Annotated in this window: 48 protein-coding genes, 1 tRNA gene and 1 pseudogene (1 of these 50 only partly in view); 21 read left to right on the top strand and 29 right to left on the bottom strand. The window is 74.2% G+C overall.

The features are described from left to right. On the bottom strand, nt 1-1319 hold the 5' portion of the coding sequence (locus V1L54_RS23910; protein WP_330120169.1) for a PA14 domain-containing protein. 505 nt of this gene lie to the left of the window's left edge; only the first 1319 of its 1824 coding nucleotides appear in the window; its start codon is at nt 1317-1319; its stop codon lies beyond the left edge, outside the window. 148 nt (nt 1320-1467) lie between these two features. Here V1L54_RS23910 and V1L54_RS23905 point away from each other — a divergent pair, with 148 nt between their 5' ends. After that, entirely contained in the window at nt 1468-2217 is a 750-nt protein-coding gene (locus V1L54_RS23905; RefSeq protein ID WP_330120168.1) for an MBL fold metallo-hydrolase, read from the top strand. A gap of 78 nt (nt 2218-2295) precedes the next feature. Here the strand turns inward: V1L54_RS23905 and V1L54_RS23900 are convergent, their stop codons facing one another. From V1L54_RS23900 to V1L54_RS23890, 3 genes and pseudogenes are all read right to left on the bottom strand, one after another. After that, complete coding sequence (locus V1L54_RS23900; protein WP_330120167.1) at nt 2296-3132, bottom strand: alpha/beta fold hydrolase; 837 nt, start codon at nt 3130-3132, stop codon at nt 2296-2298. A gap of 65 nt (nt 3133-3197) precedes the next feature. Further along, nucleotides 3198-3821, bottom strand: a pseudogene (locus V1L54_RS23895) (alpha/beta fold hydrolase); the annotation flags it as partial. 337 nt (nt 3822-4158) lie between these two features. Further along, the gene (locus V1L54_RS23890) at nt 4159-4638 is read right to left on the bottom strand and encodes a MarR family winged helix-turn-helix transcriptional regulator (protein WP_330120166.1); all 480 of its coding nucleotides are present in this window, start codon (nt 4636-4638) and stop codon (nt 4159-4161) included. 222 nt (nt 4639-4860) lie between these two features. Between V1L54_RS23890 and V1L54_RS23885 the strand changes: the two genes are divergently transcribed. Further along, entirely contained in the window at nt 4861-5442 is a 582-nt protein-coding gene (locus V1L54_RS23885; protein WP_330120165.1) for a hypothetical protein, read from the top strand. Nucleotides 5443-5643: 201 nt separating this feature from the next. Here the strand turns inward: V1L54_RS23885 and V1L54_RS23880 are convergent, their stop codons facing one another. Further along, nucleotides 5644-7239 carry a phosphatase PAP2 family protein gene (locus tag V1L54_RS23880; protein WP_330120164.1) on the bottom strand — a complete coding sequence of 532 codons (1596 nt, stop codon included), beginning with the start codon at nt 7237-7239 and terminating at the stop codon, nt 5644-5646. Nucleotides 7240-7409: 170 nt separating this feature from the next. Here V1L54_RS23880 and V1L54_RS23875 point away from each other — a divergent pair, with 170 nt between their 5' ends. Then, nucleotides 7410-8015, top strand: coding sequence for a DUF2238 domain-containing protein (locus V1L54_RS23875; protein WP_330120163.1), 606 nt, complete (start codon nt 7410-7412; stop codon nt 8013-8015). Nucleotides 8016-8046: 31 nt separating this feature from the next. Continuing rightward, nucleotides 8047-8697 (top strand): VanZ family protein, encoded by a 651-nt coding sequence (locus V1L54_RS23870; protein WP_330120162.1) that lies wholly within the window; start codon nt 8047-8049, stop codon nt 8695-8697. On the opposite strand, the gene V1L54_RS23865 is transcribed toward V1L54_RS23870, so the two are convergent. Then, a complete protein-coding gene (locus V1L54_RS23865) occupies nt 8630-9490 on the bottom strand; it encodes an NAD(P)H-binding protein (RefSeq protein ID WP_330120161.1) in 861 nt (286 codons plus the stop codon). The two genes, V1L54_RS23870 and V1L54_RS23865, sit on opposite strands and share 68 nt — an antisense overlap. Nucleotides 9491-9712: 222 nt before the next feature. Between V1L54_RS23865 and V1L54_RS23860 the strand changes: the two genes are divergently transcribed. Then, the gene (locus V1L54_RS23860) at nt 9713-10489 is read left to right on the top strand and encodes a GNAT family N-acetyltransferase (RefSeq protein WP_330120160.1); all 777 of its coding nucleotides are present in this window, start codon (nt 9713-9715) and stop codon (nt 10487-10489) included. A gap of 45 nt (nt 10490-10534) precedes the next feature. Here the strand turns inward: V1L54_RS23860 and V1L54_RS23855 are convergent, their stop codons facing one another. The 9 genes from V1L54_RS23855 to V1L54_RS23815 all read right to left on the bottom strand — a co-directional run bounded on the left by V1L54_RS23855 (nt 10535) and on the right by V1L54_RS23815 (nt 23360). Next, nucleotides 10535-10804 carry an Atu4866 domain-containing protein gene (locus V1L54_RS23855; RefSeq protein WP_330120209.1) on the bottom strand — a complete coding sequence of 90 codons (270 nt, stop codon included), beginning with the start codon at nt 10802-10804 and terminating at the stop codon, nt 10535-10537. Between the two features lie 317 nt (nt 10805-11121). Next, on the bottom strand, nt 11122-12495 hold the full coding sequence (locus V1L54_RS23850; RefSeq protein ID WP_330120159.1) for a glutamine synthetase family protein: 1374 nt from the start codon (nt 12493-12495) through the stop codon (nt 11122-11124). After that, on the bottom strand, nt 12492-14321 hold the full coding sequence (locus V1L54_RS23845) for an IucA/IucC family protein (protein ID WP_330120158.1): 1830 nt from the start codon (nt 14319-14321) through the stop codon (nt 12492-12494). Before V1L54_RS23845 ends, V1L54_RS23850 begins: the two co-directional genes overlap by 4 nt. After that, nucleotides 14318-15664: a hypothetical protein gene (locus tag V1L54_RS23840; RefSeq protein ID WP_330120157.1), complete on the bottom strand. Its 1347-nt coding sequence runs from the start codon at nt 15662-15664 to the stop codon at nt 14318-14320. The genes V1L54_RS23845 and V1L54_RS23840 overlap by 4 nt, the downstream gene beginning before the upstream one ends. Next, on the bottom strand, nt 15661-17052 hold the full coding sequence (locus V1L54_RS23835; RefSeq protein ID WP_330120156.1) for a lysine N(6)-hydroxylase/L-ornithine N(5)-oxygenase family protein: 1392 nt from the start codon (nt 17050-17052) through the stop codon (nt 15661-15663). The genes V1L54_RS23840 and V1L54_RS23835 overlap by 4 nt, the downstream gene beginning before the upstream one ends. After that, nucleotides 17049-18908: an IucA/IucC family protein gene (locus V1L54_RS23830; RefSeq protein ID WP_330120155.1), complete on the bottom strand. Its 1860-nt coding sequence runs from the start codon at nt 18906-18908 to the stop codon at nt 17049-17051. The genes V1L54_RS23835 and V1L54_RS23830 overlap by 4 nt, the downstream gene beginning before the upstream one ends. Further along, nucleotides 18905-20590 (bottom strand): pyridoxal phosphate-dependent decarboxylase family protein, encoded by a 1686-nt coding sequence (locus V1L54_RS23825; protein WP_330120154.1) that lies wholly within the window; start codon nt 20588-20590, stop codon nt 18905-18907. The genes V1L54_RS23830 and V1L54_RS23825 overlap by 4 nt, the downstream gene beginning before the upstream one ends. Further along, the gene (locus V1L54_RS23820) at nt 20587-22023 is read right to left on the bottom strand and encodes a diaminobutyrate--2-oxoglutarate transaminase (RefSeq protein WP_330120208.1); all 1437 of its coding nucleotides are present in this window, start codon (nt 22021-22023) and stop codon (nt 20587-20589) included. Before V1L54_RS23820 ends, V1L54_RS23825 begins: the two co-directional genes overlap by 4 nt. A gap of 68 nt (nt 22024-22091) precedes the next feature. Next, nucleotides 22092-23360, bottom strand: coding sequence for an alanine racemase (locus V1L54_RS23815; protein WP_330120153.1), 1269 nt, complete (start codon nt 23358-23360; stop codon nt 22092-22094). Nucleotides 23361-23579: 219 nt separating this feature from the next. Here V1L54_RS23815 and V1L54_RS23810 point away from each other — a divergent pair, with 219 nt between their 5' ends. The 3 genes from V1L54_RS23810 (at nt 23580) to V1L54_RS23800 (ending at nt 27561) form a co-directional block, all read left to right on the top strand. Then, nucleotides 23580-23912 carry a hypothetical protein gene (locus V1L54_RS23810; RefSeq protein WP_330120152.1) on the top strand — a complete coding sequence of 111 codons (333 nt, stop codon included), beginning with the start codon at nt 23580-23582 and terminating at the stop codon, nt 23910-23912. Nucleotides 23913-24225: 313 nt separating this feature from the next. Further along, the gene (gene gdhA / locus V1L54_RS23805) at nt 24226-25551 is read left to right on the top strand and encodes an NADP-specific glutamate dehydrogenase (RefSeq protein WP_330120151.1); all 1326 of its coding nucleotides are present in this window, start codon (nt 24226-24228) and stop codon (nt 25549-25551) included. 744 nt (nt 25552-26295) lie between these two features. Further along, a complete protein-coding gene (locus V1L54_RS23800; RefSeq protein ID WP_330120150.1) occupies nt 26296-27561 on the top strand; it encodes a hypothetical protein in 1266 nt (421 codons plus the stop codon). On the opposite strand, the gene V1L54_RS23795 is transcribed toward V1L54_RS23800, so the two are convergent. Continuing rightward, nucleotides 27530-29632: a SpoIIE family protein phosphatase gene (locus tag V1L54_RS23795; protein ID WP_330120149.1), complete on the bottom strand. Its 2103-nt coding sequence runs from the start codon at nt 29630-29632 to the stop codon at nt 27530-27532. The genes V1L54_RS23800 and V1L54_RS23795 overlap by 32 nt on opposite strands. 5 nt (nt 29633-29637) lie before the next feature. Next, entirely contained in the window at nt 29638-30795 is a 1158-nt protein-coding gene (locus tag V1L54_RS23790; protein WP_330120148.1) for an acyl-CoA dehydrogenase family protein, read from the bottom strand. 460 nt (nt 30796-31255) lie between these two features. On the opposite strand from V1L54_RS23790, the gene V1L54_RS23785 reads away from it, so the two are divergent. Continuing rightward, a complete protein-coding gene (locus V1L54_RS23785; protein ID WP_330120147.1) occupies nt 31256-32743 on the top strand; it encodes a hypothetical protein in 1488 nt (495 codons plus the stop codon). A 49-nt stretch (nt 32744-32792) separates the two neighbouring features. Here the strand turns inward: V1L54_RS23785 and V1L54_RS23780 are convergent, their stop codons facing one another. Together V1L54_RS23780 and V1L54_RS23775 are read right to left on the bottom strand one after the other, a co-directional pair. Further along, nucleotides 32793-33497: a histone deacetylase gene (locus V1L54_RS23780; protein WP_443076768.1), complete on the bottom strand. Its 705-nt coding sequence runs from the start codon at nt 33495-33497 to the stop codon at nt 32793-32795. 28 nt (nt 33498-33525) lie between these two features. Next, nucleotides 33526-33891 carry a PH domain-containing protein gene (locus V1L54_RS23775; RefSeq protein ID WP_330120146.1) on the bottom strand — a complete coding sequence of 122 codons (366 nt, stop codon included), beginning with the start codon at nt 33889-33891 and terminating at the stop codon, nt 33526-33528. Nucleotides 33892-34014: 123 nt separating this feature from the next. Between V1L54_RS23775 and V1L54_RS23770 the strand changes: the two genes are divergently transcribed. The 5 genes from V1L54_RS23770 to V1L54_RS23750 all read left to right on the top strand — a co-directional run bounded on the left by V1L54_RS23770 (nt 34015) and on the right by V1L54_RS23750 (nt 41435). Continuing rightward, nucleotides 34015-34839: an ATP-grasp domain-containing protein gene (locus V1L54_RS23770; RefSeq protein WP_330120145.1), complete on the top strand. Its 825-nt coding sequence runs from the start codon at nt 34015-34017 to the stop codon at nt 34837-34839. 43 nt (nt 34840-34882) lie between these two features. Further along, a complete protein-coding gene (locus V1L54_RS23765) occupies nt 34883-35515 on the top strand; it encodes a hypothetical protein (RefSeq protein WP_330120144.1) in 633 nt (210 codons plus the stop codon). A gap of 278 nt (nt 35516-35793) precedes the next feature. Then, nucleotides 35794-39291, top strand: coding sequence for a S8 family peptidase (locus V1L54_RS23760; protein WP_330120143.1), 3498 nt, complete (start codon nt 35794-35796; stop codon nt 39289-39291). Nucleotides 39292-39526: 235 nt separating this feature from the next. Further along, the gene (locus V1L54_RS23755) at nt 39527-40153 is read left to right on the top strand and encodes a dihydrofolate reductase family protein (protein WP_330120142.1); all 627 of its coding nucleotides are present in this window, start codon (nt 39527-39529) and stop codon (nt 40151-40153) included. A gap of 298 nt (nt 40154-40451) precedes the next feature. Next, a complete protein-coding gene (locus V1L54_RS23750; RefSeq protein ID WP_330120141.1) occupies nt 40452-41435 on the top strand; it encodes a PQQ-dependent sugar dehydrogenase in 984 nt (327 codons plus the stop codon). Between the two features lie 46 nt (nt 41436-41481). Here the strand turns inward: V1L54_RS23750 and V1L54_RS23745 are convergent, their stop codons facing one another. The 5 genes from V1L54_RS23745 to V1L54_RS23730 form a co-directional block, all read right to left on the bottom strand. Further along, nucleotides 41482-42060 (bottom strand): dienelactone hydrolase family protein, encoded by a 579-nt coding sequence (locus V1L54_RS23745; protein ID WP_330120140.1) that lies wholly within the window; start codon nt 42058-42060, stop codon nt 41482-41484. A 109-nt stretch (nt 42061-42169) separates the two neighbouring features. Beyond that, nucleotides 42170-42721, bottom strand: a complete 552-nt coding sequence (locus tag V1L54_RS23740) for an ATP-binding protein (RefSeq protein ID WP_330120139.1) — start codon at nt 42719-42721, stop codon at nt 42170-42172. 354 nt (nt 42722-43075) lie between these two features. Beyond that, entirely contained in the window at nt 43076-43423 is a 348-nt protein-coding gene (locus V1L54_RS29555; RefSeq protein ID WP_443076766.1) for a hypothetical protein, read from the bottom strand. Continuing rightward, nucleotides 43420-43926 carry an alpha/beta fold hydrolase gene (locus tag V1L54_RS29550; protein ID WP_443076765.1) on the bottom strand — a complete coding sequence of 169 codons (507 nt, stop codon included), beginning with the start codon at nt 43924-43926 and terminating at the stop codon, nt 43420-43422. The genes V1L54_RS29555 and V1L54_RS29550 overlap by 4 nt, the downstream gene beginning before the upstream one ends. Nucleotides 43927-44291: 365 nt before the next feature. Next, on the bottom strand, nt 44292-44933 hold the full coding sequence (locus V1L54_RS23730) for a VanZ family protein (protein ID WP_330120138.1): 642 nt from the start codon (nt 44931-44933) through the stop codon (nt 44292-44294). A gap of 170 nt (nt 44934-45103) precedes the next feature. On the opposite strand from V1L54_RS23730, the gene V1L54_RS23725 reads away from it, so the two are divergent. From V1L54_RS23725 to V1L54_RS23715, 3 genes are all read left to right on the top strand, one after another. Further along, entirely contained in the window at nt 45104-46309 is a 1206-nt protein-coding gene (locus tag V1L54_RS23725; protein WP_330120137.1) for a sensor histidine kinase, read from the top strand. Further along, a complete protein-coding gene (locus tag V1L54_RS23720) occupies nt 46306-46977 on the top strand; it encodes a response regulator (protein ID WP_330120136.1) in 672 nt (223 codons plus the stop codon). Before V1L54_RS23725 ends, V1L54_RS23720 begins: the two co-directional genes overlap by 4 nt. Before the next feature lie 236 nt (nt 46978-47213). Further along, nucleotides 47214-47561, top strand: coding sequence for a DUF1330 domain-containing protein (locus V1L54_RS23715; protein WP_330120135.1), 348 nt, complete (start codon nt 47214-47216; stop codon nt 47559-47561). A 511-nt stretch (nt 47562-48072) separates the two neighbouring features. On the opposite strand, the gene V1L54_RS23710 is transcribed toward V1L54_RS23715, so the two are convergent. The 3 genes from V1L54_RS23710 to V1L54_RS23700 all read right to left on the bottom strand — a co-directional run bounded on the left by V1L54_RS23710 (nt 48073) and on the right by V1L54_RS23700 (nt 49109). Further along, a complete protein-coding gene (locus V1L54_RS23710) occupies nt 48073-48489 on the bottom strand; it encodes a PIN domain nuclease (RefSeq protein WP_330120134.1) in 417 nt (138 codons plus the stop codon). Beyond that, complete coding sequence (locus V1L54_RS23705; RefSeq protein WP_330120133.1) at nt 48486-48665, bottom strand: type II toxin-antitoxin system VapB family antitoxin; 180 nt, start codon at nt 48663-48665, stop codon at nt 48486-48488. The genes V1L54_RS23710 and V1L54_RS23705 overlap by 4 nt, the downstream gene beginning before the upstream one ends. Nucleotides 48666-49035: 370 nt before the next feature. After that, nucleotides 49036-49109, bottom strand: a tRNA-Gly gene (locus V1L54_RS23700). 573 nt (nt 49110-49682) lie between these two features. Here V1L54_RS23700 and dcd point away from each other — a divergent pair. Together dcd and V1L54_RS23690 are read left to right on the top strand one after the other, a co-directional pair. Further along, nucleotides 49683-50258: a dCTP deaminase gene (gene dcd / locus V1L54_RS23695; protein ID WP_330120132.1), complete on the top strand. Its 576-nt coding sequence runs from the start codon at nt 49683-49685 to the stop codon at nt 50256-50258. A gap of 38 nt (nt 50259-50296) precedes the next feature. After that, nucleotides 50297-50809 carry a phosphoribosyltransferase gene (locus tag V1L54_RS23690; RefSeq protein WP_330120131.1) on the top strand — a complete coding sequence of 171 codons (513 nt, stop codon included), beginning with the start codon at nt 50297-50299 and terminating at the stop codon, nt 50807-50809. A gap of 46 nt (nt 50810-50855) precedes the next feature. Here the strand turns inward: V1L54_RS23690 and V1L54_RS23685 are convergent, their stop codons facing one another. Next, a complete protein-coding gene (locus tag V1L54_RS23685) occupies nt 50856-51761 on the bottom strand; it encodes a Yip1 family protein (protein ID WP_330120130.1) in 906 nt (301 codons plus the stop codon). Nucleotides 51762-51992: 231 nt separating this feature from the next. Then, nucleotides 51993-54293 carry a heterodisulfide reductase-related iron-sulfur binding cluster gene (locus V1L54_RS23680; protein ID WP_330120129.1) on the bottom strand — a complete coding sequence of 767 codons (2301 nt, stop codon included), beginning with the start codon at nt 54291-54293 and terminating at the stop codon, nt 51993-51995. 332 nt (nt 54294-54625) lie between these two features. Between V1L54_RS23680 and V1L54_RS23675 the strand changes: the two genes are divergently transcribed. Together V1L54_RS23675 and dnaK are read left to right on the top strand one after the other, a co-directional pair. Further along, nucleotides 54626-55963 carry a PP2C family protein-serine/threonine phosphatase gene (locus V1L54_RS23675; protein WP_330120128.1) on the top strand — a complete coding sequence of 446 codons (1338 nt, stop codon included), beginning with the start codon at nt 54626-54628 and terminating at the stop codon, nt 55961-55963. A 137-nt stretch (nt 55964-56100) separates the two neighbouring features. Further along, the coding region (gene dnaK / locus V1L54_RS23670) for a molecular chaperone DnaK (RefSeq protein ID WP_330120127.1) at nt 56101-57342 on the top strand (1242 nt) is incomplete at its 3' end.

Genomic DNA, 57342 nt, shown 5'->3' with positions numbered 1-57342 from the left:
TCGGTGTCGTAGCAGTGGAAGGAGTAGAAGCGGTCGGTGCCGACGGTCCGGACGGTGGGGTGGTCGGCGTCGGGGCACTCCGGGTGTGCCGCGTCCGCGCCGAGCGAGGTGCCCGGGGAGCGCAGCACGGTGAAGCGCGCGCCGTTGTCCAGTTCGTCGGAGGCGGGGTGCTCCGGAGTGCTCCAGGTGAGCAGCACGTCGCTCCGGCGGGGTACCGCCCGCAGGTCCAGGGGCGCGGCCGGGGGTGTGCGGTCCACGCCGTCGGTGGTGACGGACGCGGAGTACGCGCTGGGGTTCCCGGCCGGGTCGAAGGCGCGCACCGCGTAGGTGCGCTCCCCCACTCCGACGCCGTGGACGTACGAGGTGCCGGTGAGCCGCTTGAGGGCGGTGTACGCGCCGGCCGGGGTCCTCTCGTACAGCTCGTACGCGGCGGCGCCCGCCACGGGCCGCCAGCCGAGCACCGTGCCGTGGAGGTCGCCGTGGGCGGTGAGACCCGTGGGCGCGGCCGGGCCGGTGCGGTCCGGGGTGGTCACGGGCTTGTCCGCGGTGCCGGCCGACTCGTTGCCCGCCCTGTCGTGGGCGCGGATCTCGTAGTAGTAGGTCTCGCCGGTGGGGGGCGGGGTGTCGGTGTACGTGGTGGCGGTGGTGGTGGCCAGGGGTCTGCTGCCGTAGGCGGTGCCCTTGAGGCGCCGGTGGACGCGGTAGCCCGCGAGGTCCATCTCCTTGCTCTTCGCCCAGGTCAGCCTGGTCCTGCCGGCCGCGGCGTCGTACGCGACGGACACGCCCGTGGGGGTGAGCGGCCTCACCTTGTCGACGGAGGCCGCGGTCCGGGGTGCGTAGGCGAACTTGACGTTGGCGTGGCCGGTCCAGTTCACGTAGTCGACGCGGATGGTGTGCTTCCCGGCGGGGACGGTCAGGTTGACGGTCTTGGAGACGGTCGTCGAGACGTTCTTCCACAGGCTGATCCTGCGGACGCCGTCGACGTAGACGCGGATGCCGTCGCGCGAGGAGGCGGTGAGGGAGAACGGACCGCCGGAGCCGAAGTCGCGGGTGACGGTCCAGCGGACGGAGAAGTGGTTCCTGGGCAGGCCCGAGGCGGGGGCGCCGGTGCCCCAGTTCTCGTTGACGGCGGCGTCGCAGGCGGTCTTCCCCGGGGTGCCGGAGAGCGTGGTGTTCGCGAAGATCTGCCGCTTGTAGACGGGGGATGCGCAGGCCACGGCGGCTGCCGCGGGGCTGGGGGCGACGAACGGGCCGCCCGCGACGGCGGCGAGCACGGCGGCGGCGGTGAACATCGCCGGCCTGCCTCTGTATGGGTTCATGTGGTCCTTCGGTCCTGGTGACCGGCCATGGGGCGGCCGTCGGCGATCCCGACTCGTGACGGCGGCATTTGGTTGTATGGTCCATCAGGACCGCGGCCGGCGGCCCGGTCCGGGCGCTCGGCGGTGCGGGGCGGAGAGGGAGGAACGGATGCGGGAGCCGGAGACGGTGCGGGTCGGAGAGGGCGTCCACCTGGTGGCGGGCAGCAACACGAACTGGGTGATCGTCCGGGAGGGCGACGCGGTGACCCTGGTGGACACCGGTTACCCGGGGGACCGCGAGCTGCTGCTCGCCTCGCTGTCCGCTGTCGGGGCGGGACCGGAGGCGGTGGCGGCCGTGCTGATCACGCACGCCCACAACGACCACCTCGGCTCGGCGGAGTTCCTGCGCGCCCGGTACGGGACGCCGGTGCTGATGCACGAGGCCGAGGTGCCGCACGCCCGGCGGGACTTCCTGCACCAGGTCGGCGTCGGGCAGGTGCTGGCCAACGGCTGGCGTCCCGGGGTGGTGCCCTGGGCCGTGCACGCGCTGCGCTCCGGCGGTACGGCGAAGGTGCCGGTCGCCGCGCCGGAGGCGTTCCCGGCGGTGGGGGCGCTGGACCTGCCGGGCGGGCCGGTGCCGGTGCACACCCCCGGTCACACCGGCGGGCACTGCGCGTACCTGCTGCCGGAGGCGGGCGTGCTGGTCAGCGGGGACGCGCTGGTCAGCGGCCACCCCACGTCCCGGGTGCGGGGGCCGCAGCTGCTGCCGCGCATGTTCGACCACGACCGGGAACGCGCGGTGGCCTCCCTGGCCGTGCTGGAGCAGGTCGACGCCGAGGTGCTGCTGCCGGGCCACGGCCCGGTGCACCGGGGCCCGGTCCGCGCGGCGGCGCGGCGCGCCCGGGAGCTGGCGGGCTGAGCGGGCGGACACGCGGAAGCCCGCGGCCGGTGACCGGGGGCGGTGGTCACGGGCCGCGGGCCGTCGGGGGCGCGGGGCTCAGTCGGTGGCCAGGAACTTCAGCAGGGCGTCGGTGACCTCCCGGGCGTGGGTCCACAGCAGGCCGTGCGGGGCGCCCTCGATCTCGACGTACTCGGCGGCGGGGAGTGCCCGGTGGAACGGGCGGCCGGTGGCCTCGATCGGCAGGATGCGGTCACCGGTGCCGGCGACGATCAGCGCGGGGACGTCGACGCGGGGGATGTCCTCGCGGAAGTCGGTGGTCCAGGTGGGCACGCAGGCGGCGGAGGCGTGGAAGGAGGAGCGGGAGGCGGTGTTCCAGCTCGCCCGCACGGCCTCCTCGCTGATGCGGCTGCCGAGCGTCTCGTCCAGGTTGTAGAAGTTCTGGAAGAAGTCGCTGAAGTAGGCGTACCGGTCGGCGGTGACCGCCTCCAGGATGCCCTCGAAGACGCTGCCGTCGACGCCCTCGGGGTTGTCGTCGGTCTTGAGCAGGAAGGGCTCCAGGGGCGCCAGGAAGACGGCCTTGGCGACCCGCTCCGAGCCGTAGGAGCCGAGGTAGCGGGCGACCTCGCCGGTGCCCATCGAGAACCCGACCAGCACCGCGTCGTCGAGGTCCAGGGTCGTCATGACGGTGTTCAGGTCGGCGGCGAAGGTGTCGTAGTCGTAGCCGGTGGTGGGCTGGGAGGACTGGCCGAAGCCGCGGCGGTCGTAGGTGATGACGCGGTGGCCGGCCTTCAGCAGGGCCGGGATCTGCTTCTCCCAGGAGTGGCCGTCGAGCGGGTAGCCGTGGATGAGGACGACCGGCTGCCCGGTCCCGTGGTCCTCGTAGTACAGCTCGATGTCGGTGCTGTTCTCCTGGCCGACGGTGATGTACGGCATGGTGATCGTTCTCCTCGGTGGTGTGGTGTGTTCGTGGGATGTCACGGTGGGCGGGGGGCCCGGGTTCACCGGGTGCGGGCGGCGGCGTCGGTGATGACGCGGGTGACGGCGTCGGGGCGGGAGACGGACACCGCGTGGGAGGCTCCCCCGACCTCGGTGGTGCGGGAGCCGGCCCGCTCCGACATGAAGCGCTGGGCGGCCGGCGGGATGTTGCGGTCCTGGGTGGCGATCAGCGCCCAGGAGGGGATCGTCTTCCAGGCGGCCTCGGTGGACTTCTCCTTCAGTGCGGCGGCGGCGATGGGGCGCTGCCCGGCGGCCATCAGCCTTGCCTTGCCGACGGGCACGTCCGCGGCGAACTGCTGCCGGAACCTGTCCTGCTCGATGTAGAGGTCGGTGCCCTGCTGCCCGTCGGGCAGCGTGTGGGGCGCGGGGTCGAGGACGTCTCCCAGGGTGCTGCCGGGGAGCTTGTTCGACAACTCCAGTGAGGTCTCGCCGGTGTCCGGGAGGAAGGCTGCGATGTAGACCAGCGCTCTGACCTGGTCCTCCCGGCCCGCGGCGGCCTGGCTGATCACCGTGCCGCCGTAGGAGTGACAGACCAGGACCACCGGTCACTCGATGTTGTCCAGGACACCGCGCAGGTGGGCGGCGTCGCTCGCCGGGCCGCGCAGCGGGTTGGCGGCGGCCAGGAGGGCGAGGCGGCGGGGGTGCCGGCCGGAGAGGTGGCGTTCATCGTGTGCTCCTTCGTTTCCGGTGGGCCGGCGGGATGTTCCCGGGGCCCGGCGGGGGTCTTCCTCCGCCGGTCTCTCCCGGCGATGAGAGAAACATAGCGCTCGATTGAGTAGCGCACAACTTAAGTTCTTGCGATTTGATCGTGGGCGATCGCGTGAGGTGGGTTTATGTGGTTGTTCGGGGTGTTTCGCGGGGGCGGAGCAGCTGGTTCCGGGTGACGCACGTCACCGCGGCCCGGCCCCGGAAAGCGGCGACCCGCCCGCCGGTTTCCGGCGGGCGGGTCGGTGGGTCGGGCGGTCAGTGGCTGCCGGAGACGTTGGCGATCAGCTTGCGCAGCAACTTCCCGGCGGCCTCGAACTCCTCGTCGGTCAGCCCCATGGCGTCGCCGATGACGGGCGGCACGGCGAGGACCCGCTCCCGCAGGCCGAGACCCGCCTCGGTGAGGGTGACGGACACCGAGCGCTCGTCGTCCGTGCGCCGCTCCCGGCGTACCAGGCCGGCCGCCTCCAGGCGCTTGAGCAGCGGGGAGAGCGTGCTGGACTCCAGGTGCAGGGCGGTGCCCAACTCCCGCACGGAGACCGGGCCGCGCTCCCACAGCACCAGCATCGCCAGGTACTGGGGGTAGGTCAGGTTCAGCTCGTCCAGCAGCGGGCGGTAGCGCGCCGTCACCGTGCGCGAGGCGGTGTAGAGGAGGAAGCAGAGCTGGTCGTCGAGGAGCGGGGGAGCGGCCCCGTCGGGTGGGGCGGCCGGGTGTTCCGCGGTCTTCTCCGTGCTCATGGTCCTGTTCCTCCCGGGGTGACGGCGGTTCGGGGCAAGAGATCGATACTACGCTACTTGCTCGTGCACGATTCAATCGCCCCTTTCGTTCTCCGGGAGCGGGGAGGCGGTGCCGCCCGGCCGAACGGCTGAACACGCGGTGTGCCCGGTTTCCCCCTCCCCGTACCGGAAACCTCGCGCGGTGCACGACCACGAGCCCCTCCGGCGGAAGGAACCACGAGCATGCGCCCTCCGGTACAGCGCCGCCGTACGCGCGGGAGCGTGGCCCTGCCGTCCGCGCTGTCCGTCCTCGTCCTCGGTGCCGTCCTGGCCGGGTGCGTCGGCGGGGGCGGGGAGGACGACCCCGCGCCCGAGGCGTCCGTGCGCGTGCAGGACGCCGGGGAGGGCGGAGTGCAGGACCGGGTGTACGAGGACCTGGCCGAGGACGGGTTCTGGGACGACGTCGGCAACTGGGTGGGCAAGCGGGTCACCATCACCTCCGAGGTCCACGGCACCGTCAATCCGAACTTCTTCACCATTGCCGGAACCGGGGGCGGCGGGCCCCGCAGTCTGCTGGTCTTCTCCCCGCGGGACGTGGAGGTGGCGGAGGGCGACTCCGTCCGGGTCACCGGCACGGTGGGGGAGGGGTTCGACATCGCGGCCCTGGAGGAGCGGACCGGCCGCGACTGGGAGGACGACCGCTTCACGGAATGGGCGGACGGGCACTACGTCTACGCCACCGGTGTCGGCGCCCCGGGTGACGAGGGCACGTCCGAGGAGGAGGGCACCCCCGGGGGCGAGGGCACGCCGGGCGGCGGTTACTGACCGTGCCGCCGGTACCCGGACGCCCGGTGAGCCGGCGTACCCGGCTGCGGCCCGGTGAGCGGAGCGCGACGGCCCCGCCGCCACACGGCGGTGGAGGCCGGACCCGGGAGCCGCGGAACGAGAGCGGCCACGCCCCGTCGCGGCACCCGGGTGCGGAGGGGCGGGAACCGGTGCCGGTCACCGGACCGCCCCGCGGTCGCGTCACCCCCGCGGCGCGGCTCTGCCGAGCTCCCCGCGGGCGCTGGCCCGCCGGGCATCCGTACCGCCGCCCGGCCGGGTACGTGCTTCCGTCCCGGCCGGCCCCCGGTCCCGCTCCCGGCCGGGCCGGTGCCCGCGGGCCTTGCCGCCCTCGTCGGTGTCCCCGGTGTCCCCCGGGGACGGCGTTGGCCGCTCCTCCCCCCGCGGGGGCCGGGTCACCCACCAGCACACCGCGACCCAGGCGGCCGCCAGCAGGAAGCCGGCCAGCACGTCGCTGAGGTGGTGCACCCCGGCGTACAGACGCTGGAACCCCACGGCCGGCGGGGCCAGCACCACCGGGACGACCGCCGCCAGGCGCCACCACCGGTTCCGGGTGGCCCGGAAGACGACGACCGCGGCACACAGCGCCAGCACCGTCGCGGCGGCCACATGCCCGGAGGGGAAGCTGGCCGTCGGCCGCAGACCGGGACTGAGCTGGGAGACGTCCGGCCGCTGCCGGGGCAGGGTGAGGGTCGTGACCAGGTACAGGGTGAGCTCCCCGGCGAGCCCGAGGGCCAGCAGGACCACAGGCCGCCAACTGCGCGCGACGGCCACTCCCAGCGGGCCGATCACCAGCGCGCCGGCGACGATGCCCGGCGTCCCGCCGACGACCTCCACCACGCAGGTGGCGTCGTCCAGCCACGGGGTGCGCAGTCCGACCGCCCACCGCACCGCCCCGCTGTCCCAGCCGGCCGGCCGCGCCCCGGGCCCCGCGCCGCGCAACAGCAGCCCCAGACCGTGCAGGAGTCCGGCGATCAGCACCCAGACCACCAGCAGCTCGACCGCGGCGAGCGCCGGGCGCGGCAGCGCGGGCGCGTGTTGCCGCGGGACGGGCCGCAGGCCGTCCTCCGGCGCGGGATCCAGCCCCGCCGACAGCGGGGGCTCCCCGCGCCGCCAGGGCGGCGCGCCCCACCGCCACTGGCGGAAGGCGACGGCGCTCAGCGCCAGCCACACCAGGCCCAGCAGCCACCCGGCGAGCACATCGCTGAGGTAGTGCACCCCCAGCGCCATCCGGGTGAAGCCCACGGTGAGGACGGCCAGCACCATGACGGAGGCGAACCACGGACGCAGCCGGGGGCGCACCACGGGCAGGAACACCAGCAGCAGCACCCCGTACGTCACCGTCGCCCCCAGGGCGTGCCCGCTGGGGAAGCTCATCCCGGACTGCTCGGACAGCGGTACGTCCACCACCGGGCGCAGCCGCCCGACCAGCACCTTGACCACCGCGTTGAGTCCCATCCCGCCGAGCGCGGCGACCGCGACGTACAGGGCGATCCACCACTGACGGCGTATCAGGAACCACAGCACGCCCACGCCCAGCAGCCACAGCAGTGCCGGCGTACCGCCCAGGTCGGTGAGGACGCGCAGGGCACCGACGCCCACCCGGTTCCCGGCGAACAGCCCGTTCAGGGCGTCGGCGACGGCCTGGTCGGCGCTCCGCAGCGGTTCCCACCGAGTGCGGACCAGGACGAGCAGCAGGGCGAAGCCCGTCCCGGCCAGCAGCGTCACCCCCCAGGCGAGCGCCTCGCGTCCCGCGAACCTCTCCGGACGTACCGGCACGGCAGACCCTTTCCTCCGTTCGCCGCCGCCGCCGACGGCGAGCGCCGCCCGTGGTCTCCGGGCGGCGAAACGTCCGCAGTACCCGGTCCCGGCGGCGGGAATCCCACCAAGGCCGTGCGGCCGGCCGATGCGGGGGGTTGCCCCCTCCGCCCTCTGGTTACCCGGACCCCATGGACCGATCGACCACCGCCTTCGAACGCGGCTGCCGCATCGCCGCCGACCTCGTCCGGGCGGGGGCCCTGGTCTCCGCGGCGGCGGCGGCCTTCCTCCCCCTGGAGGGGGTCATCCGCTTCCTCCTGCTGTTCCTGGGCCTCCTGGTGCCCCGGCTGGCCGGTGTCCGCAGCCCCGTCGACCTGCTGGTGGGGATCGTGCTGTCGGTGGCCGCCTGGTCCTCACCGGCGCACTGGTACGAGCTCGCCGTCTGGTACGACACGGCCCTGCACGCGGTGGTCCCCGGCATAGTCGCCCTGACCCTCCATCTGCTGCTGATCCGCTGGCGGCTGCTGCCCCCGCTGATGGCCAACGACCTGCGGATCTTCTCGATCCCGCTGCTCACCACCCTCCTGGGCTGCACCGTGGCGCTGGTGTGGGAGCTGTACGAGTGGTTCGGCAAGGACGTGCTCGGCCTGGAGATCGCCGCCCACTACGACGACACCGTCGCCGACATGGCGGCGGGCCTCGTCAGCTCCCTGGTCGCCGGTGTCCTCCTCGCCGTCTGGGCCCGCCACCGGGCCCGCACCCGCCGCCGGACCCGGTGGTCCGCGCCGCTGACCTGACCGTTGGGCCGGTGGCGGAAGCGATGAGGAGGTGAAGGGCCGTGGAGCCGGTGCCCGGCTCGGCAGCGGTGCTTCCGGCGCTGTTCCTGCTGTACCTGGCCGGGCTCGGGGTGGCGGTCCGGCGCGGCGCCGCGGGACCCGCGGCGCCTGCTGCTGTTCACCGTCTTCGCCGGGTACGTGCTCGGCGTCCTCCACTTCACGCTGCTGCCGGTCGAGGTGGGCGGCGGACCCGCCGCGGGAGAAGCCATGCGGGACGCCATGGACGGCGCCTCGGGGACCGGCGCCGGACCCCGAGGCGGGCGGCGTCAACCTCAGCCCGCTGACGGCGGGCGGCCTCACGTTCTGGCTCAACATCCTGATGACGGTGCCGCTGGGGTTCCTGCTGCCGCTGCTGTCCGTCCGGTGGGGGTCCGCGCTGCGGGTCGGCCTGTGCGGTGCCGCCGTCAGCCTGGGCATCGAGCTGACGCAGCTGCTGCTGCTCGCCCTCGGCGGCGTCCACGTCGTCGACGTCAACGACCTGATCGCCAACACGGCGGGCGCGCTCCTCGGCTACCTCCTCTTCCGCACGGCGGCGGACACCCGCCCGGTCAGGGCCCTGCGGCCCGCCGTGCCGGTCAGCCGCCGAAGGCCGCCGCGTGCTCCCGCACCCACTGGGCGAAGGTGCGGGCCGGGCGGCCGGTGACCTCCTCCACCGCCGGCCGCACCGTGTAGCCGGTCTCCGGCGGGTCGGTGCGCATCGCCAGGAAGAAGTCGATGTCCGGCTCCGACCAGCCCTCCGCGCGCCAGCGCGCCACCACCTCGTCCTGCGACAGCTCGGCGAACCGCACCTCGCGGCCGAGCACCTCCCCGATGATCCGCACCCGGTCCCGGATGGTCAGCGCCTGGGGGCCGGTGATCGGGTATTCCTTCCCCGAGTGGCCGCCGCGGGTCAGCGCGGTGGCGGCGACCGCGGCGATGTCCGCGTCGTGGACGAGCGCGCTGGGCGCGTCCCCGAACCCCTCGCGTACGGTGCCCTCGGTCCGGACGGACTCCGCCCACTCCAGGGTGTTGGACATGAACTCCACCGGTGACAGACGCGTCCACTCCAGCCCGCTCGCCTCCACGGCCTCCTCCAGCGGGCCCTTGGCGAGGTCGCCCCGCAGCACCGTCACGCGGCGCACCCCGGACTTCCGGGCCAGCGCCACGATCTCGGGGCCGTTGGGGAGCGGGGCGAAGTCGTCGCCGCCGAAGCCGATCAGATGGGCGGCGTCGGCGCCGGCGAAGGCCGGGGGCAGGCTCTCGGTGTCGGCCAGATCGCCCGCCACCGCCTCGGCGCCCGCCGGTAGGGAGGCCCGCGCGGGGTCGCGGGTGAGGGCGCGGACCCGGTGGCCGTCGGCCAGCAGCCGCTCCACCAGCGGGCGGCCGACGTTGCCGGTGGCACCGGTCACCAGGACGGTCAGGGGGCGGGGCTCGGGTGTCTCGGGTGTCTCGCTCATGGCGGGGACGCTAGGGGTGATCACGGTCATCCGCTGTCCGCGATCGGTGCGGGTTCGGGGTGCGTGCCCGGGGTGCGGGTGGGGTGCGTGCGGGCGTCGGCTTCTCCGGTGACCCGGCCGCCGCAGCAGTGAACCCGGCGCTGTGCACAGTCATCAGAACTGTTGCGAGGGCCGATACCGCCGCCCCGCTGTGGGGCGGGACAATCAGCGAGGTTGCCGACCATGACCGTGAACGTCGTCGAGGACGTTGCCCAGGTGGAGCCGCAACTGGCCAACTGCCGTGACTACTGGCTTGGCTGGGGAGAGGCGGACCGGTCCGACAACGGCTTGACGTACTACCGCAGCGCGCTGGCGCACCCCCAGCTCAACGGTGTGCTGCGGCTGGACGACGCCGACCGCGTGCCGTCCGTGGCACGGCGGGTCTCCGACATGATGGCCGACGTGCCCTGGATGTGGTGGGTGGGACCCGACAGCGGCCCCGGCGTCGCCGAGGCCCTGGTCGGGCACGGGGCGGTGCGGGTCGGGACGATGCCCGTGATGGCCGTCCGGACCGACCGGATCGCCGACGCCGGGCAGCCCTCCGGTCTGAGGATCGACACGGTCGAAGACGGCGAGGCGCTCGCCGAGTGGGTGGATACCTACAGCCCGTCCTTCGACGTCGCGCCGGAGTTGCGGAGCGACAGCCTGCGAATCGAGCAGCGAAGCGCACAGGCGCCGGACACCGTGCGGCTGGCAGCATATCTGGACGGCCGGTGTGTGGGCACCGCCCTCGTGCTCGACGCGCACGGCGTGGCGGGCGTCTACATCGTGACGACCGCGGAGGCGTACCGTCGCCGGGGGATCGGGGCGGCGCTGACCGCGGCGGCCCTGCGGGCGGGGCAGGAGCGGGGGCTGCGCGTCGGCACCCTCCAGGCCAGTGCGGCGGGCGCTCCGGTCTACCGGCGCATGGGCTTCCAGACCGTCGCCGAGTACCAGTTGTTCACCCTGCCGACGGCCTGACCGGCTGCCGGCCGACGGCTCCGGCCGGGCGGGATGGTCGCGGCGTCAGGAACGCGCCGCCCGGCGGTGGGCCGGGCTCCCCTCGCGGTAGAAGACGTAGCCGCCGTGGTGCAGTACGTCGCCCTCGAACTCGCCGTCCGCGGTGAATCCGGTGTCGTCCAGGTACTCGATTTTGTCGCCCTTCACCCAGTACCGGCCGGTGTAGGCGCTGCTGCGCTTTCCGCGGGCCTCGTCGTAGCGGCCGTCGGGGAGGAGTTCCTGCCTGATGTGGTTGTCGGCGGTGACCCACATGCCGACGTAGGGGTGGCTTGCCATGGTGGCCCCGTTCTCGGTGTTCTCGGTGTTCTCGGTGTTCTCGGCGGACTGGCTCGGTGTCGGCCGGTGACCGGGCGAGCTCTCGCCGCCGTCCGGCTGCTGGCAGGCGGCTGCCGCGAGCATGACCAGCACAGGCACGACGAGCCGCCGTCCTCGGTTTCTTCCGGGCATGGAACGAGCGTGCCCCGGTATCGGGCGATCGGGCAGGCCGGGCTGTTCCTGGGAGCACCGCACCCCGCCTGCCGCTTGCGGCAGGCGGGGTGCGGGCGGAGCCGGACGGCAACCACTCCGGAGAAGCGGCGCCGCACGGCGCCCCCTCACAGCCGTTCGAAGCCGCGCATCCGCTCCCAGTCGGTGACCGACCGCTCGAAGGCGGTCAGTTCGGTGCGGGCCGCCCGCGCGTAGTGGGTGACCACCTCCGTGCCGAAGAGCTTGGCCGCGATCCCGCTGTTCTCCCAGCGGTGCAGGGCCTCGGTGAGGGTGCCGGGCAGCCGGGGCACGGTGTCGTCGGCCAGGGCGTTGGCGGTGTGCTCGGGGGGCAGCGGCAGCCGGTTGTCGATGCCGTGCAGGCCCGCGGCGAGCACGGCGGCGACGGCGAGGTACGGGTTGGCGTCGCCGCCGGGCACCCGGTGCTCGATGCGCAGCGAGGACCCGGAGCCGACGACCCGGACGGGGCAGGTGCGGTTGTCCCGGCCCCAGGCGATGCCCGTCGGGGCGAACGCACCGGGCTGGAGCCGCTTGTAGGAGTTGATGTTCGGGGCCATCAGCAGGGCCAGGTCGGGCAGGCAGGCGAGCTGGCCGGCGACGAAGTGGCGCATCAGGTCCGACATGCCGTCGCCGGCGGAGTCGTCGGCGAGTACGGGGGTGCCGTCCGTGCCGCGCAGCGAGAGGTGGATGTGGCAGGAGTTGCCCTCGCCGTCGTCGAACTTCGGCATGAAGGTCAGCGCGGCGCCCTCGGCGGCGGCGAGCTGCTTGGCGCCGTTCTTGAAGAAGACGTGGGCGTCGCAGGTGGCCATCGCCTCGGCGTAGCGGAAGACGATCTCGTACTGGCCCGGGTGGCACTCCCCGCGGGCCGTCTCCATGGCCAGTCCGGCGCGCACCATCTCGCGGCGAATGCGGCGCACCACCGGCTCGATCTCCGACAGGCCCTGGAGGGAGTAGTCGACGTTGTAGCGGGTGGCGGGGCGCAGGCCGGTGTAGCGGCGCTCCCAGGCGTCGCGGTAGGACTCGCCGAAGACCAGGAACTCCAGCTCCGTCCCGGCGTACGCGGTCAGCCCGCGTTCGGCCAGCCGGTCGAGCTGGGCGCGCAGCACCTGGCGGGGCGCGACCGGGACGGGGGCGCCGTCCGGCCAGACGGCGTCGGCCAGCACCAGGGCGGTGCCGTCGTCCCAGGGCAGCGCGGTGCGCAGGGTGGCCGGGTCGGGGCGCAGCACGAAGTCGCCGAAGCCGCTGTCCCAGGCGTCGATGGCGTAGCCGGGGCCGGTGTCCATCTCCACGTCGGTGGCCAGCAGGTAGACGCAGGCGCCGAAGCCCTGGCGGGCCGCCTCGTCGAGGAAGTACGGGACCGACAGCCGGCTGCCCACCAGGCGGCCCTGGAGGTCGGGGACGGCGACGATCACCTCCTCGATCCGGCCCGCCTCCGCCTCGGCGCGCAGGGTCTCGTACGGGTCCGTGGGGGAGGGCGCGCTCATGAGCCGTGTCCGGTGGCGGCCAGGGGGTTGGGGACGGTGCCGTGGACGACGTCGAAGCCCTCGTCGCGTTCGGCGCGGTCGTGGAAGCCGCCGCCCAGCAGCTGCTCGCGGTTGAGGGCCACCCGGTCGAAGGCGGGCGCGAACAGGCCGAACGCGGCGAAGCGGTCGGCCAGTTCGGGGAAGCGGGTGTGGTAGCGCTCGATCTCGGCGCGGACCAGGGACCAGAAGTCCGCCTCGGGGACGCCCAGGTGCTTCTCCAGCAGGGGCGCGAAGAAGCGGAAGTGGCCCGCGAAGACGGCGCTCAGCAGCGAGTGCGCCAGCTCGTGGGCGGGCCAGCGCAGCAGGACGGCGTCGGCGCGCTCGGTCAGGGTGGCGTACTCGGGGCGGTCCTCGGGGAGCAGGTTGACGTCCTCGGCGAAGTCCTTGAGCGCGATGCCGACCGGCGTCTCGTCGGGGCCGTAGAGGACGACGGTGTTCTCGCCGTGCGGGCAGTACGCGACTCCGTACCGGTAGAGGTAGTGCAGCAGTCCCGGCAGCAGGGCGGCCAGGAAGCGGGCCAGCCAGTCGCGCGGGGCGCGGCCGGAACGTTCCACCAGCTCGGCCACCAGCGCCTTCCCGTCCGAGCCGGTCTTCAGCAGGGCGGCCATGGTGCGGGCCTTCTCGCCGTCGCGCAGCACCCCGGTGACCGGCTCGCGCCACACCGCGCCCAGCAGTTCGTGGTAGCGGTAGGGGGCGTCCCCGACCGACTCGTACAGCGGGTGGCGCACGGCGACGGAGGCGACCTCGCCCAGCGGGTGGAAGCGCAACTCGTCGCGGAGGTAGGGGTCGGCGTCGCGCACCGCGTGCAGCCAGGCGCTGATGTCGGGCGCGGCCTTCGTCGGCTCGGTGGACAGGCCGCGCCACACCAGGGTGTTGCGGATCAGCAGGGGCACCTTGACGTTGCGGCGCTCCGGGTGGTCGAGGTTGGCGAGGGTGCGGATCGACTGGAGGGGTCGGTAGCGGTCCGGTCCCTCGCCGAGCGGGGCGATGCGGCCGTCGGCGAGGTAGGGGGCGAAGAGGGTCTCGACGGCCTCGTCCCAGTGGAAGGGGTGGACCGGCAGCCAGACGTACTCGTCCGGGGTGCGGCCGTGGGCGGCGGCGGCCTCGGCGAGGACGGTGGTGAATCGTTCCCGCGTGGGGGCGTCCAGCTCCTCGGCGAGCAGGGCGGCGGCGTCCAGGCCGGGCACGCCCGCGTACGCCGCCAGCGAGTCGTGCACCGCCGCCCAGCGCAGCCGCACCTCGCCGGCGGACTCGGGGGCGTAGGCGGCGGCGTCGGAGGCGGCGAAGCCCAGCCGGCCCTTGTTGAGCAGCATGCAGGGGTGGCCGTCCTGGTGGGACTCCAGGGCCAGGTGGTCCAGGTCGGCCAGGGCGGCGGCGGGCAGGTCGCGGGCGATGACCCGTGCCTCGGCGCGGCGGGTGGCGGTCAGCTCGCGCAGCACCTCGGCGGTGGTGGGGCCGTCCCAGCCCAGTGCCGGGCGGGCGTCCAGCAGGAGCTGTTCGGGGCCGGTCTCGCCCTCCCCCGGCTCGTCGGGGGCGGGGGCGGGGTGGCGGCGCAGGGTGCCGTCCGCGATCCGCCAGGTGCCGAAGGTGCCCCGGACGGCGCGGAACGTCCAGTGCACGCCGCCGTCCAGGACCAGCCGGTAGGCGCCGGCCCCGGAGGGGTGGCCGGCGGGCGCGTCGGGGTCGGGCTCGGGGACGAGCAGCTCCTCGTAGGCGAACTCCTCGACGGCCTTGACGAGCAGTCTGCGTCCCGCCTCCGTCCAGGCGTCGTGGGGGATGGTGCTCAACGGTCGTTCTCCTTGGCGTGCGCGAGGGCGGGGACGGGCGAGGACGAGGGGGCGGGCTCGGGGCGGGGCGCGGGTACGGCGGGCGCCGGGGCCGGGACGGGCACCGCCGGGCGGGCGCGGCGCAGCGCCAGGAGGGTGCCCAGCACCTGGACGGCCGCCGCGACCGCCAGCGGCAGCGCCAGATCGGCCGAGACGGCCGCCGTGGCGACCAGCGGCGCGGCGAGCAGACCGGCGGACCGGGCGGTCTCGACGGCCGTGTACTCCGGGCCCGCCGTACCGGTGGCGCGGAACATCCGCAGCTCCACGGCGACCTGGCCCAGCCCCAGGCAGACGCCGAACAGCAGCCGCCCGCCCACCAGGGCGGGCAGCGAGTCGGCCAGCGCCTGCCACAGCAGCCCGGCCGCGCCCACCGCCATGGACAGCGGCAGCAGCCGGTCGCCGAGCAGGGCGTGGCAGCGGCGCACGGCGGGCAGTACGGCCAGCGCGGCGACGCTGGGCAGGAAGAACAGCACCGCCGAGGTGGTCGCCCCGCCGCCCAGGTCCGCGGCGAACTCGGTGAAGAAGGGCCGGGCCACGCTCACCGAGAAGTCGAAGGCCAGCCCGATCAGGGCGACCTGGGCCAGCAGCGCGAACCGGCCGCGCCGCGGGCGTTTCGGCTGCGGTTGGGGCTGGGTCTGGGCCGCCGCCTGGGCGGTGGGGGTGTCGGCGGCGGCCGGGACGGCCACGTCCGCGGCCGCCGGGGCGCGGCGGCACATCACCCGGTGCACGAGCACGGCGAGGACGACGTCCAGCAGCGCGAACGACGAGATGCCCCACCGGGGGTCGGGCAGCGCCAGCACCCCGGCGCCCACCACCGTGGCGGCCACGGCGGACAGGTGGAAGACGACCACGATCGAGCAGATCCCGGCCAGCCGGGACCGCTCGCCGTCCCCGCCGGCGGTGTCCTCGACTCCGTCCCCGCCGCCGTCGTACTGCGCGATGAACGCCGGATAGGCCAGCAGCAGCGCGCTGTTGGTGGCCACCACGGCCGTCGAGACCGCGGTGTACGCGGCGTAGCTGGGGGCCAGGCCCAGCAGCAGGTCCAGTACGGCGGTCCCGCACAGCCCGCCCAGCACCAACCGGTGCAGCGGCCACCGCCGGGCGGCCAGCCCCCACAGCGGGAGCATGGCCAGCCCGACGATGCGGCACACCCAGAGGTAGAGCCCGGTCGCGCCGTGGTCCTCGATGCCGTACAGCCGCTCGAAGAGCTGGGGGAGGAAGGGCGTCAGCGCGGTCTCGGCGACGAGATGGAGGCCGATGACCGCGATCAGGACGGCCTTGGCGTGCCGTGCCCGCCCGCTCACGGCAGCGGGTCCGCGGTCTCGGTGGTGGCTCCGGCGGCGGCCGCGGGGGCGCCGAAGGTCGTCCAGGCCGCCCGCTGCGGCACGGACAGCACGGTGCGGCCCGCGACGGAGTTGAGGATCACCGCGGAGCGCCAGGCGCCCAGGGTGAGGTCGGGCGCGCCGACGCCGTGGGTGTGCAGCTCGGCGTTCTGCACGTACAGGGTGCCGGTCACGCTCTCGTCCAGGGCGACCCGGTAGGTGCCGTCCACCCGGTAGCGGCCCCGGTCGTCCCAGTCGACGAGCTTGTCGAGGGTGTCCAGGAAGGCCGGGCGCTGCGCGGCGTAGCCGGTGGCCGCCACGACCGCCGAGGTGCGCACCTCGAACTCGGTGCCCTGCTCGGTGTGGCGGCAGGTCAGGACGTAACCGCCGTCGCCGGTGGGGCGGACGGCGGTGAGCTCGGTGCCCGGGTGCAGGTCGGCGCGCGGCCGGCCGCCGCCGATGGTCCGCTCGTACAGCTCGTCGTGGATCTCGCCGAGGGTGTCGCCGCTGACGCCCTTGTAGAGCTGCCACTGCTCGCGCACCAGCCGCTCGCGGCCGGCCTCGGGCAGCGCGCGGAAGTAGTGGATGTAGTCCGGGGTGAAGTGCTCCAGCCCGATCTTGGAGTACTCCATGGGCGCGAACGCCGGGGTGCGCGCCAGCCACCGCACGTACGGGCCGCCCCGGCCCTCGCCGTCCTGGCGCCGCAGCAGGTCCAGCAGCACCTCGGCGCCGGACTGGCCCGCGCCGATCACCGTCACGTCGTCCAGGCCGGCCAGCGCGGCGCGGTGGGTGCGGTAGTCGGCGCTGTGCAGGACGCGCCCGGTGTGCCCGCCGGACGCCGCCAGCTCCCGCAGCGGCCCGGGCAGCACCGGGGAGGTGCCCACGCCCAGGACGACCCGCCGGGCCGTCACGCGGGAGGCGGTGCCGTCGGCCGAGCGGTGCGTGACGGCGAACACCCCGGCGTCCGCGTCCCACTCCAGGGCGGTGACCTCGGCGTCGAAGCGGCAGGACGGCAGGTTCTCGGCGGCCCAGCGCAGGTAGTGGTCGTACTCGCGGCGCGGGATGTGGAAGCGCTCGGAGAAGAAGAACGGGAACAGCCGGCCGTGCTCGCGCAGGTAGTTCAGGTACGACCAGCGGCTGGTCGGGTCGGCCATCGTCACCAGGTCCGCCAGGAACGGCACCTGGAGCACCGTGCCCTCCATCAGCAGGCCCGGGTGCCAGGAGAAGGCGGGACGCCGGTCCAGGAAGAGGGTGCGCAGCCCGGGCACCCCGTCGCTCAGGGCGGCCAGGGACAGGTTGAACGGGCCGATCCCGACGCCCATCAGGTCGTACGGCTCGCCGCCGGGGGAGGACGTGTGCTGCTCGGTCACCGCTGTACCTCCGCGAGGGGGTTTGGAAGGTCGATGTAGACGGACTGGGTGTGGACGTCGCCGACCAGCTCGTCGAGACCGTCCACGCAGGTCAGGTAGTTGCCCTTGCAGCGCAGCACCGGCGCGTCCAGCAGCATGCCGAGCAGGCCCGCCGCGCCGGGCTCGGCCGCCCGCAGCCGCTCCAGCGCGCCGCGCAGCACGCGCAGCAGCGCCTCCTCGTCGGCCAGGCCGAGCGCGCCGAAGGCGCCCACCAGGCCCAGGAGGTTGTTGACGCCCAGGTAGTAGGCGACGCGCTCGTCGACGAAGGCGTCGTCGAAGACCAGCTCCACCCCGTCCGTCACCCCGGGCAGCAGCCGCTCCAGGGCGGCGGCGCGGGAGGCGGTGAGGTAGTAGCCCTGGCTGTCGCGGTACCAGCCCGCGGTAGGCAGCCCGTCGGCGTCCAGGACCACCAGGGTGTTCTGGTGGTGCGGCTCCAGGGCGAGGCCGTGGCGGGCCTGGAGGCGGATCAGGGGGACGGCCAGCACGTCCAGGTAGCGGGCCAGCCAGCGGGCGGACGCCTCGGCGGTGGAGACGCCGTGCGCGCGGGCGGTACGGGCCACCGCCGCGCACAGCGCGGCGCGGTACGGCGGCGGGGAGCCGTCGCCCGGGCCGGTGCGCTCGGCCAGCAGCCCGGCCACGCACAGCGCGTCGCCGGTGCCGCCCGCGTCGCCCGCGGCGCCCCGGAAGGGGTTGTCGCGCAGCGCGGTCTCCAGGCCCGTCTCGGGTCCTCCGGTGCCGACCGAGACCCAGGCGAAGTCCCGCAGGATGCCGAACTCCGGGTGCTCGGCGCGCAGCCACGCCCCGGGGCCGCCCTGCGCGGCCAGCAGCCGCGCGGCCCGCACCCCCAGCCGCAGCTCGCCGCGCAGGTTGTTGCGGCGGGAGTTGGTGATCCGCATGCCCAGCGACAGCTTGAGCATCGCCGCGGCGTCCGGGCGGTGCACGGTCCGCACCGAGGACGTCGGGTACCAGACCGGGCCGGCCGGGCCCAGCGGGCGCAGCAGCCCGGCGTCCAGCAGGGCGGCCACCTCCGGGCGGCCGGCCACCTCGCGGGCCTGCCACGGGTGGGCGGGCACCGGGACCATGCCGTCGGGCACCTCCGGGCCGCCGGGTCCGGCGGCGAGCGCGCGCAGCAGCCCGGCGACGGGGCGGCCGTCCGCGTCCTCGCCGACCACCGTGTCCGGGTGCGCGGCGAACCAGTGCAGCGGGAAGGCGCCGCGCAGCTCCGGCGAGTACGCCGCCAGCTCCGCGTCCGAGGCCTCCTCGCGGCTCTTGGGCGCCGGGTGGAAGGGGTGGCCCAGCAGCAGGGCCTGCTCGGCGTCCAGGAACGGGGTCGGCCCCGCCGCGTCCGCGGGCTCCGCCCGGCGCCGTTCCAGGTGGACGGCGGTGCGGCGGGCGGAGTTCAGCACCCGGCCGACCGCGTCCGTGCCCAGATGGGGCGGGTGCCCGCGGCCGAGGGTGCTCTCCCGGATCAGCGCGGCGGCCACCAGCGCGGCGTCGGCGGGCAGGTCGCCCGAGGAGGAGCCGTTCCCGCCCGGTTCGAAGGCGCTGACCCGGGCCCGTCCGAAGCGGTGCCAGCCGGCCGCCGACCGGTAGCGCACCGGGACGTGCAGCGTCAGGCCGCTCAGCGGCAGGTCCAGCCGCAGCACCCGGCCGCCGACGGGCACCTCGGTGCCGGTCTCGCGGACGTACGCGCGCAGCAGCGTCTCGGTCGCGGCGGCGTCGCCGGCCCGCTGCGGGTCGGGGTGGTCCAGCGGGTCCGCGCCGCAGGGCACCGGGGAGGGCGCCGGTGCGGCCGGCGGGGACGCCGGGCCGGTCACGGTGCCGTCCCCTCGGCCGGCCCGTTCTCCTCCGCCTCGCCCGCCGCGGCGACGGTGTGCAGCAGCCGCTCGACGTCGGTGACGGTGGTGTGCGGGTTGAGCAGGGTGAGTTTCAGCCGCACCCGGCCCGGCCCCTCGCCCGGCAGCTCGGTGCGGCCGACGACCGCCCGCCCCTCGCGCAGCAGCCTGCGGCGCAGCGCGGCGTTGAGCCGGTCCACCCGCTCCGGGTCGTCCGCCCCGCGCTCCGGCAGGTAGCGGAAGAGGAAGGCGGACAGCACCGGGTCGCAGTGCAGCTCCAGCCGGGGGTGGTCGCGTACCGCCGCGGCTCCGGCCAGGGCCAGTTCGTGGCAGGCGTCCACCAGCCGCCCGAGCCCCGCCCGGCCCAGCGTCCGCAGGGTGACGGCGATGGGGAAGGCGTCCGCGCGGCGGGTGGTGCGCAGCGACAGGCCGAGCAGGCTGGGGTAGCCGGCCTCCTCGTCGTCGGCGGGGTTGAGGTAGACCGCGCGGCGGGCCAGGGAGGCGTACGTCTCCGCGCGCCGGGCCAGGAACACGCCCGCCGCGACGGGCTGCCAGCCCAGCTTGTGCCAGTCCAGGGAGACCGAGTCGGCCAGTTCGATGCCGTCCAGCAGCGGGGCCAGCCGGTCCGACAGCAGCGCGCCGCCGCCGTAGGCCGCGTCCACGTGCAGCCAGGCGCCGTACTCGGCGGCCAGCGCGGCGCAGGCGCGCAGCGGGTCGATCGCGCCGGTGTCGGTGGTCCCGGCGGTGGCCACCACGGCGACGGGCAGCTCGCCGGCGGCCGCGCACGCCGCCAGGGCGTCGGCCAGCGCGTCCGGGGCCATGCGCAGCTCCCGGTCGACGGCGACGGGCACGACCGCGTCCTCGCCCAGGCCCAGCAGGGCCGCGGCCCGCTGCACGGAGAAGTGCGCCGCGGCGGAGGCGAGGATCCGCGGCCGGGGACCGGTGCGGGGCACGCCCGCCAGCTCGACCTGCTCCCCGGTGGCGCGGGCCAGCACCCGGTCGCGGGCCAGCATCAGGCCCATCAGGTTGGACTCGGTGCCGCCCGAGGTCAGCACCCCGGCGGACTGCTCGTCCCAGCCCACCAGCTTCGCGAGCTCGGCCAGCAGCAGCGTCTCCAGGGCGGTGGCGGCCGGGGCCTGGTCCCAGGAGTCCTGGGAGGGGTTGAGCGCGGAGACCGCCAGATCGGCGGCGACGGCGACGGCCAGCGGCGGGCAGTGCAGATGCGCGGCGCAGGCCGGGTCGGCCGGGTCGGCGCTGCCGTACGCCAGCAGTCCGGTCAGCCGGGACAGCGCGCCGCCGCCGGCTCCCGTGCCGGTCCCGGCGCCGTCGCCGTCCGCCGCGTACTCCCGGGCCACCCGGGCGGCCAGCTCGCCGGGGAGCCCGGCGGGCACCGGGCCGCCGCGCCGCCCGGCGCCCGCCGCCAGGGCGGTGAGCACCTCGTCGAGCAGCGGCCGCAGGGCGGCGGCGCCGCCCGTACCGCCGGACAGCGGGGCGGCGTACCGCTCCGGGACGTCCGGGCCGTCCGGGCGGGGCCCGGCGCTCCGGGGGGCCGGGACGGGGCGGGCGGCGGCACCCTCCAGCGCGCCGTCCACCGCGCCGACCAGCCCCTCGAACGCCCCGTCGGCCGGGTGGGGCTCACACACCTCGTACACGCTCTCCCTCATACCGGCCGCACCGCCCCGCGCTCGTTCCCGCCGCCGGGCACGCCCTCCGGGCGGGCCGTCACCTCGGCGATCGCGTCGGCCAGCCGGTCCAGTACGGCCTCGGTCTCCTCGTCGGTGATCACCAGCGGCGGCAGCAGCCGCACCGTCGAGTCGTACCGCCCGCCCAGCTCCACGATCAGGCCCCGGGCCAGCGCGGCCGCCCGCACCCGGACCGCCGTGTCCGGCGCGGCGGGCAGGGCGCCGCAGGCGTCGGGCGTGCCCGCCGGGTCCACCAGCTCGACGCCGATCATCAGCCCGCGCCCGCGGACGTCGCCGATCGCGGGCAGTTCGGCGCGCAGCGCCGTCAGCCGCTCCGTCATCCGCGCCCCGACGGCCGCGGCCCGCTCCGCCAGGCCCTCCCGGGCGACGTACCGCAGGGTGGCCGTACCGGCCGCCATGGCCAGGGTGTTGCCGCGGAAGGTGCCGGTGTGGGCGCCGGGCAGCCAGCCGTCGTAGTCCTCGTGGTAGACGACCACCGCCAGCGGCAGGCTGCCGCCGATCGCCTTCGACATCACCATCGCGTCCGGGACGATCCCGCTGTGCTCGATCGCCCAGAACGCGCCGGTGCGGCCCACGCCGGTCTGCACCTCGTCCACGACCAGCGGGATCTCCCGCTCGGCGGTGATCCGCCGCATCTCGCGCAGCCAGGAGTCCGGGGCGGGCACCGCGCCGCCCTCGCCCTGCACCGCCTCCAGGATCATCGCGGCGGGCGGCACCACCCCGCCGTTGGGGTCGTCCAGCAGCCGCTCGGTGTAGGCGGACGACAGCCGCGCCCCGCGCTCCCCGCCGACCCCGAACGGGCAGCGGTAGGAGTACGGGTAGGGCAGCCGGGTCACGTCGGCGGCGGTCCCGGGCACCGGCCGCTTGGCGGACACCCCGCCGGAGACGGCCAGCGCGCCCGCGGTCATCCCGTGGTAGGCGCCGGTGAAGGCCAGCAGGCCGTGCCGCCCGGTGGCGGTCTGCAGCAGCTTCAGCGCCGCCTCCACCGCGTCCGTCCCGGCGGGCCCGCAGAAGTGGACACGGGCCTTCTCGGCGAACGCGGGCGGCAGGGTGGCGAACAGCGCGTCGGTGAACTCGTCCTTCTCCGGCGTCGCCAGGTCCAGCACGTGCAGCGGTGCGCCGCTGTCCACGGTGCGCCGCACGGCCTCGGTCACCACGGGGTGGTTGTGGCCCAGCGCGAGGGTCCCGGCACCGGCCAGGCAGTCGAGGTAGCGGCGGCCGTCGGCGCCCTCGACGGTCATGCCGTACGCGCGGGCCGGGACCACGGGGAAGGAGCGGGCGTAGGTGCGGGCCGAGGACTCCCGCGCCCGCTGGCGCCGCAGGATGGCCTCGGCCGACGGCGCGGGGACGCCTCGCGCCGCGACGGGCGGTGTGCTCGGCGGGGTGATGGACACGGTCATGTCGGGCGGCTCCGTCAGGAGGTGTCGGCGGGGCGGCCGTCGGCCGTCCCCTCGGGGGCGGGTCAGAGCAGGTGGCGTTCCGCGACCGGATGGCCGAGGAAGCTGTGCATGGCGAACTCCCAGCCGTAGGAGCCCGCGTAGGGGAAAACGACCAGATCGCCGGCGCGGACGCGGTCCACCAGGACATCGCGCAGCAGGGTGTCCTCCGGGGTGCACAGCTCGCCGACGACCGTGACGCGCTCCCCGGCCGCCTCGGGCCGGGGCAGCCCCGCGGGCCAGCGCTCGACGGGCAGGACGGCGATGTTGTGCACCAGCTCCCAGGAGGTGGGGAGCTGGAAGTGGTTGATGCCGCCGCGCAGCACCGCGAAGGCGCTGCCGTAGCTGTGCTTGACGTCGGTGACCTCGGCCGCGTACCAGCCGCAGTCGGCGACCAGGAAGCGGCCCGGCTCCAGGATCACCTTCACCCCGGGCGGCGGCTGGACCCGTCCGGCGAGCTCGCCGAAGCGGGCCGTGTCGAAGGGGCGTTCGCCCGCGGGCTCCTCGAAGGCCACCCCGATGCCGCCGCCGATGTCGACGTGGCGCAGGTCGACGCCGTGCGCGTCGGCGGTCTTGGCCGCCCACTCCACGCACCAGCGCAGGTAGGCGGCCTGGGAGTCGGCGTCGAGGTTGTTGGAGGCGGCGTGGATGTGGAAGCCGGTCACGTCCAGTCCCGGCAGCCGCAGCGCCTCGCCCAGCACCTCCGGGACGTCGGGCTCGGGGATGCCGAACTGCGAGGCCGTACCGCCCATGCTCAGCGAACCGGTGACGGGGATGTCCACGGGGTTGACGCGCAGCGTCACCCGGGCGGTGGTGCCCTCGGCGACGGCGATGCGGCTGATGCGGTGCAGCTCCAGCGGGCTCTCGGCGTTGACCGCCTCCACCCCGGCCCGCACCAGGGCGGTCAGCACCGGCACGGACTTGGCGGGCCCGGCGGCGACGACGGGCACGGGGGCGCCGGCGGCGGGGCCGCCGTCCCGCTCCCGCAGGGCGGCCAGGGCCAGTTCCAGCTCGGACCGGGAGGCGACCTCGAAGCCGTCGACGTGCGGGGCCAGCGCCCGTACGACCCCGGGGAAGGAGTTGGCCTTCACGGCGTAGTGGACGGCCGCCCACGGCGGCAGCGCCGCGCGCAGCTGCCGCGCGCGGCGGGCGGCGGCCTCGCCGTCGTAGAGGTAGGCGGACACGGGGGCCTCGCCCGCCGCCAGTTCCAGCAGCCGCCGGCGGACCGGTCCGGGGACCACGTCGGCCGGGTAGGCGGAGCGCGGGGCGGCGGAGGGCGGGAGGGCGATGGACACGGGGCTCTACCTCGGTGGGGTGCGGGGTGGGTCGGAGGGCGGTGCGGCCGTCCTCCGGACACGCGTCACGGTCCGGCCGCCCCACGGCGGGGCCGCCATTTAGTTAGGCGAGCCTAACCTAACGTCTCTCCGGTTTCTTTCCAAGTCCGCCCCGCCGCACCGCGGATGCCCGCCCGCTCCCGGGTGCGGTGGACGGCGCGGCGGCATACAGTGCGCCTCATGGGCAGGAAGAGAGCCGGCGCCGGTCCGCGCCGCGAACAGGCCGAGTACGCGGGGGAGTACGGCGGACGCGCGGGCGCGGACTTCTCCGCCCGCCTCGCCGGCGCCGCCCCCCGGCAGCCGACCGGAACCGGCACCGCGCAGGCCCGCTTCCCCCACGTCGACGTGGTGATCGCCGCGGCCCGGCGGAGGGCGGCCGAGCTGCCCGCGCTCCCGGAGCCGACCGACGCCGACCTCACGGACACGGAGCGGTGGGAGGTGGCGGAGATCCTGGGTCTCGGCCACGGCGAAGCCGGCCTGCCCCGGCCGGACGGCCTCACACCGTCGGCCTGAGGCCGGGCCCGGGCTCCCGTGGCAACGGCGTCCGGTCATCCGCACCCGCCCGCGCGGGTGCGGATGACCGGACGCCGCGCCGGGTATGCGGTCAGCCGGGCAACCGTGAGGATTCGGTCGTCCCGGGGTGGGCACCCAGGCCGTAGTGCGGGACCTCGGGAAGACGTCATGACCTTGGCATGTCACGCTGGAAGTCCGCCACGCCGTGCGATGACGCCGAGCGCCTCCTGGTGCTCGGCGTCATGCGTTTGTGCAGGTTCCGTAGGGACACGGAACGGCGGGACACAAGGAGCCGCACCTTCTAGGAGAACCCGTGATCGAGAAACTCTACGACCGGATACTGCACCGCAATCCGGGAGAGAACGAGTTCCACCAGGCCGTGTGGGAGGTGCTCGAGTCGCTGGAGCCCGTCTTCACCCTGCGGCCCGAGCTGCTGGACGAATCCCTCGTCGAACGACTGTGCGAGCCGGAGCGGCAGATCATCTTCCGTGTCCCCTGGACCGACGACACCGGGCGGACCCACGTCAACCGCGGCTTCCGGGTGGAGTTCAACAGCGCGCTCGGCCCGTACAAGGGCGGTCTGCGTTTCCACCCGTCGGTCAACCTGGGGGTCATCAAGTTCCTGGGCTTCGAGCAGACCTTCAAGAACGCCCTGACCGGCATGCCGATCGGCGGCGGCAAGGGCGGCAGCGACTTCGACCCCAAGGGGAAGTCGGACGCCGAGATCATGCGCTTCTGCCAGTCGTTCATGACCGAGCTGTACCGCCATCTGGGTGAGTACACGGACATCCCGGCGGGCGACATCGGGGTGGGCGGCCGCGAGATCGGCTACCTCTTCGGCCAGTACCGCCGGATCACCAACCGCTGGGAGGCCGGCGTCCTGACCGGCAAGGGCGTCCTGTGGGGCGGGTCGCAGGCCCGTACCGAGGCCACCGGCTACGGTCTGGTCGTCTTCACCGAGGAGATGCTCAAGACGCGCGGCGAGGCCCTGGACGGCAAGCGCGTGGTCGTCTCCGGCTCCGGCAACGTGGCCATCTACGCCATGGAGAAGGCCCGGCAGCTCGGCGCCACCCCGATCGCCTGCTCCGACTCCGGCGGTTACGTGGTGGACGAGAAGGGCATCGACCTGGAACTGCTGAAGCAGGTCAAGCTCACCGAGCGCGCCCGGCTGTCCGAGTACGCCGAGCGCAGGGGGGCGCACTTCGTCCCCGGCGGCCGGGTCTGGGAGGTGCCGTGCGAGGTGGCGCTGCCCTCGGCCACCCAGAACGAGCTGGACGAGAAGGACGCGGCGACGCTGGTGCGCAACGGCGTGCAGGCGGTCGGCGAGGGCGCGAACATGCCCACCACGCCGGGCGGCGTGCGCGTGCTGCGCGAGGCCGACGTGCTGTTCGGCCCGGGCAAGGCCGCCAACGCGGGCGGGGTGGCCACCAGCGCCCTGGAGATGCAGCAGAACGCCTCGCGCGACTCGTGGACCTTCGAGCACACCGAGGCCCGGCTGACCGAGATCATGCAGCACATCCACCACCTGTGCCACACCACGGCCGAGCGCTACGGGCAGCCCGGCAACTACGTGGCGGGCGCCAACATCGCCGGCTTCGAGCTGGTGGAGGAGGGGATGGTGGCGCAGGGTCTGATCTGATCCCTCACCCCGGCCCCACGGCCGGGGAAACGGTTCACCCCACCACCGCGGCCCGGCCGGGAGGCGCTTCCCGGCCGGGCCGCCGCGTGCCCGTGCACGGGGGTGCGGTGTCCCGGGCTGTGCCCGGGGTGCGGGTTCTGTGGGTGAGGGGGCCGGGGCCGGTCCGGGGCGACCATTCCGGACGGCATGATTTACGGCCGTTGCCGCCCCACGTTCTGTTGCTCGCTCATCGGCCGCAAATCACGCTTGAGTGTCCGGAACGGTCACCCCTCCCCGTCCCCTCCCGCCGTCGCCCGTCTGCGGGCCGCGCTTGCGTGCCGTGCCGATCTCATCGGCGCGGACCGGTTCCCGGGCGTGCCTGTCCCAGCCGGTTCCTTTGCGTGTGCGGGCGGCCGAGGACGGCTGCGGCAGGGGTGACGGGCTGCACCCGGCGACGGCGGGGAGGGGACGGGGAGGGGCGGGTATTCCGGACACTCAAGTGCGGTTTGCGGCCAATGAGGGGGAAATGACGCGTGTCGCGGCAACGGCCGTAAATCGTACCGTCCGGAGTGCCCGTCCCGGACTGGTCCCGACCCCACCCGACACCCCGCCCGCACCCGGCGCACCCCGTGCGGCTGACTGCCCGTCATGTCCGGTGCCCGTACGGCCATGAGCGTGTCTGAACGGTTAACGGTCCGAAATGCTCCAGAATGATAGAAACTGCTCCATGATGACCATGGTTGTCCCGTTGCCGAGGAGCGTGTCATGCATGTCCGCGAAGGGCTCCCCGACCAGCCCACCCGGGTGGGCCGCGTCGACTGGCCGAAGGAGGGCGAGGACGGTACGTACCTCCGCCTGCGCCCCGGGCACGTCGTCGTCTTCGACCGGCAGCCCTGGCGGATCCTGGAGATCAACGAGTACCGCGACCACCCGTGGCCGCTCTCCTACGAACGCGCCTGGCGCGAACACGTCGAGCTGTGGCGGCACTCCGAGGACCTGCGCCGGACGAACGGGCGGCTGAACACGCTGCCCCCTGAACGCTCCGAGTTCTACAAGCGGCCGGTGATCCTGGTCCTGCGCAACGAGAACTTCCCCCGCTCCGCGCCCAAGCACTGGTGCGCGCCCATCGGCCACAACTGGCAGGTGCTGCCCGAGCACTACGCGGTCTGCCGCACCTGCGGCGAACTGCCGCCGTGCGGCAACGGGGAGTACCGGGGCGAGACCGGTCCCCGGGAGGCGGCGCGGCGCGAGGGCGGCGGGCTGTGCGTACCGGTGGGCTGCTGCATCGGCTGCGCGGAACCCGTCAAGCCCCGGATGCGCACGGTGCGGTTCCCCGGGCCGAACCTCTGGTACCCGGAACTGGGCGAGAACAGCGCGATCTTCCACGCCCGCACCGCCTGTGCCGACCAGGTGGAGTGCTACCGGCTGCAGTGGCGGGCCGAGCACGCCGGCGCCCCGGCCCCGGCGCCGCGGCAGGGCACCCCGCTGTGGTCGCCGGGCACCGAGAACGCGCTGCCGGCCCAGGCGCGGTTCTCGCCGGACGTGGTGAAGCCCGAGAAGCGGTGGGACGTCCCGGCGACCGCGAACGGCTCCGGGGCGGCCCGTCCCGGCGCCCCCGCCGCGGACCGGCCGGAGCCCCCCGGCCGTACGACGGGCGGTGCGTCCGCGGAGACGGCGGAGGACGCCGCGCCTGCCGCGCCGCCCGCTCCCGCCGAGTGCCCGGCGCCGCCACAGGCTCCGGCACCCGCCGAGGCCGCGCCCGCCCCCGCGGCGCCCCCGGCACCGGCGGAGACCCCCGCGCCGGCCGCCGCTCAGCCGGCCGCCGCCCCGGCGGCACCCCCCACCGGGGACATCGACGCGGTGCGCCGGCTCACGGAGGACCTCAACAACTCCCTCGGCACCTCGCTCGCCGCCGACCGCCCCGCCTTCCACGACGCCGAGCAGGCGGCCCGGGTCATCGAGGAGCTCACCGCGGCGGTGCGCAACATCGCCCTCTGCCTCAACGGGACGGGGCTCGGCCGAGGGCGGTGAGGACCAGTACGGCCAGGTCGTCGCGGAGCCGCTCCCCCCACCAGTCGTGGGCGTCCCGCAGCAGCGCCGCGGCGATGTCGTTCGCCGGCCGCCCGGTGTCGCCGGGCGGCGGCACCGGCTGCGCGGCGACGAGGGCGGCCAGGTCCTCGGACTCCCGCCGGTCCTCCCGGCCGGCCCCCTCGGTGAAGCCGTCGGTGTACAGCACGAGGGTCTCGCCGGGGGACAGCGCCACCTCGGCCACCGGATGGTGCAGCTCCTCCAGGACGCCCAGGAGCGGACCGCGTATCTCCAGGGGCACGGTGGTGCCGTCGGCCCGGCGCAGCAGGGGGGCGGGGTGCCCGGCGGAGACCAGCCGGAGGCGGGCGGACCCGTCCGGTCCGGGGTAGGGCGTGAGGACGGCGTAGGTGAGGGTGCAGAAGGGGGTGCTCTGGCGGCGCAGGGCGCGGTTGACGAGCCCGAGGACATGGGCGGGCTCGGGATCCTGCTGGGCCGCCGCCCACAGGGTGTGGCGCACCAGGCCGGTGATGGCGGCGGCGCCCGGCCCCTTGCCGCAGACGTCCCCCAGGACCAGGACGTGCCGGCCGTCGGGCACCGTGAAGGCGTCGTAGAAGTCCCCGCCGATGTGCAGACCGCTGCCGAAGGGGTGGTAGCGGGCCGCCAGGTCGAAGCCGGGAAGCTCGGGCAGCCGGGGCGGCAGCAGCGGCTCCTCCAGGGCCCGGGTGGCCTCGCGCAGCCGGTGCATCAGCCGGTCCTGCTGGATGCCGACGGCTATCTGGTCGGCGATGCTCTCCAGGACCGACAGGGTGGACCCGGGCAGGGTCAGCCGGGTGGTCAGGGAGAGCACGCCGAGCAGTTCGCCGCCGGAGACCAGCGGATAGCCGGCGAACGCCCCCCGGGGCCGGATGTCCTCGGGCACGGTGTCCAGCAGGGGACGGCGCGCGGCGGCGATCCGCTCGACCAGGGCCCGCTCGGTCTCCGGGTGGAGGGGGACGTCGTCTCCGCCCCCCGTGCCGCCGTCGTCGGGGTCGGCCTCGGCGCAGACGGTGTGCTCCGGCTCCCGGGACGGCCGCAGCGTCCAGATGCACACCCGGGCGGCGCCCAGCCGGTCCGCGGCGGCCCGCACACAGCGGCCCAGGCGCTCGGCCAGTTCCCCCGGGGCCGTCATGGCGGCGGCCACCTCCGCGCTGAGCAGGGCGTGGCCGGTGCGCTCGGCGAGCTTGCGCTGCGCGTGCATGCGGTCGGTGACGTCCTCGGCGAGGACCAGCAGGCGGCGGTGGCCCTCGGCGTCCGTGACCCGCTGGGGCGCGACGCGCAGGGCCTGGCCGGTGCCGTCGGAGCGGGTGCGCTCGAAGACCACGTCGGGACCGGCGGCGTAGTCCTCCCCGGAGACGGCCAGGTGCTGCCGCAGCGCGGCGCGGTCGCCCGGCGGGAACAGTTCGGCCAGCGGGCGGCGCAGCGATTCGGTCCCGTTCAGTTCCAGGATGTCGGCGGCCCGGTGGTTCCAGGCGACCAGCGCGCCGTCGTCGTCCAGCATCAGCGCGCCGATCGGCGCCTGGACCAGCAGCTCGCCCAGCAGCCGCTCCCCCGGCCGGTGGTCGGCCGCCGTGCCGGAGGCCAGTTGCCGCTGTGCGGCGGCCCGCACCGCGGCGCGGTCGCGCCGCCGGGCGATGCCCGCCAGCAGCTCGCGCGCCACGTCCGGCAGCAGGTCGGCCTGGGTGTCCGGCACCTGGCGGACGAGGTCGGCGGAGAAGAGGATCGGCAGGGTGGCGAGCCGGGGGTCGTGGTTGGCGACGGAGACCACGGCCACCGCCAGGTCCGACTGGTGGGGATGGACGGAGTGGATCAGGCCGACCGGGGCCGGCACCCGCCGTCCGATCACCACCACCGTGGGACGGCGCTCGCCGGGGGTGCCGCCGGTGTGTTCCAGCACCTCCGCGGCCGTGACCGGGACCAGCTCGGCCCCCGGGGCGAGGACGGCCCGGAACTCGTCCGCGGTCTCGCGCAGGACGTCGACCAGCAGGACGCGGTTCCTGGGATCGGCCGACTGGTTCGGTGCGGTCTTCTCGTTCACTTCGGTCAGTCTTCCAGCAGCGGCTCGTCCAGCAGGGCGCGCCCGGTCCACACCCGCAGCAGGTCGGTGACCGGGGCCATCACATGGGCGGCACGGGCGTCGCGCAGCATCCGCTGCAGCGGGGAGTTCTCCCCGTAGCCGACCCCGCCGACCAGGGTCAGCGCGTCGTTGACCGTCTCCACGGCCGCGTCGGCGACCTCGGCCTTGGCCGACGCCAGCGCGGCCAGGGCCATGGGGCCGCCGGCCTCCGCCTCGGCGGCGGCGTGGTAGATCAGCCGCCGGGTGCGCTCCACCCGCGCCCACATGGTGCCCAGCCGGTGCTGTACGACCGGCTGGCCCGCCATGGCCCGGCCCCCGCGTGCCCGCCGGGCCAGCAGATGGGTGCGGGCCTCCTCCAGGGCGGCGGTGGCCACGCCCAGGTAGGTGCCGGCCATGGCCGTCAGGAAGTAGGGGGCGACGACGTTGAAGACGTACCAGATCTCGTCGCCCTCCTCCCCCAGCAGACACCAGTCGGGGATCTCCACGCCGGGCAGCTCCAGACCGCGCGAGGCGTTGCCGCGCATCCCGAAGCCCTGCCAGGCGGGGCCCCACTCCAGACCCGGCGTGTCGCCGTCGACCACCGTGCAGGAGAACTGGCCGGGCGGGGTACCGGGGCCGGCCGCGACGGTGGACAGCACATAGGAGTCGGCGTGGCCGCCGTTGGTGACGAAGCTCTTGGTGCCGGTCAGCCGCAGCCGGTCCGGCTCGGCGCGCTCCATACGGGTCTGCGGCAGCCAGAACTCGCCGCCCGTCCCCGGTTCCGACAGCGCCAGGGTGGTCAGGTGCTCCCCGGCCGCGATCGGCTCCAGGTAGTGCTCGCGCTGCTTCGCGCCGGCCTTCGCGGCGATCACCGCCGAGCCGACGAGGTGCATGCCGAAGCAGATGGACGTCGACGCGCACGCCTGCCCCGTCACCTCGCCGACCTGGGCCACCGCGGGCAGCCCGTGCCCCATTCCGCCGGAGTGCTCGGGCACCACCAGCCCGCCCAGCCGGGACCGCAGGGCGGCCATGCCCTTGTCCGGCCACCGCCGCTCGGCGTCCACGGCCGCCGCCTGGGGAGCCAGGATCTCCTCGGAGACCTCACGTGCCAGGGCCACCACAGCGCCCAGTCCGATCCGTACCACCGCTGTACTCCGCTTCTTCGAACGTGAACCGGTCGAGAGTACCGGTGGGGGATGCTGCCGTGGGCCCGCCCGGCGGGCGGGCCGCGTTCCGCCCGGATTGGTACGTACCGATCGGTAGAAATCCCGGACGCTCTGGGCACGACTCTGCCACAGTGCGCCCGGACCGGTGTGGCGGGCCGCCGTCCGGCGGGTGCCCGGACGGTCCGGGTGACCTGCCGGTGACCGGCCGGTCACCGGCAGGTGGGCGGCGGGGGCCGGGGGCGCCGGGCCGGGGCGGACACGGATGCCGGAGCCTCCGCGTCCCGGGCCCGGTACGGCCGGACCACGCGAACGGGCCACCGGCCCGCCCCCGCCGGGGCCTCCGGAACGGCCCGGGGCGCATCATGGGTGTGATGGTCTGCTTGTCCGGTACGACGTGTGGGACGCGTGCGACCGGCTGGAGGGCGCAACCGGAGGGCGTATGACGGCAGCGACGGACGGGCCGGCGGCACCGGGACGCCCGGCGCCCGCCCCCGGCGGCACCGCTCCGGACCCGGCGGCCCCGCGGCGGGCACACCGGCGATTACTGCTGGTCTGCGCGGCGGTGACCGTACTGGCCGCCCTGCTCGTGCCCGTCACCCTGCCGCTGGGCTGGGACGAACTCGTCTACGCCAGCCGCTTCGGCCCGTACGGCCCGCCGACCCCGTTCAGCGCCCCGCGCACCCGGGGCGTACCGCTGCTGATCGCCCCGGTCGCCTCCTGGAGCGACTCGGTCCTCCTGCTGCGGCTCTGGCTGCTGCTCCTGTCCGGTGCCGCGCTCTGGCTGGGCTTCCGGCCCTGGCTGCGGGTGCTGCCCCGGCCGTCGGCGGTGTGGGTGGCCGCGGCGCTGTACGGCACCCTGTGGGTCCCCCTGTTCTACGCGAACTCCGCCATGCCCAACCACTACACGGCGATGGGCGCGGTCGCGGCCACCGGCTGCCTCCTGCACCCCCGCCCCGGCCGCGCGCGGTACGCCGGGGCGGCCGCGGGCCTGGCCGTGGTGACCCTGATGCGGCCCAACGACGGCGTGGCCGTCGCCGCCCCGCTGCTGGCGGCCGCCCTCGCGGTGCCCGCCCTGCGGGCCGGGGGCCGGTGGCGGGGCCGGTCCCTGGCCGTGGTGGCCGGGGTCGCGGCGGGCGCGCTGCCGTGGGTGGTCGAGGCGCAGGTGCGGTTCGGCGGGGTGCCGGAGCGGCTGGCCCGGGCCGGCGAGACCCAGGGCGGCATCAGCCCCGTCCTGAGCCTGACCGCCCATCTCACCGCCCTCGACGGGCCGCTGCTGTGCCGCCCCTGCGCGGGGGACGGCGTACGGCTGCCCGCGCTGGGGTGGTGGGTGCTGCTCCCGGCGCTGGTCGCGCTCGGTCTGTGGGCGGCGCGGCGCGCCGGGGCGGCGACGGGTGCGGACGCGGGTGCGGGCAGGGCGCCGCTGTGGCTCGCGGTGGCCGTGGCGGCCGCGTCGATGGCGCCGTACCTGCTGCTCGTCCCCTACGCGGCACCGCGCTTCCTGCTGCCCGGCTACGCCCTGCTGGCCCTGCCCGCCGCCCTCGGCCTGCTCGCCGCCGCGGACCGGGCCCGCCGCTCCCGGCCTCTGGCGGCCGCCCTGGTCCTCGTCATGGCGGGCCAGCCGGCCGTACAGCTCACCCTGGCGCACGCGCACGGCTCCATCCAGGAGCGGGCGCGCGACGACTGGCGGAAGATCACCGAGGTGCTGCGCGAGCACGGGGTGGCCCCGCCGTGCGGCATCAAGGCGACCAGCATGACCATCCCCCTCGCCCATACCGCCGGCTGCGCCCCGCTGGAGTACGGCTCCCCGGCCCGGCCCGACGCCGTGGTGCTGCGCGAGGCGGAACCCCCGGAGTGGGCCCGCGACTGGCCGCTGCACCCGGTGCCGGACACGTACAACCCCGGCTGGCGGGTCGCGGTCCGGCCGTGACGACGCCCGGCCCCGGTGCCCGCGCCGCGCCGGCCCGGTACGGCCGGGCTCACGCGATCAGCGCGGCCACCTCCTCCGGCGTCCAGTGCCCGGCCGCCCCCGGCCGGGTGGCCAGGTACTCCGCCGCCCGCGCCGCGCTCCAGCCGTGCGCCGCCACCAGCCCCGCCGTCAGATGCCGCAGATACGCGGCCGACGGCGGGTTGCCGTCCACCTCGCCGCGGCGCCAGGGGGCGGTGAAGGTGAGGACGGGGCGGCCGTCCAGCAGCCCGGGGCACACCAGCGTCTCGTAGCGGCCCGGGCCCAGCCGTACCCGGCCGCGTGCCACCGCCCCGGCCAGGTCCGGGTCCGGGCCCTGGTCGTCCGGCCCGGCGCCCGGTTCCCGGTACATCTCCTGGGCCGCGATGTCACGGAACTGGGCGGCGGTGAGGAGATGGGCGTACGCGGGCGTCTCACCGCCGCCGTCGGGGTCGTGGAAGGCCCGGCCGCCGCCGCCCCACACCGGCGAGGAGGTGGCGAAGTACAGCAGCCCGGGCAGCAGCACCGGCAGCGACCGCTCGGGCGGCCGGGGATCGCGGCAGCCCGGGTACGTCCGGGCACCGCCGGGCGGGCAGCCCCCGGCGAGGTAGCACATCAGGCGCTCGCGGTGCATGTTCGAACCGTAGGCCGCGTACCAGACGCGCCGGGTGTCCGCCGGGCGCCCGCCCGGCACGGGCCGCGGACGGCGCGGGGGGCCGGTCACCGTGCTGGTGCTCATACCCCCACTGTGCCCCCGTCCCGGCCGGTCAGCCCGTCACGAACTGCGTCAGGATCGCCTGCACCTCGTAGATGTCGACGCCCTTGGTGAAGGTCTTCTGGACCGGCACGGCGTTGCCGGAGATCCAGATCTTCAGCTCCGCGTCGAGGTCGAAGGTCCCGGCGGTCTCCACCGAGAAGTGCGTGATGCTCCGGTACGGGATGGAGTGGTACTCCGTCTTCTTGCCGGTGATGCCCTGCTTGTCGACGAGGATCAGCCGGCGGTCGGTGAACAGGATGGTGTCGCGGATCAGCAGGTACGCGGCGTGCACCCGCTCGCCCTGACCCAGCAGCCGCGCGTAGTCCTGCTGCGCGGTGGCCGGGTCGATCGCGTGCGCGTTCCCGAACAGAGCCATGTCGAGCCCCCCAGTCGTCGAACCGTGAGTGATCGGTGCAATCTACCCCGGGCCGCCGACACCGGCCCGGGCCCCGGATGTCCGGTGGTCCGGACGGCCGCCCGTGCACCATGCTCGCGGCCTGTGACCACACGCGCGAACCCGGCACCCGCGACCCTCGTCCTGCCGCCCCGGCTCACCGGCTCCGCGCGCGTCCTGGCGGCGGCCGCCCGGCGGCGCGGCCTGCGAACCGTCCGACTGTCCGCCTTCGAGGTGCCCGACGGCCTGCGCGCCCGGCACCTGCACGCCGGGCCGTCCTTCGCGGACGCCGTGGCGCCCGTCCTGGGCATCGCCCCGCTGGAGGCGCCCGCCGACTGGCTCGCCCGGCTGCCCCGCGCGTACACCCGGCGCGAGATCCTGGCCGTGCCGATCCGCGAGGCGTACGAGCTGCGGCGGCCCGCGTTCGTCAAGTCGCCCAACGACAAGGGCGTACCGGCGCGCGTCTACCCGGACGGCTCGCGGCTGCCCGGCCCGGACGCGGTGGATCCGGAGACGACCGTGCTGGTCGCGGACGTACTGGAGTTCACCGCCGAGTACCGGCTGTACGTGCTCGACGGCGCGGTGCACACCGGCAGCCGGTACGCGGAGCGGGGACGGCTCAGCCCCGGCCCGCTGCCGGACGGCGCCCGCGCCTTCGGCACGGAACTGCTCGCAGCCCGCGGCCGTACGCTGCCCACCGCGATCGTCGTGGACGTCGGGGAGACGGCCGACGGGCACTGGGCGGTGGTCGAGGCCAACGCCGCCTGGGCGAGCGGGCGGTACGCCGCCGACCGGGACCGGGCGCTCGACGTCGTGCTGCGGGCCGCCGGCCCGGCCGGCGCCGTCACCGACCGGGACCGCCCCTTCGTCCGCCCGTCGTCCCGCCCGGCCCGGCCGTCCCGCCCGGCCGGGACGGCTCCGGAGGCGTAGCGCGCGGCCTCTGTGCGCCGGGCACACCCCCGCCGAGTGGGCCATGCTCGGCTCGCACCGCCCGGACGTCGCGGGCCGCGTACGGCGCTTCATCGCCGTGGCCGAGGCGTGCCGCGCGCTGCTGGCGGGGCAGGAGGTCACTCTCGACGGCCCGGAGGCGTACGCCCGGGCGGCCCGGCTGGACGCCCCCCGCCCCGTGCGGGACCGGGTGCCGTTCACCTTCGGCGGCGGCAACTCCGCCCTCCTGCGGTGGGCCACACGGCACGCGGACACCGTCGGGCTGAGCGGGCTCGGCCGCACCCTGGAGGACGGGCACCGCCACGAGGCGCGGTGGCGGACCGAGGACGTCGACCGGCAGGTAGAACTGGTCGAACGGGCCGCCGCCGGACGGGAGAACGGGCCGGTACGCGAGGCGCTCGTCCAGGTGGTGGAGGTCACCGACGACGCGGAGGCCGCCGCGCACCGCTTCGCCGAGCAGGTCGGCTGCACCGTGCGGGACGTCCTGGCCGCGCCGTACGCCTGGATCGGCACCGAGGAGGAGATCGCCGCCGCACTGGCCGAGTACGAGCGGCGCTGGGGCATCACCCACTACGTGGTGCGCGAACCGGCCCTGGACGCCGCCGAACGGCTGCTCGCCCGCCTCCGCCGCCCGCCGGCCGGGGGATCCGGCCGCTGAGGCGGAGCGGCCGGACGGGCCCGCCCCGCCGTGCGGCGGCCCGCACCGTACCGCCCCGGTCGCCGGTGCCCGGACCGGGCTCCGGCGACCGATCCGTTTCGGCCCCGGCGCAGGGAATGCGCCAATCCCGCTCCCGTCGCGCAACCCCGCTCTCCTCCCGCCCATGTGACGGAGTGAACGCACCACCCGGACCGTGTGAACGCTCCGCGCCCGTGCCGCACCTCCGCTCCGCGCACCCGCGGTGTGCTCACACCGAGCGAGACGGGAGCACAGCGCACATGCCCGGAAGACATCCGAGACATCAGAGACACCCGAGTCGTCCGAACCGCCCGGGACACCCGGGCACGCACGCCGCGTCGGCCGGTCTGGCGGCGGTACTGGCGGCGGTACTGGCCGTCACACCGGCCGGCGGGGCCCTGGCGGCACCCTCGCCGGGCGCCGGGGAGAACGCCGGGGAGCGCACCGGCGACCGGCGGGCGGTGACGCTGGTCACCGGCGACACCGTGCACGTCGAGGCGTCCGGCCGGGTGGCCCGGATCGAGCGGGCCGAGGGCCGGGAGAAGGTCGCCTTCTCGGTCCGCAGCGTCGACGGCCACACCCACGTCCTGCCGGTCGACGCGGCCCCGCTGGTCGCCCGGGGGAAGCTCGACGCGCGGCTGTTCGACGTCACTGAGCTGATCGAGATGGGTTACGACGACCGGGAGCGGTCCGATCTGCCGCTGATCGTCAGGCACGCGGGCGGGCGGACCCCGCCGGAGAAGCCGCTCACCGAGGCCGGGGCGAAGGTCGGCCGGAAGCTGCCGGCCGTCAACGGCAGTGCCGTACGGCCCCGCAAGAACCGGGGCGACGACTTCTGGACGGCGGTCACCGACGGCGGCGGTTCCTCCGGCGACCCGGCCCGGCTGGCGTCCTCCTCCGGCGTCCGGGAGATCCGCCTCGACGGCCGGGTCGAGGCGACCCTGCACGAGAGCGTCCCGCAGATCGGTGCCCCGGCCGCCTGGGAGGCGGGTTACGACGGCGAGGGCGTGACGGTCGCGGTCCTGGACACCGGTGTGGACGGCTCCCACCCCGACCTGGCCGGCCAGGTGATCGCGCACAAGAACTTCTCCGAGGCCCCGGACACCGCCGACCGGCTCGGCCACGGCACCCATGTCGCCTCCACCGTCGCCGGCACCGGGCAGAAGCTGAAGGGCACCGGCGTCGCCCCCGCCGTCCGGTTGCTCGACGGCAAGGTCCTCGACGACCAGGGCGGGGGCCGGGAGTCGGACGTCGTCGCCGGGATGGAGTGGGCCGTCGAGCAGGGCGCCCAGGTGGTCAACATGAGCCTGGGCTGGCCCGACCAGCCGCACACGGACATCATGGAGGAGGCCGTCAACCGGCTCTCCGCCGAGTCCGACACCCTCTTCGTCGTCGCCGCCGGCAACGAGGGGGCGGGCGGTCCCGGCGCGCTCCGCTCCCCGGGGACCGCGGAGGCGGCGCTGACCGTCGGCGCCGTCGACAAGGAGGACCGGCTCGCCGACTTCTCCTCCCGGGGGCCGCGCGTCGGGGACGGCGACGTCAAGCCGGATCTGACGGCTCCCGGCGCCGGCATCGTCGCCGCCGCCGCCGGACTGTTCGACGAGGAGGGCACCGGAGTGGCCTCCCTGGACGGCACCTCGATGGCCGCCCCGCATGTGGCGGGCGCCGTGGCGCTGCTGCTCCAGAAGAACCCCGGCTGGGACGGCGAGCGGCTCAAGTCCGTGCTGACCGGCAGCACCGTGCCCGGTCCGTACACCGTCTACGAGCAGGGCACCGGCCGGGTGGACGTGGCCGCCGCCCTGGAGCGGGAGGTCTTCGCCGAGGGCGGCCCGGTGAACTTCACCCTGGTGCCCTGGCCGCACACCGTCCGGGAGCCGGAGACGAAGGAGGTCACCTACCGCAACATGGGCGGGAAGCCCGTCGAGCTGGAGCTGTCGGTGCGGACGGACGACGCCGCCGTCCCCGAGGGGATGTTTACCGTCTCGCCCCGGACGCTGACCGTCCCGCCCGGCGGCACGGCCACGGCGGAGGTGACCGCCGACACCCGGACCACCGAGAAGGAGGAGGCGTTCGGCGGGGTCCTCACCGCCGTCTCCGCCGACGGGGCCACCACCGTGCGCACCGCCCTCGGCGTGCACCGCGAGCCCGAGTCGTACAACCTGACCATCCGGCACCTCGACGCCGACGGCAGACCGGCCGAGGACGGCTTCACCTTCCTCCTCGGCCCGGACGGCTCCGAACGCCCGTTTATCGGGGACGAGTTCACCTTCCGGCTGCCCAGGGGCCGCTACGCCCTGGAGAGCCTGGTGCCGGTGAAGGAGGGGGAGGACGAGACGGCCCTGCTGCTGCGGCCCGGGCTGAACCTGGACCGGGACATGACCGTCACCATGGACGCCCGCGAGGCCGAGCCGGTCTCCGTCACCCTCCCCGGCGACGGGACCGGCGAGACCAGGGCCGTGCACGCGGAGGTGGGGTACTGCGTGTACGAGTGCGCGGAGAGGCTGGCGCCCGCGGCCGGGGGTTACCCCAGCTACTTCGACGCCTTCTCCCACTTCGGGGACGACCCGGACCCGGACCTGAACGGCACCCTGGTCGGCCACGTCGGCCCCGACACGGACGACGAGGCGTTCGTGCAGTACCAGGGCGTCTGGGCCCGTGAGACGGGGGAGGACGAGCCGGCGGACCTGTACCACCTGGCCTGGAACCGGCGCGGTGCGGACCTGGGCGGCTTCACCGCCGAGGTGGGGCCCGAGGACCTGGCGAAGGTCGAGGTCACGGCCTCCTCACCGGCCCCCGGCGAGAACGCCGCCCTCTTCATGGCCCCCGTGGACCCGTACGGCAGGAGCGGCACCCTGGCCAGCTGGCTCGTCACGGACGAGCGGCGTGCCCTGCCGGCCTCGTACACCACCCACGTCCTCGGCGGCATCGCGTGGCGGCCCCACCTGACCGCCGACGACGAGGACTCCGGGACCGAGCGGACGCTGTTCGGCGACCGGCGGACGTACGAGGCGGGCCGGACGTACCGGGAGCGGCTGGGTGCGGGCGTGTACGGTCCGGGCCTTCCCGCGGACCGGATCGATCCGCAGGGGCTGCCGCTCGGCGCCGCCCGGCGGGGCGACACGCTGCACGTCCAGCTGCCGCTGTACTCCGACGGCGCCGGGCACGGCGGAGCCATGACCGCCACCGAGGGACGCGTCTCCCTGCGGGCCGGCGGCGAGGAGCTCTTCGCCGACGAGTACGACGGCCTCCTGACGGAGTACGGCTACGAGGGTCCCTTCTGGGGCCCGCTCCCGGAGGACGGCGAACCGCTCGTCCTTCCGGCCGGGGAGCGGCGGTACACGCTGACGGCCGAGGAGTACCGGCCCGTCTCCCAGGCCTCGGTGAGCAACCGGGTGCGGGCGGAGTGGTCGTTCGACTCGGCGCGTACACCGGAGGACGCCTGGGAGCGGCTGCCGCTGTCGGTGGTGCGCTTCTCGCCGGAGCTGTCCCCGACCTCCACGGCGAAGGCCGGGCAGCGCTTCAGGGTGCCGTTCGCGGTGGAGGGCGCGGCCCGGGAGGCAGGGGTGCGGAAGCTGTCCTTCGAGGTCTCCCACGACGAGGGGAAGACCTGGAAGAAGGCCAGGGCGGTGGGCGGGAAGCACCTGCTGCTCAGGCACCCGAAGACGCCGGGTTCGGTCTCCCTGCGGGCCCGTCTCACCGACCGGCAGGGCAACACCCTGGTCCAGACGGTCGAACGCGCCTACCTCACCACGGAGTAGCCCCCGCGCTCCGCTGGACACGGCAGCCGGTGCCCGGCCGACCCACCCGGTCGGCCGGGCACCGGACGTCCGCGTCGCGTCGGCGGGCCGCCGTTCCGCCGGCGCGCCCTCCGCGGCAGGCGCAAACCGGTGGCCGCCGGACCGGCCGCCGGGCGTGATCACCCGGGACCGCACCGCCACGACACCGCCACCGTGCCGCCACCCCGGCCCACCACCGACGAAGGGACGTTCACCCGTGCGCAGACTCGTCTACTGCATCGCCACCACCCTCGACGGCTTCATCGCCGGCCCGGACGGCGCCGATCCCACCGGCCCGGACGGCTTCTGGCCCATCCCCGAGGACTATCTGCGGCACCTGATCGCGCGGTACCCGGAGATCCTGCCCGCCCAGGCACGGGCCGCGCTGTCCGTCACGGAACCGGGCACCCACTTCGACACCGTCCTCGAAGGCCGCCGCACCTACGAGATCGGGCTCGCGGCCGGTGTCACCAACGCCTATCCGCACCTGCGGCACCTGGTCTTCTCCCGCACGCTGACCGAGAGCCCGGACCCGGCCGTCGAACTGGTCGCCGACGACCCCGCCGTGAAGGTGCGGGAGCTGAAGCGGGAGGGCGGCAAGGACATCTGGCTGCTGGGCGGCGCCGAGCTGGCGAGCGCGCTGTACGGCGAGATCGACCGGCTGGTCCTCAAGGTGGGGCCGCTGACCATCGGCGACGGCATCCCGCTGTTCTCCCGCGGCACCGCCTTCGCGCCGGTGCACTGGCAGGTCGTGGACCACACCGCCCTGGAGAGCGGGGCGTTCTTCGTCACCTACGACCGTGTCCCGGACGGCGCCCGGGACGGTGCCGCCGACAGCCGGTAGTCCGCGCCCGGCCGCCCCGGACCGCGCCGCACGCCCCCACGGCAGCCCGATATCGACGATAACGGATTTCCGTATCCGCCTTGACTGTCGCTGATATCGAATCTACGGTATCGATGGAAACGCAGTCCTGGGAGGCACAGTGAACGGCATCCGTACTCTCGTGGCCGGCGCCGCTACGGCCCTCCTGCTCGCCGGGTGCGCCACGGCACCCGGCGAGCGGGAGACGGCCCCGGCACCAGCGAGCCGCACACCCGGATCCGCCGGTCCGCCACCCGAAGGGGTGCTCGTTCCAGGGGAGGTGACCGAGCTGGCCGACGGCCTCGACATGCCCTGGGGGCTGGACTTCCTGCCGGATGGATCCGCGCTGGTCTCGGGGCGGGCGTCCGGCATGATCCACCGCATCCCGGCCGACGGTGGCGAGGCCGAGCCGGTCGGCGAGGTCCCAGGGGTCGAGCGGAGCTCCGAGGGCGGGCTGCTGGGCATCGCCGTATCACCCGGCTTCGCCGAGGACCGCACCGTGTACGCGTACGTGTCGTCCTCGCCCGCCAACCGGGTGGTGGCCCTGAGCGTCGGTGAGGACCTGCGCTCGCTCACGCAACGGAGGGTCGTCCTCGACGGCATCGAGACGGCCGACCGGCACCACGGCGGGCGGCTGCGGTTCGGCCCGGACGGCAACCTGTGGATCGGCACCGGCGACGCCTTCGAACCGGAGAACGCCGCCGCCGACGACTCGTTCAACGGCAAGATCCTGCGTGTCCGCCCCGACGGCACGGCCCCGGAGGACAACCCGGCGGACGGCCCGATCTACTCCAGCGGTCACCGCAACGTGCAGGGCATAGCCTTCGGCCCCGACGGCACCGCCTACGCCTCGGAGCTCGGCCACCGCACCTGGGACGAGGTGAACGTCCTGCGGCCCGGCCGGGACTACGGCTGGCCGGAGACGGAGGGCACCGCCGGGGGGACCGGCGAGCCGCCCCTGTTCACCCTCCACCCCGACGACGCCTCGCCGTCGGGCATCACCTGCGTGGGTGGCTCGCTGTGGCTGGGAGCACTCGGCGGTCAGCGGCTCTGGCAGTTGCCCGTCGACGGCCCCGAGGCCACCGGAGAGCCCATGGCCCACTACACCGGTGAGTACGGACGCATCCGCACCGTCGAGGCCGCGCCCGACGGTTCGCTCTGGATCACCACATCCAACACCGACGGGGCGACCTGGGGCGGTACCCCGCCCCGCCCGGGCGACGACCGGCTCCTGCGTATCGAACTCACCGAGCGACAGCGGTGAACCGCACCGGTTGTCCGTCCGGCTCCCGGCCGCCCGCCCGGCCGGGCTATCCGATCCGGTCGAGGAAACCGAGCACCCGCTCCATGAGCAGCGCGGCGGCCCGCTCGTCGTACGAGGGCAGACCACGGTCCGCGAACAGGTGCCCCTCGCCCGGATAGAGGAACAACTCGGCGTCCCCGGCGGACCCCACCAGGGCTCGGGCCGCCTCCAGATCGCCCTCCCCGGTGAAGAACTCGTCCCCGTCCATGCCGTGGATCTGCACCGGCACCTTCCGGGGCCACGCACCGCCGAACTCGGCCACCGGTACGCAGGCGTGGAACAGCAGCGCGCCCCTGGCCCCGGCCCGGGTCTGGGCGAGACGCTGCGCAGGCAGGACACCGAGGGAGAATCCGGCGTGGACGAGCCCGTCGGGCAGCCCCTCGGCCGCGAGCAGCCCTCGCTCGGTGAGCGTGCCGAACCCGACCTCCTGCGCGTACGCGACACCCTCCGCCAGGCTGCCGAAGACCCTCCCCTCGTACAGATCCGGTGTGTGGACGGTGTGTCCGGCCCGCTCCAGTTCCCGGGCGAACTCGCGCACCCCGGGCGTCAGCCCGCACGCGTGATGGAACAACAGCACCTCGGCCATGTCGACCCTTCCGTCCCCGCGGCGCCCGGACGGCGATCCGCCGGGGCGAGTATCGCCCGGGGCACTGACACTTCTCCGCCGTTCTCTCGCCGCTCCTCCGCCGCGGCCGTCACAGCTCCCGCAGGCCGAGGAGCGTACGGGCCACGAGCGCGGTCGGTACCTGCTCGCGCTGCTCGCCGACGGTGGCGAACCTGCCTTTCTCCTCATCCGGATAACCGTGCGGCAGCCGGAGGGACAGCTCGGCCCACACGATCTTCCCCGGCTGCCGACCGGGGAAGTAGTAGCCCCAGTTCCGGCTCATCGCCGTGACCAGGAACAGTCCCCGCCCCTCCGTGGCCTCCGCGCCCGTCTCCCGCACCACGGGCGGCCGCGGGTCACCGTCCTCCACGAGGACCAGCAACTGGTCACCCGCCAGCCGGAGTCCCAGGATGACGGTGCGGACCCGGGAGAGCGGGGAGTAGGGGGAGATCCCGGGCTCCGGCCGGGCATGCCGTATCGCGTTGGTGGTCAGCTCGGAGACCAGCAGGTGCGCGGTCTCGACGACCCCATCCGGCACCCCCCACCGCAGCAGGACATCGGACGCGTACCGCCGGGCCCAGGCCACCGCGTTGGGGGTGTCGGCCAGGGTCAGCCGGTCGGTCCTGGGGAGCGCTTCGGACACGGAAGGCGCCTCCGGTTCGGGAGTCGGTCGGCGAACTGCGTTCACCTTCCGTGCTGCCCACACACCCGCCGCCGACACGACGTATCCGGCAGATCATCCGGAACCGCTTGTTCCACCCACAACTTCCACCCACAACTTCCACCCACGACCCGGAGCGTGCGGACGGTGACGTGACATCGGAACCCCCGCACCGCTCCACCCCGGCCCGTCCACACCGCGAACGGCAGGGCCGGGAACACCCCGGTCGCAAACACCCCGGTCGGAAACAACCCGGCCCGGGCAGAAGGCGGAGAACGCCTCTGTCCGGGCCGAAGAGAGGGAGGACCCCGCAGAGCCGCCGGCCCCGGCCGCCCCTCAGCGCGCGGCCTGCGAGGTGACGCGCTGGACGGCCTCGACGGCGACGCCCGGCTGGTCGACGTGGATGTAGTGACCGCTCCTCTCGGCGGTGGAGAGCCTGCTGTCGCTGGACACCGCGAGCCACTTGCGCTGGCCCTCGGCCCAGGTCCGCTCCAGGCGCGGTCCGTACTCGGGGACGGCCGCGAGGTACGGCTGCCCGTGCTGGACCACCTCCACCGGGATGTCCCCGGCGGAACGGACCTCACCATCGGTGATGACCAGCTTCTCCGGGTTCTGTCCCTCGTGGACCGCGAGGGCCTGTGTCCGCAGCTCGGCTCCCGGGCCGGTGGCGGACTCGGGTATCACCTCGTTGGCGTCGGCGACGTGGCGTCCAGCAGCACCAGTCCCCTGACCCTGTCCTGGTGGTCGGGGGCGTACCGGGCGGCGATCACCCCGCCCAGCGAATGCCCGGTCAGGACGACCGGGTTGTCGCCGGCGACCCGGTCGAGCACCGCGGTCAGCACCTCCCCGGTGCTCTCGAAGCTCTGCGGGTCTTCCGGCTGGTCGCTGGCTCCTTCACCGAGCCGGTCGTAGGAGCAGACGCGGTTCTTCTCAGGGTCTTCTGGAAGGCGGCCATCTTGTCCATTCCGTCGCCCAGCCCGGACAGCAGGACGACGACTGGCCTGTCCTCCGCCGGGCTGCCCGAGCAGGACACGTTCACCGACATGCCTTCGACATCGATCTTCCTGGTTCCGGAGAACATGCTCTCGTCGGTGTTCCGCGCGGTGGGGGTGGTGGCGGACGGCTTCGCGCCCACCGCCGTGGACTCCTCGCAGCCCACGAGCCCCACGCCCGCCACGGCGCAGCACAGTGCGGTCACGACGGAAGCATTGATCCTGCGGAACATGATTTCTCCATGGGGGAACTGACGCCGGAAACGACTCACGAGGTGGTGCGGCGGGAACTGGGAGCACGTTGAACAGAAATGGCGAGCGGTTGTTCACCGATTCCCGCGGGTCGCCGTGTTCTGACGACGCGACAGAGCCCAGAGACGCTCCCGCGGCGATCCAGTGGCCCTGATCCCCCGGTTCTCAGGGGGCTGGCAACACCATCCCCTCGGGCGGCGGGTGCACCGCCGCCGCATCCCGCGCCGTTCTCGGTGGCGTGGTACGTCCACGAACCGTGGTCCCACCCCGCGCCCGCGGACCACCGGCCGTGCCCAGGGGAGGAACGGTCACAGCGGGACGGGGCCACCGGCGCCAGGGAGCCGGCCCGGAGCGGACTCGACGCGGCACCCCACGGTGTCCGGGGCCGCCGCGGAGCCCGGCAGGGCGAAGGCGCGCAGCTCGTCCGCCGCCGCCCGGCTGCGGAGCACCGTCCGGACGGCCAGGTAACCGAGTGCTCCGCCCAGGGTGTTGGCGACGAGGTCGTTGACGTCGACCGAACGGCCGTTGTTGAACAGGACGTACATGAGGCACTGTGTCACCTCGATCGACAGGCTGAGAAGCGCCGCCTGGACGGTGGCCCGCTTCAGCGAGGAGCCCTGCCGGGAGATCAGCGGGAGCAGCATCCCGAAGGGGACCAGCATGACCACGTTGGGCACGAAGCTGAGGTCGACGACGAGCAGGGGTACGGGCTGGACCAGCTCGTACCAGGGCACCTGGTTCGCGTACGTGCCGTAAGTCACGACGACGGGGAAGACCGTGAGGCTCAGCACCCCCGCGAGGTAGAAGGCGCCGGCCAGGCGCGTCACGGCCCGCTTCCCGGCCCACCCGGGCCTTCCCCGTGCCGCGCGGACGGCCAGCAGAAGGCAGTACACGGCCAGCAGCGGTCCCAGCACGGTGGCGGAACCGATCTCGAAGTTGATGTCGCCCATGGGGCATGCTCCTCGCTGTGACGGACAGCCACCCGTACGTCGTGCGGGCGGCGGTGCCACTCTCGCCCGCCGCACCGTGGCGGCGGATCTCCCCGAAGACGGAACCTCCGGCCGTTCACTGCGACTTTCGGCCGACCCCTGACCGGCCCCTTCCGGATACGCTCGCCGCCATGAGGTCTTGGCGAGGGCCCCGGCCGCGCGCCGTGGTGTGGTCGGTGGTGGCGGCGGTGCCGCTGTTCGGCCTCGGGCTGCTCGACCACGACTACGGCATGTTCCACGGCACCCCGGCCGGCGCGCTCAAACTCGGCTGCGCCCTGCTGGCGGCCGCCGCCCTCCTCCTCTCCCCCTGGCTCGGCCCCCGGGGACTGCCCGCGTCGGCCGGTGCCGCGGCGGTGGTGTCGCTGGGCACCACGGCCGCCGTCCGAGCCGGCCAGACGGGCGCCACGCCCCCGGACCCTTACGGCCTCACCGAACCGGTCGCGCTGCTGGCGCTGCTGGCGCTCGTCGCCTGGCGCGCGGCACCGGTGTGGGCGGCGGTGACGGCACCGGCGCTGATCGCGGCGGTCGTCCTGCGGCCGATGGCCGCCGGGGTGAAGGAGACCGGCGTCGTCGTGGCGTTCTTCTTCGCCCTGACGGCGGCGGCGGCGCTGGGCGCCGGCCTGACCGTACGCCTGGTCGCGGCGGACAGACGGCGGCGGGAGGCCGCCGTACGGCTGGAGCAGCGCGCCGAGTTCGCCAGGGACCTGCACGACTTCGTCGCCCACCATGTGACGGGCATCGTCGTCCAGGCGCAGGGCGCCCGCACGGTCGCGGACCGGAAGCCCCACCTGGTGCCGCCCGCGCTGGAGCGGATCGAGCGGGCCGGGACGGAGGCCCTCACGTCCATGCGCGCCATGGTCGGGATGCTGCGCGGGGCGGACCCGGGCTCCGCCCCGAAGGGCGCCGCCCTCACGCCGCTCGCGGGCATCGAGGAGGTGCGGTCCCTGGTGGCGGGGTTCGCCCCGGCCGGTGACGGCGACGGGGGTGGGGGCGGCCGGGCGCGGCTGCGGACGGAGGGCGAGTTCGGCGATCTGCCGGTGGAGGTGACCTCCACCGTGCACCGGGTGGTGATGGAGGCCCTGACCAACGTGTGCAAGCACGCCCGCGACTGCACCGAGGTGGACGTACGTCTGGTCCGGTCGGGGGGCCGGGTCACGGTGGAGGTGAGCGACGACGGGCGGTCGCGCTCCGCCCTGGGCCGTTCCCTGGGCGGGGGCTTCGGCCTGCGGGGACTGACCGAGCGGGTGAACATGATCGGTGGGAGCGTCCGGGCGGGCCCCGCGGCGTCCGGGGGCTGGACGGTCAGAGCGACGCTGCCGGTGGAGGAGACCGCATGACGATCCGGGTGCTGATCGCGGACGACCAGGCCATGGTCCGCACCGGCTTCGGGATGATCCTGTCCGCCGAGGACGACATCGAGGTCGTCGGGGATGCGGTGGACGGCGTGCAGGCGCTGGAACTGGCCGAACGGCACAGGCCGGACGTGGTGCTGATGGACATCCGCATGCCCAGGCTGGACGGCCTGGAGGCGCTGCGCAGACTGACCCGCCCCGGCCTGGTGAACCCGCCGAAGGTCGTCGTGGTCACCACGTTCGACGACGACGAGTACGTGCACCGCGCGCTGCGCGACGGCGCGTGCGGCTTCCTCGTCAAGGACTCCGGCCCCGCGCTGCTGGTCGAGGCGATCAGGGCGGCGGCCTCCGGGGAAGCCCTGGTCAGCCCGTCCGTCACCGTCCGCCTGCTGCGCGGCCTGGCGGGCGGCGCCGCCCCGGCCGGGCCCGGGCCCCGGGAGGAGTGGCATCCGGAGCTGTCGGCGCGCGAGACGGAGGTGGTCCGGCTGGTGGCCACGGGGCTCACCAACGCGGAGATCGCCGCTGAACTGTCCATCTCGGTGGGCACGGTGAAGACCCACCTCGGCAACGTGCAGACCAAGCTCTCCGCCCGCAACCGCGTCGAGATCGCCGCCTGGGCCTGGCGCTCCGGCCTCGCCGCCCGCCGCCGCTGACCGGCACCACTGACCGGTGCCCGGACAACCGTGACGGGCTCGCCGCCCGCACCGCCCGCCCGCCCGGCCGGGGAGTCTCGTCCGGAGCGGACAACGGGGCCGTCCCGCACTCGGACCGGTGACGCCGCCGGCGTACCGCCGCCCCGCGGGCCGCTTACCCGCCAGGTCATCGACCCCGGCGCGCCGGCGTGCCACGCTCTCGGCGTACGGAGCCCGAACGACCGGAAGGACACGCCATGTCCGCCTACGCCATAGCCCACCTGCGGGAGGCCGCCCCGCACCCGGAGATCGCCGAGTACATCGAGCGCATCCCCGCCACCTTCGAGCCGTACGGCGGCCGCTTCCTCGTGCACGCCACCCAGCACGAGGTGAAGGAGGGCGACTGGCCCGGACACGTCGTGGTGATCGGCTTCCCCGGGATCGCCGAGGCGCGGGCCTGGTGGGACTCACCCGCCTACCGGGAGATCGCACCGCTGCGCTCGCGGCACATCGAGGGCGACGTCATCCTGGTCGAGGGCGTCCCCGAGGGCTACGACCCGGCTGCCACCGCCAAGGCCATGCGGGACGCCCTGCCCGCCGAGTAGCCCTCCGGGGTGGGCCGAGCCGTGTGGTTCCGCCGCGCCCGTGGTCGGTCTCCGAGGAGCCGCGGACGGCACGGCTGTGCGGTTCGGCCTCGTCAAGGACAGGGGCCTGTCCCTCGTCCGGGCACCAGCGGGGCACCGAGAGCGCCGATGCCCGGGCGCGCACGGCGCCGGACGAGGCGAGGGCCGACCGGTGAGGGCGGCGATCCTTCGGGCGCGGACGGCACACGACGCCTGAGGTGGTCTGGACAACAAGGAAGCCCCGGGCCGCCGGCCCGGGGCTTTCGCGTGGAGCGGGCGACGGGAATCGAACCCGCGCCCTGAACTTGGGAATCACCGCGCTCTGACGCAGTCCGGGCCGCTGAGCTGCTGAGATATCCGGGGCCCGGGTGGCACCCGCCCCACCTGGTGTTCGGAGCGGGGTCGGACAGGACGCGTGTCTCGCCGCGGCCGGGTCCTTGCCGGGGCTGTGGGGCGCCGCTTTCGGGTGGTGGCCGCAGTTCGGGATGGCCGGTCAGTCGGTGGTGCCGGGCTCGGCCACCCATCGGTGGGGTTGGCCGGTGATGGCGGCGATCTGCTCGTAGTCCTCGTCGTAGTGCAGGATGCTCACGCCGTGCCGCTCGGCGGTCGCGGCGATCAGGAGGTCCGCGGTGGACAGGGCGCGGTGGTTGCCTTTGCGGATGGCCTGTACCTGGATGTCCAGGGCCCGATCCCATACCTCGTCAGGGCACGGCAGGTAGTCGAAGCCGCGCAGTAGATCGCGGATCAGCTCCGCCTCCCGGGCGTTGCGGGCTGAGTACAGCATCTCGGCCTCGACCACTCCCGTGACGGCGAGGAGGCCGCGTTGCACGAGCGGGTCGAGAAGGGTCCGAACCCCTGGTTTGGTACGGCGTGCCAGGGCGGACTTGTCGAGCAGATAGCGCACGGTCACGCTGCCCGGGCGTCGTGGGTGAGGTCGATCTCGCCGCTGTCGATGGCATCCATGAGCGCGACCCGCTTGTGCAGCTTGATCGTCTCGTCGATGGCCCGCCGAACGGCCTCAGCCTTGGTCTTCGCCCCGTACAGGCGCATCAGTTCCTCGATTGCCTGGTCATCCAGGTCGATCACGGTCCTCGACATGCTTCCCCCTCGTTGCGGACGATACCTAAACGATATCGCAGTCCTTGACCTCAAGGTATCGAATGCGCGATCGGGGGGCGTGGTCAACGCCACCGCCCTCCCCGTGCCGTCGCGCCAAGGTCCCGGGCCTTGATTCTTCCGGGCGCACTGCGGTGGCAGTCGGCCAGTTGTCCCGCGTGTGGGTGACACCGCCCAGTGACAAGGGTGTTGGGCGAAAAGTCGAACGCTACGCCGCCGTCGCACCGGCCACCGTGCTCTCCCTGTCGCCCGCATCCACCGGCGCGAACGGCGTGTGGTCGGCCGACGACGCGGCTCGGGCAAGAAGTAACCCCCAGGCAGCTGACCTGGGGGTTTGCCGTGGAGCGGGCGACGGGAATCGAACCCGCGCTCTGAGCTTGGGAAGCTCATGTTCTACCATTAAACTACGCCCGCGAGAGCGAACGATCATCGTTGCTCATCGACGCACACTGTACCGCATTCAGACCCCCCGGCGCACAGCCGCGGGGTCTTTCCGCTGTGCCCGCCCGGGTGTGTTGCCGGCATGTTGCGAGTGTGATCCCGTGCGGCGCGGGAAGGGAGTTGGGGCGTACGGTTGGCGTGGGTGCCGGTGCGGCGGGCCGGGCGGTTGATCCCCTAATGTGGCTTTCGTCGTTGACGTACCTGGGGAGAGGCAGGCGATGGAGTCCACCGTCGTTCAGTGTGCCGAAGGGCATGTTTTCAGCACCGCTACGTTCCCGATGCAGAACCTCGGCAGCAGCCGGATCGGCCCCGGACGGCTGCTGCGGTGCCCGCGCTGCGCGCGGCTGCGGCAGGCCGTTCCGGTGACGGCCCGGGCCCGGGCCGGGCGGCACTGAGGAAACGCCGAGAGAACGCCGAGGGAGCGCCGAGAGGGTGCCGGGAAGGTGTCGGACGGCCGGGTAGGCGGCCGGAGATGACGGCAGGATGAGGGAGCCGCGGGCCCGGGGTGAGATCGCCGGGCCCGCGGCCTGTCTGTACGCTCGGCACGTGCTTCTCTCAGACAAGGACATCCGGGCGGAGATCGACGCCGGGCGGGTGCGGATCGAACCGTACGAGCCGGCGATGGTGCAGCCGTCCAGCATCGACGTGCGGCTGGACCGCTTCTTCCGGGTGTTCGAGAACCACCGCTACCCCCACATCGACCCGGCCGTCGAGCAGTCGGACCTGACCCGCCTGGTGGAGCCGGAGGGGGACGAGCCGTTCATCCTGCATCCGGGCGAGTTCGTGCTCGCGTCCACCTACGAGGTCGTCACGCTGCCCGACGACCTCGCCTCCCGGTTGGAGGGCAAGAGTTCGCTGGGACGGCTGGGCCTGCTGACGCACTCCACGGCCGGGTTCATCGACCCCGGTTTCTCCGGGCACGTGACGCTGGAGCTGTCGAACGTGGCGACGCTCCCCATCAAGCTCTGGCCGGGCATGAAGATCGGCCAGCTGTGCATGTTCCGGCTCACCTCGCCCGCCGAGCACCCGTACGGCTCCGCCCGCTACGGCTCCCGCTACCAGGGGCAGCGCGGGCCGACGCCCTCGCGGTCGTATCTGAACTTCCACCGCACACAGGTCTGAGAAGGTCCGGGAACAGGCACGGGAGGAGACGGGGGCGCATGAGCGGCGGCAGCGGCGGCGGGGAGCGGGAGAAGCTGACCTACGAGCTCTTCGGACGGGCCGTCCGGGAGCTGGCGCGGGCCGTCGCGGAGGACGGCTACGAGCCGGACATCATCCTGGCGATAGCGCGCGGCGGGCTGTTCGTCGCCGGCGGGCTCGGCTACGCGCTCGACGTGAAGAACCTGTATCCGGTGAACGTCGAGTTCTACACCGGGGTCGAGGAGACGCTGGAGATGCCCGTCATGCTCCCGCCCGTGCCCAACGCCGTGGACCTGAGCCGGAAGAAGGTCCTCGTCGCCGACGACGTCGCCGACACCGGCAGGACGCTCAGGCTGGTGCACGGCTTCTGCGCGGAGCACGTGGCCGAGGTGCGCTCCGCGGTGATCTACGAGAAGCCGCAGTCGCTGGTGGAGTGCGAGTACGTGTGGAAGCGCACCGACCGGTGGATCGACTTCCCGTGGTCCGTGGAGCCGCCCGTGGTGCGGCGGCAGGGGCAGGTCCTCGAGTCCTGATCCGGTCCCTGCCGGAGCCCCCTGCCGGGTGCCGCACGGGGAGGGGTCAGAACGTGCCGAGCTTGATCAGGAACAGCAGCGCGACCAGCTGGATGGACGAGGCGCCCAGCGCCTTCGGCCAGGGCAGCTCGTGCGAGCGGCTGACCATCGAGGTGAACAGCGCGCCCGCCGCCAGCCAGGTGATCCAGCCGACGATCTGGACCAGCGAGTCGTCGCCGCCGAGGAACATCGCCAGCAGCAGCCGCGGGGCGTCCGTGATCGACATGATCAGCATGGACAGGCCGATCGTGGGCGCCCACAGCCCGTTGCCGCCGAGCTGCCGGGCCAGGGTGTGCGTGACCGCGCCCATCAGCAGGGCGGAGATCACCACGGCCACCCCGGTGATCAGGACGAACGGGATCGCGGTGGAGAGCGTGGAGTTGATCGCGTCCTCGCGGGCCTGTTCGAAGCCGAAGACGGCGAGCAGTCCGTAGAGGAAGGTGACGCCGACCGCGGGGCCCCACATGGTGTGGTCGCGCATCTGCCAGAAGGTGGCGTTGGGCCGCAGCACGATGCCGCTCAGCAACTGCTTCCAGGGCAGCCGGGGGCCGACGGGAGCGGGCTGGCCGCCCGCCCCGTAGGTGGCACCGGCGCCGTAGTCGTCGCCCTGGTGGCCGCCCGGACCGTGCACGTCGCCCACGCCGAACACCTGGGTGTGCCCGGGGTTGTCGGCGTACGGGTCGTGCCCGCCGGGCCGGCCGTGGCCCGGGTCGCCGAAGTACTCCGGCTCGCCGTGCCGGTCACCGCCCTGGCGCCACTGGGGCTGCGTCGGCTGCGGGGGCCCGTACGGCGGCCGGCCGTGCGCCGCCGGGGGCCCGTACGGCCCCGGCCCCGGAGCCTGCCGAGGGGGGTGCTGCCCATGCTGCTGTGCGCTCCGGGAGTCCCGGCCGCGTCCCATCCTGAATCCAGCCACGCCTTCGAACGTACCGTGTCGCACGGACGGCGGTGACGGTCCCCCGTCGGTGGCGGTGCCTTTGCCGCCGAGCTGTTACACCCCCTAGGGGTCCCCGGTGGGGCTGTCCCCAGGGCCGGGGGTGGTGCCCGCGGGAGGGGCGCGTGCGGGCACGCGCGGGACGCGGGCGGGGGAGACGGCGCGGCGGCCGGTCCCGCGTGGTGCGGGACCGGCCGCCGTCCGGTCGCCCGGTTACTTGGCCGGCTCGGGCTCGGGGGCCGGCTCCGGCTCGGCCGTGCCGCCGCCCGCCGGGTCGGCGGGGGTCTTCACGGAGTCCAGCAGGAGCTGGGCCACGTCCACGACCTGGAGGTTCTCCTTGGCCTTGCCCTCGTTCTTCTTGCCGTTGACCGAGTCGGTCAGCATCACCAGGCAGAACGGGCAGGCGGTGGAGACGATGTCCGGGTCGAGGGAGAGTGCCTCGTCCACGCGCTCGGTGTTGATGCGCTTGCCGATGCGCTCCTCCATCCACATCCGGGCGCCGCCGGCGCCGCAGCAGAAGCCGCGCTCCTTGTGGCGGTGCATCTCCTCGTTCCGCAGGCCCGGCACCTTGGCGATGATCTCGCGCGGCGGTGTGTAGACCTTGTTGTGGCGGCCCAGGTAGCAGGGGTCGTGGTAGGTGATCAGACCCTCGACCGGGGTGACGGGGACCAGGCGGCCCTCGTCCACCAGGTGCTGGAGCAGCTGGGTGTGGTGGATGACCTCGTACTCGCCGCCGAGCTGCGGGTACTCGTTGGCGATGGTGTTGAAGCAGTGCGGGCAGGTGGCGACGATCTTCTTCTGGGACTTCGGCTTCCTGGTGGCCGGGTCCTCGTCGTCCTCGCCGAAGGCCATGTTCAGCATGGCCACGTTCTCCTGGCCGAGCTGCTGGAAGAGGAACTCGTTGCCCAGCCGGCGGGGGGAGTCGCCGCTGCACTTCTCGTCGCCGCCCATGATCGCGAACTTCACGCCCGCGATGTGCAGCAGTTCGGCGAAGGCCTTGGTGGTCTTCTTGGCGCGGTCCTCCAGGGCGCCGGCACAGCCGACCCAGTACAGGTAGTCGACCTCGGTGAGGTCCTCGACGTCCTTGCCGACGACCGGCACCTCGAAGCCCGCCTCCCGCTGGAGCTCCTTCGTCCACTCCAGGCGCTGCTTCTTCGCCAGGCCCCAGGGGTTGCCCTTCTTCTCCAGGTTCTTGAGCATCGTGCCCGCCTCGGAGGGGAACGCGGACTCGATCATCACCTGGTAGCGGCGCATGTCGAGGATGTGGTCGACGTGCTCGATGTCGACGGGGCACTGCTCGACGCAGGCGCCGCAGGTGGTGCAGGACCACAGCACGTCCGGGTCGATGACGCCGTTCTCCTCCAGCGTGCCGATCAGCGGGCGCTCGGCCTCGGCCAGGGCGGCGGCCGGGACGTCCTTCAGCTGCTCCTCGCTCGCCTTCTCCTCACCCTCCGCGGTCTTGCCGCCGCCGGCCAGCAGATAGGGGGCCTTGGCGTGGGCGTGGTCGCGCAGTGACATGATCAGCAGCTTCGGCGACAGCGGCTTGCCGGTGTTCCAGGCGGGGCACTGCGACTGGCAGCGGCCGCACTCGGTGCAGGTGGAGAAGTCGAGGATGCCCTTCCAGGAGAAGTGCTCGACCTGGGAGACGCCGAAGACGGTCTCCTCGCCGCCCTCCTCGTCGAACACGGTCTCGAAGTCGACCGGCTTGCCGCCGGAGGTCATGGGCTGGAGCGGGCCGAGGGCCGTCTCGCCGTTGGAGGCGCGCTTGAACCAGATGTTGGGGAAGGCCAGGAAGCGGTGCCAGGCGATGCCCATGTCGATGTTGAGCGACACCGTGATCATCCAGATCATCGAGGTGCCGATCTTGATCATCGCGGTGAGGTAGATCAGGTTCTGCAGGGTGCCGGCGTCCAGCCCGTCGAAGGCAGCCACCAGCGGGTACGAGGCGAAGTACGCGGCCTCGTAGCCGTCCACGCCGTGCAGTGCGCCGTCCAGGCCGCGCAGGACGAGGATGGCGACGCCGATGGTGAGGATGACGTACTCGACGAAGTAGGCCTGCCAGGCCGTCGAGCCGGCGAAGCGCGACTTGCGGCCGGGGCGGGTGGGCAGGTTCAGCAGCCGGATGACGATCAGGGTGAGGATGCCCAGGACGGTCATCAGGCCGATGAACTCGATGTACATCTCGTACGGCAGGAAACCGCCGAGGACGGGGAGGGTCCAGTCGGCCCGGAAGAGCTGCCCGTAGGCGTGCGCCAGGGTCGGGGGCAGGGTGAGGAAGCCGATCGCCACGAACCAGTGCGCGAAGCCGACGATGCCCCAGCGGTTCATCCTGGTGTGCCCCAGGAACTCCTTGACCAGGGTGATCGTGCGCTGCCCGGGTTCGTCGGTGCGCGAGCCCGCCGGTACCGGCTGTCCGAGCCTGACGAAACGGTAGATCTGCGCGACGGCGCGTGCCAGGAGCGCAACGCCGACCGCGGTGAGTACCAGCGAGACGACGATCGCGGCGAGTTGCATGGCGGCTCCTCGAACCTGCGGGGGCGGTGCCTGCTGCTGCAAGCTTACTAAGCGGTAACTTATCCGGTCTGTTCGAGACTACCCACTGGCGGAGGCCGTCCGCAGCCACTCGTACGGTGATCTGCGTCGCTGCGGCGCCCCTTCCCGGAATCACCCGTCGGACACCTTGTCCGGGAGGCGGTGTGCGGGGATCGTCGGGATCCGGCGGCGGAGCGCCCGTGGTCCGTGGGGGCACGGTCATCCTACGGCCCGTGGCCGACAGAGACTGGCAAAGCCGCTGAAAGCGGTAAAAATGAATGAGTCGTTTTCTCGTGGGTGGGAGGAAGGTCCCTATGCGCCCTCTGAGCGCGGGGTCCGCGAGGGTCGCCACGGGCCTGTGGGGGCACCGGTGGTTCTGGCTGCTCCTGCCCTGGCTGCTCGTCGTCGGGGTCGCGACCGTGGAGATCGCCGACGCGCTGCGGGGACGCGCCTTCCACGCCGGGCCGCTGCTCTCCCCGGTGCCCGCCCTGGCCGCGATCCGCGGCGGCCCCCGCGATGTGCTGGCCCTCACCGCGGCGGCGCTGGCCGTCGGACTGACGGGCGCCGTCGGCCAGGGCTGGGGGGGCCGGGGCGAAGCGGACAACCACGTGGTCGTCCTGGCCTCGGTGGTCGCGGTCGGGCTCGCCGCCCTGCTGGCGAGCGCGGTGCGGGAGCGGCGCGAGGGCGAGCTCGACCGGATGCGCCGGGTGGCCGAGGCCGCCCAGCTGGCGGTGCTCTCCCCGGTGCCGGTCCGGGCGGGCGGGCTGCGGCTGGCGGCCGGCTACCGCGCCGCCGAGACCGACACCCTGGTCGGCGGCGATCTGTACGAGGCGGTGGTCCTGCCGACGCCGGGCCGGCCGGACCGCACCCGGCTGATCGTCGGCGACGTGCGCGGCAAGGGGCTGCCCGCGATCCGTACGGCCGCCGCGGTGCTGGGGGCGTTCCGGGAGGCGGCGCAGTACGAGTCCGCGCTCGGCACCGTCGCGGGCCGCTGCTCCCGGGCGGTGGCCCGTACCGCGGGCGACCTGGCCGGCGCGGAGGGGGAGGAGCTGTTCGTGACCGCCGCGCTGGTGGAGATCGAGGGCCCGGTGCTGCGGGTGGCCGCCCTCGGGCATCCGCCGCCGGTACTGCTGACGCCCGCCGGCTGCCGTCCGCTGGTGGCCGAGCCGCTGCCGCCGCTGGGGCTGCTGCACCAGTTCGCGGGCGCCGCGGGGGTTGCGGGCGCCGCGGACGGGGACCCGGAGGAGGACGGCGCTCCCCGGGGTGCCCAGGACGTCCAGGGCGTGCTGCCGGACGTCACCCGGTGGGAACCCGGTGACCGGCTGCTGCTGTACACCGACGGGATCGACGAGGCGCGCGACGAGCACGGCCACTTCTTCCCGCTCGGCGGCACGCTGGAGACGCTGCGCACGGCGCCCACCGAGCGGCTGCCGGAACTGCTGCTGGACGCCGTGGCCCGGCACGCCGGACGGCGGCTGCGGGACGACGCGGCCGTGCTCGTCGCCGAGTACGAGCGCCCGGGCGACCGGCTGTCCGAGGAGCCGCCCGGCGGGCTGTCGGGCCGGCTGCCCGGCAGCGGCCCGGCTCCGTCCGGGAACTGCGAGGGGGTCCGTCGGCGTATCCCCAAGAGCGGTCTCGCCGGGGGCGGTTGAGGAGACCGTGAGGCTTCTTCTGAGTCGGACCGCAAGAGGAGAGTTGAGTCCGCGTGACTCATGTCTCTTGACGCTTTCCCGGGTCTGCGGCACTCTTGAGTCAGACTTACTCAAGGTATGAGCTGGAGGAACCCGAAATGGCACGTGCGGTCGGCATCGACCTGGGCACGACGAACTCCGTCGTCAGTGTTCTCGAAGGCGGTGAGCCCACCGTCATCACCAACGCCGAGGGCGCCAGGACCACGCCGTCCGTAGTGGCCTTCGCGAAGAACGGCGAGGTGCTGGTGGGCGAGGTCGCCAAGCGCCAGGCCGTCACCAACGTCGACAGGACCATCCGGTCGGTCAAGCGCCACATGGGCACCGACTGGAAGATCAACCTGGACGGCAAGGACTTCAACCCCCAGCAGATCAGCGCCTTCGTCCTGCAGAAGCTGAAGCGCGACGCCGAGGCATACCTGGGCGAGAAGGTCACCGACGCGGTGATCACCGTCCCGGCGTACTTCAACGACCACGAGCGCCAGGCCACCAAGGAGGCCGGCGAGATCGCCGGTCTGAACGTGCTGCGCATCGTCAACGAGCCGACCGCCGCCGCGCTGGCCTACGGCCTGGACAAGGAGGACCAGACGATCCTGGTCTTCGACCTGGGCGGCGGCACCTTCGACGTGTCCCTGCTGGAGATCGGCGACGGCGTCGTCGAGGTGAAGGCCACCAACGGCGACAACCAGCTCGGCGGTGACGACTGGGACCAGCGGGTCGTCGACTACCTGGTCAAGCAGTTCCAGTCCGGTCACGGCGTGGACCTGTCCAGGGACAAGATGGCCCTCCAGCGGCTGCGCGAGGCCGCGGAGAAGGCGAAGATCGAGCTCTCCAGCTCGACCGAGACCACCATCAACCTGCCCTACATCACGGCCTCGGCCGAGGGCCCGCTGCACCTGGACGAGAAGCTCACCCGGGCCCAGTTCCAGCAGCTCACCCAGGACCTGCTGGAGCGCTGCAAGGTTCCGTTCCACAACGTGATCAAGGACGCGGGCATCCAGCTCTCCGAGATCGACCACGTCGTCCTGGTCGGCGGCTCGACCCGCATGCCCGCCGTCGCCGACCTCGTCAGGGAGCTGACCGGCGGCAAGGAGGCCAACAAGGGCGTCAACCCCGACGAGGTCGTCGCCATCGGCGCCTCCCTCCAGGCCGGTGTCCTCAAGGGCGAGGTCAAGGACGTCCTGCTGCTGGACGTCACCCCGCTGTCCCTCGGCATCGAGACCAAGGGCGGCATCATGACCAAGCTGATCGAGCGCAACACCACGATCCCGACCAAGCGCTCGGAGATCTTCACCACGGCCGAGGACAACCAGCCCAGCGTGCAGATCCAGGTCTACCAGGGC

The sequence above is a fragment of the Streptomyces rubellus genome (genome assembly GCF_036323805.1).
In the GTDB taxonomy this organism is placed as follows: Bacteria; Actinomycetota; Actinomycetes; order Streptomycetales; family Streptomycetaceae; genus Streptomyces.
The sequence above is the reverse complement of the archived record's forward strand: the minus strand, read 5'-3'. Positions and strand labels throughout refer to the sequence as shown.

Excerpts from the sequence above, each read along its gene's own strand:
- V1L54_RS23905 (WP_330120168.1), top strand. The coding sequence starts at position 1,468 with ATGCGGGAGCCGGAGACGGTGCGGGTCGGAGAGGGCGTCCACCTGGTG.
- V1L54_RS23900 (WP_330120167.1), bottom strand. The coding sequence starts at position 3,132 with ATGCCGTACATCACCGTCGGCCAGGAGAACAGCACCGACATCGAGCTG.
- V1L54_RS23890 (WP_330120166.1), bottom strand. The coding sequence starts at position 4,638 with ATGAGCACGGAGAAGACCGCGGAACACCCGGCCGCCCCACCCGACGGG.
- V1L54_RS23885 (WP_330120165.1), top strand. The coding sequence starts at position 4,861 with ATGCGCCCTCCGGTACAGCGCCGCCGTACGCGCGGGAGCGTGGCCCTG.
- V1L54_RS23875 (WP_330120163.1), top strand. The coding sequence starts at position 7,410 with ATGGACCGATCGACCACCGCCTTCGAACGCGGCTGCCGCATCGCCGCC.
- V1L54_RS23865 (WP_330120161.1), bottom strand. The coding sequence starts at position 9,490 with ATGAGCGAGACACCCGAGACACCCGAGCCCCGCCCCCTGACCGTCCTG.
- V1L54_RS23860 (WP_330120160.1), top strand. The coding sequence starts at position 9,713 with ATGACCGTGAACGTCGTCGAGGACGTTGCCCAGGTGGAGCCGCAACTG.
- V1L54_RS23855 (WP_330120209.1), bottom strand. The coding sequence starts at position 10,804 with ATGGCAAGCCACCCCTACGTCGGCATGTGGGTCACCGCCGACAACCAC.
- V1L54_RS23850 (WP_330120159.1), bottom strand. The coding sequence starts at position 12,495 with ATGAGCGCGCCCTCCCCCACGGACCCGTACGAGACCCTGCGCGCCGAG.
- V1L54_RS23825 (WP_330120154.1), bottom strand. The coding sequence starts at position 20,590 with ATGAGGGAGAGCGTGTACGAGGTGTGTGAGCCCCACCCGGCCGACGGG.
- V1L54_RS23810 (WP_330120152.1), top strand. The coding sequence starts at position 23,580 with ATGGGCAGGAAGAGAGCCGGCGCCGGTCCGCGCCGCGAACAGGCCGAG.
- V1L54_RS23800 (WP_330120150.1), top strand. The coding sequence starts at position 26,296 with ATGCATGTCCGCGAAGGGCTCCCCGACCAGCCCACCCGGGTGGGCCGC.
- V1L54_RS23785 (WP_330120147.1), top strand. The coding sequence starts at position 31,256 with ATGACGGCAGCGACGGACGGGCCGGCGGCACCGGGACGCCCGGCGCCC.
- V1L54_RS23780 (WP_443076768.1), bottom strand. The coding sequence starts at position 33,497 with ATGAGCACCAGCACGGTGACCGGCCCCCCGCGCCGTCCGCGGCCCGTG.
- V1L54_RS23775 (WP_330120146.1), bottom strand. The coding sequence starts at position 33,891 with ATGGCTCTGTTCGGGAACGCGCACGCGATCGACCCGGCCACCGCGCAG.
- V1L54_RS23765 (WP_330120144.1), top strand. The coding sequence starts at position 34,883 with ATGCTCGGCTCGCACCGCCCGGACGTCGCGGGCCGCGTACGGCGCTTC.
- V1L54_RS23760 (WP_330120143.1), top strand. The coding sequence starts at position 35,794 with ATGCCCGGAAGACATCCGAGACATCAGAGACACCCGAGTCGTCCGAAC.
- V1L54_RS23745 (WP_330120140.1), bottom strand. The coding sequence starts at position 42,060 with ATGGCCGAGGTGCTGTTGTTCCATCACGCGTGCGGGCTGACGCCCGGG.
- V1L54_RS23730 (WP_330120138.1), bottom strand. The coding sequence starts at position 44,933 with ATGGGCGACATCAACTTCGAGATCGGTTCCGCCACCGTGCTGGGACCG.
- V1L54_RS23725 (WP_330120137.1), top strand. The coding sequence starts at position 45,104 with ATGAGGTCTTGGCGAGGGCCCCGGCCGCGCGCCGTGGTGTGGTCGGTG.
- V1L54_RS23720 (WP_330120136.1), top strand. The coding sequence starts at position 46,306 with ATGACGATCCGGGTGCTGATCGCGGACGACCAGGCCATGGTCCGCACC.
- V1L54_RS23715 (WP_330120135.1), top strand. The coding sequence starts at position 47,214 with ATGTCCGCCTACGCCATAGCCCACCTGCGGGAGGCCGCCCCGCACCCG.
- V1L54_RS23690 (WP_330120131.1), top strand. The coding sequence starts at position 50,297 with ATGAGCGGCGGCAGCGGCGGCGGGGAGCGGGAGAAGCTGACCTACGAG.
- V1L54_RS23680 (WP_330120129.1), bottom strand. The coding sequence starts at position 54,293 with ATGCAACTCGCCGCGATCGTCGTCTCGCTGGTACTCACCGCGGTCGGC.
- V1L54_RS23675 (WP_330120128.1), top strand. The coding sequence starts at position 54,626 with ATGCGCCCTCTGAGCGCGGGGTCCGCGAGGGTCGCCACGGGCCTGTGG.